62 protein-coding genes and 1 pseudogene (1 of these 63 only partly in view) are annotated in these 53,547 nt (G+C 63.1%); 37 read left to right on the plus strand and 26 right to left on the minus strand.

Annotated elements, in window-relative coordinates:
* From tnpC to AC0L2X_RS00015, 3 genes are all read left to right on the plus strand, one after another.
* Positions 1-1,199 (plus strand): IS66 family transposase (gene tnpC / locus AC0L2X_RS00005; RefSeq protein ID WP_473599216.1); only part of this gene is annotated, 1,199 nt, incomplete at its 5' end.
* Positions 1,200-1,201: 2 nt separating this feature from the next.
* Positions 1,202-1,435: a hypothetical protein gene (locus tag AC0L2X_RS00010; RefSeq protein WP_473556823.1), complete on the plus strand. Its 234-nt coding sequence runs from the start codon at positions 1,202-1,204 to the stop codon at positions 1,433-1,435.
* Positions 1,436-1,640: 205 nt separating this feature from the next.
* Positions 1,641-2,243, plus strand: coding sequence for a cupin domain-containing protein (locus AC0L2X_RS00015; RefSeq protein ID WP_473562322.1), 603 nt, complete (start codon positions 1,641-1,643; stop codon positions 2,241-2,243).
* 897 nt (positions 2,244-3,140) lie between these two features.
* Here AC0L2X_RS00015 and AC0L2X_RS00020 read toward each other — a convergent pair.
* Complete coding sequence (locus AC0L2X_RS00020; RefSeq protein ID WP_473599217.1) at positions 3,141-4,277, minus strand: hypothetical protein; 1,137 nt, start codon at positions 4,275-4,277, stop codon at positions 3,141-3,143.
* A 421-nt stretch (positions 4,278-4,698) separates the two neighbouring features.
* Positions 4,699-5,607 carry a hydrogen peroxide-inducible genes activator gene (locus tag AC0L2X_RS00025; RefSeq protein ID WP_352488378.1) on the minus strand — a complete coding sequence of 303 codons (909 nt, stop codon included), beginning with the start codon at positions 5,605-5,607 and terminating at the stop codon, positions 4,699-4,701.
* 148 nt (positions 5,608-5,755) lie between these two features.
* Here AC0L2X_RS00025 and katG point away from each other — a divergent pair, with 148 nt between their 5' ends.
* Positions 5,756-7,954, plus strand: a complete 2,199-nt coding sequence (katG, locus tag AC0L2X_RS00030) for a catalase/peroxidase HPI (protein WP_473599218.1) — start codon at positions 5,756-5,758, stop codon at positions 7,952-7,954.
* Positions 7,955-8,032: 78 nt separating this feature from the next.
* Here the strand turns inward: katG and AC0L2X_RS00035 are convergent, their stop codons facing one another.
* Positions 8,033-8,710: an MIP/aquaporin family protein gene (locus AC0L2X_RS00035; protein WP_023677138.1), complete on the minus strand. Its 678-nt coding sequence runs from the start codon at positions 8,708-8,710 to the stop codon at positions 8,033-8,035.
* A gap of 290 nt (positions 8,711-9,000) precedes the next feature.
* On the opposite strand from AC0L2X_RS00035, the gene AC0L2X_RS00040 reads away from it, so the two are divergent.
* From AC0L2X_RS00040 to AC0L2X_RS00050, 3 genes are all read left to right on the plus strand, one after another.
* Positions 9,001-10,290 (plus strand): RsmB/NOP family class I SAM-dependent RNA methyltransferase, encoded by a 1,290-nt coding sequence (locus AC0L2X_RS00040; RefSeq protein ID WP_473561142.1) that lies wholly within the window; start codon positions 9,001-9,003, stop codon positions 10,288-10,290.
* Positions 10,291-10,415: 125 nt separating this feature from the next.
* A complete protein-coding gene (locus tag AC0L2X_RS00045; protein ID WP_473561140.1) occupies positions 10,416-10,874 on the plus strand; it encodes a PaaI family thioesterase in 459 nt (152 codons plus the stop codon).
* 154 nt (positions 10,875-11,028) lie between these two features.
* Positions 11,029-11,691, plus strand: a complete 663-nt coding sequence (locus AC0L2X_RS00050; protein WP_473561138.1) for a 5'-methylthioadenosine/S-adenosylhomocysteine nucleosidase — start codon at positions 11,029-11,031, stop codon at positions 11,689-11,691.
* On the opposite strand, the gene AC0L2X_RS00055 is transcribed toward AC0L2X_RS00050, so the two are convergent.
* Positions 11,663-11,989, minus strand: a complete 327-nt coding sequence (locus AC0L2X_RS00055; protein ID WP_473561136.1) for a hypothetical protein — start codon at positions 11,987-11,989, stop codon at positions 11,663-11,665. The genes AC0L2X_RS00050 and AC0L2X_RS00055 overlap by 29 nt on opposite strands.
* Positions 11,990-12,060: 71 nt before the next feature.
* On the opposite strand from AC0L2X_RS00055, the gene AC0L2X_RS00060 reads away from it, so the two are divergent.
* Entirely contained in the window at positions 12,061-12,594 is a 534-nt protein-coding gene (locus tag AC0L2X_RS00060) for a MarR family winged helix-turn-helix transcriptional regulator (protein ID WP_473561134.1), read from the plus strand.
* A gap of 55 nt (positions 12,595-12,649) precedes the next feature.
* Positions 12,650-14,212: a glutamine-hydrolyzing GMP synthase gene (guaA, locus tag AC0L2X_RS00065; RefSeq protein ID WP_473561133.1), complete on the plus strand. Its 1,563-nt coding sequence runs from the start codon at positions 12,650-12,652 to the stop codon at positions 14,210-14,212.
* 276 nt (positions 14,213-14,488) lie between these two features.
* Here the strand turns inward: guaA and AC0L2X_RS00070 are convergent, their stop codons facing one another.
* From AC0L2X_RS00070 to AC0L2X_RS00085, 4 genes are all read right to left on the minus strand, one after another.
* The gene (locus tag AC0L2X_RS00070; protein WP_473552774.1) at positions 14,489-15,007 is read right to left on the minus strand and encodes an SRPBCC family protein; all 519 of its coding nucleotides are present in this window, start codon (positions 15,005-15,007) and stop codon (positions 14,489-14,491) included.
* Complete coding sequence (locus tag AC0L2X_RS00075) at positions 14,988-15,350, minus strand: ArsR/SmtB family transcription factor (RefSeq protein ID WP_473552776.1); 363 nt, start codon at positions 15,348-15,350, stop codon at positions 14,988-14,990. Before AC0L2X_RS00075 ends, AC0L2X_RS00070 begins: the two co-directional genes overlap by 20 nt.
* A gap of 103 nt (positions 15,351-15,453) precedes the next feature.
* Positions 15,454-15,807, minus strand: a complete 354-nt coding sequence (locus AC0L2X_RS00080) for a hypothetical protein (protein ID WP_352488411.1) — start codon at positions 15,805-15,807, stop codon at positions 15,454-15,456.
* Between the two features lie 439 nt (positions 15,808-16,246).
* On the minus strand, positions 16,247-16,543 hold the full coding sequence (locus AC0L2X_RS00085) for a winged helix-turn-helix transcriptional regulator (protein WP_473552779.1): 297 nt from the start codon (positions 16,541-16,543) through the stop codon (positions 16,247-16,249).
* A gap of 195 nt (positions 16,544-16,738) precedes the next feature.
* On the opposite strand from AC0L2X_RS00085, the gene AC0L2X_RS00090 reads away from it, so the two are divergent.
* On the plus strand, positions 16,739-17,593 hold the full coding sequence (locus AC0L2X_RS00090; protein WP_473599219.1) for an SDR family oxidoreductase: 855 nt from the start codon (positions 16,739-16,741) through the stop codon (positions 17,591-17,593).
* An 80-nt stretch (positions 17,594-17,673) separates the two neighbouring features.
* Here the strand turns inward: AC0L2X_RS00090 and AC0L2X_RS00095 are convergent, their stop codons facing one another.
* Positions 17,674-19,734: a N,N-dimethylformamidase beta subunit family domain-containing protein gene (locus tag AC0L2X_RS00095; protein WP_473552783.1), complete on the minus strand. Its 2,061-nt coding sequence runs from the start codon at positions 19,732-19,734 to the stop codon at positions 17,674-17,676.
* Between the two features lie 198 nt (positions 19,735-19,932).
* On the opposite strand from AC0L2X_RS00095, the gene AC0L2X_RS00100 reads away from it, so the two are divergent.
* The 9 genes from AC0L2X_RS00100 (at position 19,933) to AC0L2X_RS00140 (ending at position 28,767) form a co-directional block, all read left to right on the plus strand.
* Entirely contained in the window at positions 19,933-20,706 is a 774-nt protein-coding gene (locus AC0L2X_RS00100) for an SDR family NAD(P)-dependent oxidoreductase (RefSeq protein WP_352488415.1), read from the plus strand.
* 79 nt (positions 20,707-20,785) lie between these two features.
* Positions 20,786-22,108 (plus strand): histidinol dehydrogenase, encoded by a 1,323-nt coding sequence (gene hisD / locus AC0L2X_RS00105; RefSeq protein ID WP_473552785.1) that lies wholly within the window; start codon positions 20,786-20,788, stop codon positions 22,106-22,108.
* Between the two features lie 14 nt (positions 22,109-22,122).
* Positions 22,123-23,145 carry a zinc-dependent alcohol dehydrogenase gene (locus tag AC0L2X_RS00110; RefSeq protein WP_473552787.1) on the plus strand — a complete coding sequence of 341 codons (1,023 nt, stop codon included), beginning with the start codon at positions 22,123-22,125 and terminating at the stop codon, positions 23,143-23,145.
* Positions 23,146-23,175: 30 nt separating this feature from the next.
* Entirely contained in the window at positions 23,176-23,907 is a 732-nt protein-coding gene (gene hutC, locus AC0L2X_RS00115; RefSeq protein ID WP_473552790.1) for a histidine utilization repressor, read from the plus strand.
* A gap of 225 nt (positions 23,908-24,132) precedes the next feature.
* Positions 24,133-25,134, plus strand: a complete 1,002-nt coding sequence (locus AC0L2X_RS00120; protein ID WP_352709013.1) for an ABC transporter substrate-binding protein — start codon at positions 24,133-24,135, stop codon at positions 25,132-25,134.
* Between the two features lie 97 nt (positions 25,135-25,231).
* Positions 25,232-26,029 (plus strand): ABC transporter permease, encoded by a 798-nt coding sequence (locus tag AC0L2X_RS00125; protein WP_473599245.1) that lies wholly within the window; start codon positions 25,232-25,234, stop codon positions 26,027-26,029.
* A gap of 10 nt (positions 26,030-26,039) precedes the next feature.
* Positions 26,040-26,822: an ABC transporter ATP-binding protein gene (locus AC0L2X_RS00130; protein WP_352488420.1), complete on the plus strand. Its 783-nt coding sequence runs from the start codon at positions 26,040-26,042 to the stop codon at positions 26,820-26,822.
* 201 nt (positions 26,823-27,023) lie between these two features.
* A complete protein-coding gene (locus tag AC0L2X_RS00135; RefSeq protein WP_051406115.1) occupies positions 27,024-27,425 on the plus strand; it encodes a YciI family protein in 402 nt (133 codons plus the stop codon).
* Between the two features lie 85 nt (positions 27,426-27,510).
* Positions 27,511-28,767 carry an RNA polymerase sigma factor gene (locus AC0L2X_RS00140; protein WP_473599220.1) on the plus strand — a complete coding sequence of 419 codons (1,257 nt, stop codon included), beginning with the start codon at positions 27,511-27,513 and terminating at the stop codon, positions 28,765-28,767.
* An 86-nt stretch (positions 28,768-28,853) separates the two neighbouring features.
* Here the strand turns inward: AC0L2X_RS00140 and AC0L2X_RS00145 are convergent, their stop codons facing one another.
* The 4 genes from AC0L2X_RS00145 to AC0L2X_RS00160 all read right to left on the minus strand — a co-directional run bounded on the left by AC0L2X_RS00145 (position 28,854) and on the right by AC0L2X_RS00160 (position 30,254).
* Entirely contained in the window at positions 28,854-29,261 is a 408-nt protein-coding gene (locus tag AC0L2X_RS00145; RefSeq protein WP_473552797.1) for a PIN domain-containing protein, read from the minus strand.
* On the minus strand, positions 29,251-29,481 hold the full coding sequence (locus AC0L2X_RS00150; protein ID WP_473552799.1) for an AbrB/MazE/SpoVT family DNA-binding domain-containing protein: 231 nt from the start codon (positions 29,479-29,481) through the stop codon (positions 29,251-29,253). The genes AC0L2X_RS00145 and AC0L2X_RS00150 overlap by 11 nt, the downstream gene beginning before the upstream one ends.
* Positions 29,482-29,586: 105 nt before the next feature.
* Positions 29,587-30,012 (minus strand): type II toxin-antitoxin system VapC family toxin, encoded by a 426-nt coding sequence (locus AC0L2X_RS00155; protein ID WP_473552801.1) that lies wholly within the window; start codon positions 30,010-30,012, stop codon positions 29,587-29,589.
* Positions 30,012-30,254 (minus strand): type II toxin-antitoxin system Phd/YefM family antitoxin, encoded by a 243-nt coding sequence (locus tag AC0L2X_RS00160; RefSeq protein ID WP_352468031.1) that lies wholly within the window; start codon positions 30,252-30,254, stop codon positions 30,012-30,014. The genes AC0L2X_RS00155 and AC0L2X_RS00160 overlap by 1 nt, the downstream gene beginning before the upstream one ends.
* Positions 30,255-30,445: 191 nt before the next feature.
* Here AC0L2X_RS00160 and AC0L2X_RS00165 point away from each other — a divergent pair, with 191 nt between their 5' ends.
* From AC0L2X_RS00165 to AC0L2X_RS00190, 6 genes are all read left to right on the plus strand, one after another.
* Positions 30,446-30,769: an ArsR/SmtB family transcription factor gene (locus AC0L2X_RS00165; protein ID WP_352488427.1), complete on the plus strand. Its 324-nt coding sequence runs from the start codon at positions 30,446-30,448 to the stop codon at positions 30,767-30,769.
* Positions 30,766-31,176, plus strand: a complete 411-nt coding sequence (locus AC0L2X_RS00170) for an SRPBCC family protein (protein ID WP_352669793.1) — start codon at positions 30,766-30,768, stop codon at positions 31,174-31,176. Before AC0L2X_RS00165 ends, AC0L2X_RS00170 begins: the two co-directional genes overlap by 4 nt.
* Before the next feature lie 74 nt (positions 31,177-31,250).
* Positions 31,251-31,643, plus strand: a complete 393-nt coding sequence (locus tag AC0L2X_RS00175) for a VOC family protein (RefSeq protein WP_473553656.1) — start codon at positions 31,251-31,253, stop codon at positions 31,641-31,643.
* An 86-nt stretch (positions 31,644-31,729) separates the two neighbouring features.
* The gene (locus AC0L2X_RS00180; RefSeq protein ID WP_473552803.1) at positions 31,730-31,960 is read left to right on the plus strand and encodes a hypothetical protein; all 231 of its coding nucleotides are present in this window, start codon (positions 31,730-31,732) and stop codon (positions 31,958-31,960) included.
* 4 nt (positions 31,961-31,964) lie between these two features.
* On the plus strand, positions 31,965-32,450 hold the full coding sequence (locus AC0L2X_RS00185) for a DUF1801 domain-containing protein (protein WP_473552805.1): 486 nt from the start codon (positions 31,965-31,967) through the stop codon (positions 32,448-32,450).
* A gap of 92 nt (positions 32,451-32,542) precedes the next feature.
* Positions 32,543-32,941, plus strand: a complete 399-nt coding sequence (locus AC0L2X_RS00190) for a DUF1801 domain-containing protein (RefSeq protein WP_352488582.1) — start codon at positions 32,543-32,545, stop codon at positions 32,939-32,941.
* Here the strand turns inward: AC0L2X_RS00190 and AC0L2X_RS00195 are convergent, their stop codons facing one another.
* Positions 32,942-33,850, minus strand: a complete 909-nt coding sequence (locus AC0L2X_RS00195) for a dihydrodipicolinate synthase family protein (protein WP_473552808.1) — start codon at positions 33,848-33,850, stop codon at positions 32,942-32,944.
* Between the two features lie 265 nt (positions 33,851-34,115).
* On the opposite strand from AC0L2X_RS00195, the pseudogene AC0L2X_RS00200 reads away from it, so the two are divergent.
* From AC0L2X_RS00200 to AC0L2X_RS00225, 6 genes and pseudogenes are all read left to right on the plus strand, one after another.
* Positions 34,116-35,212: pseudogene (locus tag AC0L2X_RS00200) on the plus strand (Gfo/Idh/MocA family protein).
* Between the two features lie 11 nt (positions 35,213-35,223).
* Positions 35,224-35,883 (plus strand): ThuA domain-containing protein, encoded by a 660-nt coding sequence (locus AC0L2X_RS00205; RefSeq protein WP_473552810.1) that lies wholly within the window; start codon positions 35,224-35,226, stop codon positions 35,881-35,883.
* Positions 35,884-36,027: 144 nt separating this feature from the next.
* Positions 36,028-37,227, plus strand: coding sequence for a mannonate dehydratase (uxuA, locus tag AC0L2X_RS00210; protein ID WP_473552811.1), 1,200 nt, complete (start codon positions 36,028-36,030; stop codon positions 37,225-37,227).
* Positions 37,224-38,135: a PfkB family carbohydrate kinase gene (locus AC0L2X_RS00215; RefSeq protein WP_473552814.1), complete on the plus strand. Its 912-nt coding sequence runs from the start codon at positions 37,224-37,226 to the stop codon at positions 38,133-38,135. Before uxuA ends, AC0L2X_RS00215 begins: the two co-directional genes overlap by 4 nt.
* Before the next feature lie 99 nt (positions 38,136-38,234).
* Positions 38,235-39,017, plus strand: coding sequence for an SDR family NAD(P)-dependent oxidoreductase (locus AC0L2X_RS00220; RefSeq protein ID WP_473552816.1), 783 nt, complete (start codon positions 38,235-38,237; stop codon positions 39,015-39,017).
* 71 nt (positions 39,018-39,088) lie between these two features.
* The gene (locus AC0L2X_RS00225; protein WP_473552819.1) at positions 39,089-39,850 is read left to right on the plus strand and encodes a GntR family transcriptional regulator; all 762 of its coding nucleotides are present in this window, start codon (positions 39,089-39,091) and stop codon (positions 39,848-39,850) included.
* Positions 39,851-40,032: 182 nt separating this feature from the next.
* On the opposite strand, the gene AC0L2X_RS00230 is transcribed toward AC0L2X_RS00225, so the two are convergent.
* The gene (locus tag AC0L2X_RS00230) at positions 40,033-40,161 is read right to left on the minus strand and encodes a hypothetical protein (protein ID WP_352669826.1); all 129 of its coding nucleotides are present in this window, start codon (positions 40,159-40,161) and stop codon (positions 40,033-40,035) included.
* Between the two features lie 6 nt (positions 40,162-40,167).
* Positions 40,168-40,380 carry a DUF2934 domain-containing protein gene (locus AC0L2X_RS00235; RefSeq protein WP_473552822.1) on the minus strand — a complete coding sequence of 71 codons (213 nt, stop codon included), beginning with the start codon at positions 40,378-40,380 and terminating at the stop codon, positions 40,168-40,170.
* A gap of 219 nt (positions 40,381-40,599) precedes the next feature.
* Here AC0L2X_RS00235 and AC0L2X_RS00240 point away from each other — a divergent pair, with 219 nt between their 5' ends.
* From AC0L2X_RS00240 to AC0L2X_RS00265, 6 genes are read left to right on the plus strand one after another with little or no spacing between them, the layout of a single operon-like run.
* Positions 40,600-40,998, plus strand: a complete 399-nt coding sequence (locus AC0L2X_RS00240; RefSeq protein WP_473552824.1) for a hypothetical protein — start codon at positions 40,600-40,602, stop codon at positions 40,996-40,998.
* Entirely contained in the window at positions 40,995-42,215 is a 1,221-nt protein-coding gene (locus AC0L2X_RS00245) for an NRAMP family divalent metal transporter (protein WP_473552826.1), read from the plus strand. Before AC0L2X_RS00240 ends, AC0L2X_RS00245 begins: the two co-directional genes overlap by 4 nt.
* On the plus strand, positions 42,215-42,577 hold the full coding sequence (locus tag AC0L2X_RS00250; protein WP_352488444.1) for a hypothetical protein: 363 nt from the start codon (positions 42,215-42,217) through the stop codon (positions 42,575-42,577). Before AC0L2X_RS00245 ends, AC0L2X_RS00250 begins: the two co-directional genes overlap by 1 nt.
* Positions 42,577-42,915: a hypothetical protein gene (locus AC0L2X_RS00255; RefSeq protein ID WP_473552829.1), complete on the plus strand. Its 339-nt coding sequence runs from the start codon at positions 42,577-42,579 to the stop codon at positions 42,913-42,915. The genes AC0L2X_RS00250 and AC0L2X_RS00255 overlap by 1 nt, the downstream gene beginning before the upstream one ends.
* Before the next feature lie 34 nt (positions 42,916-42,949).
* The gene (locus AC0L2X_RS00260; protein ID WP_473552831.1) at positions 42,950-44,236 is read left to right on the plus strand and encodes an SDR family oxidoreductase; all 1,287 of its coding nucleotides are present in this window, start codon (positions 42,950-42,952) and stop codon (positions 44,234-44,236) included.
* On the plus strand, positions 44,236-44,709 hold the full coding sequence (locus AC0L2X_RS00265; RefSeq protein WP_473552833.1) for a DUF2269 family protein: 474 nt from the start codon (positions 44,236-44,238) through the stop codon (positions 44,707-44,709). Before AC0L2X_RS00260 ends, AC0L2X_RS00265 begins: the two co-directional genes overlap by 1 nt.
* Positions 44,710-44,783: 74 nt before the next feature.
* Here the strand turns inward: AC0L2X_RS00265 and AC0L2X_RS00270 are convergent, their stop codons facing one another.
* The 10 genes from AC0L2X_RS00270 to AC0L2X_RS00315 form a co-directional block, all read right to left on the minus strand.
* Positions 44,784-45,305 (minus strand): ferritin-like domain-containing protein, encoded by a 522-nt coding sequence (locus AC0L2X_RS00270; protein ID WP_473553657.1) that lies wholly within the window; start codon positions 45,303-45,305, stop codon positions 44,784-44,786.
* Between the two features lie 107 nt (positions 45,306-45,412).
* Entirely contained in the window at positions 45,413-45,982 is a 570-nt protein-coding gene (locus AC0L2X_RS00275; protein ID WP_352660279.1) for a c-type cytochrome, read from the minus strand.
* Positions 45,963-46,847, minus strand: coding sequence for a cytochrome c oxidase assembly protein (locus tag AC0L2X_RS00280; RefSeq protein ID WP_473552836.1), 885 nt, complete (start codon positions 46,845-46,847; stop codon positions 45,963-45,965). The genes AC0L2X_RS00275 and AC0L2X_RS00280 overlap by 20 nt, the downstream gene beginning before the upstream one ends.
* Positions 46,844-47,146 (minus strand): hypothetical protein, encoded by a 303-nt coding sequence (locus AC0L2X_RS00285; RefSeq protein ID WP_473599221.1) that lies wholly within the window; start codon positions 47,144-47,146, stop codon positions 46,844-46,846. The genes AC0L2X_RS00280 and AC0L2X_RS00285 overlap by 4 nt, the downstream gene beginning before the upstream one ends.
* 40 nt (positions 47,147-47,186) lie before the next feature.
* Entirely contained in the window at positions 47,187-47,792 is a 606-nt protein-coding gene (locus AC0L2X_RS00290; RefSeq protein WP_473552839.1) for a cytochrome c oxidase subunit 3, read from the minus strand.
* Positions 47,789-49,765: a cytochrome c oxidase subunit I gene (gene ctaD, locus AC0L2X_RS00295; RefSeq protein ID WP_473552842.1), complete on the minus strand. Its 1,977-nt coding sequence runs from the start codon at positions 49,763-49,765 to the stop codon at positions 47,789-47,791. The genes AC0L2X_RS00290 and ctaD overlap by 4 nt, the downstream gene beginning before the upstream one ends.
* Positions 49,762-50,736, minus strand: coding sequence for a cytochrome c oxidase subunit II (gene coxB, locus AC0L2X_RS00300; protein ID WP_473552843.1), 975 nt, complete (start codon positions 50,734-50,736; stop codon positions 49,762-49,764). Before coxB ends, ctaD begins: the two co-directional genes overlap by 4 nt.
* A gap of 38 nt (positions 50,737-50,774) precedes the next feature.
* On the minus strand, positions 50,775-51,308 hold the full coding sequence (locus tag AC0L2X_RS00305) for a c-type cytochrome (protein ID WP_473552845.1): 534 nt from the start codon (positions 51,306-51,308) through the stop codon (positions 50,775-50,777).
* Positions 51,309-52,172, minus strand: a complete 864-nt coding sequence (locus AC0L2X_RS00310) for a substrate-binding domain-containing protein (protein WP_473552846.1) — start codon at positions 52,170-52,172, stop codon at positions 51,309-51,311. It abuts the gene before it with no gap.
* A protein-coding gene (locus tag AC0L2X_RS00315; protein ID WP_473552848.1) for a methanol/ethanol family PQQ-dependent dehydrogenase crosses the window boundary here: on the minus strand, positions 52,153-53,547 show its 3' portion. Its footprint extends 408 nt past the window's final position; the window shows 1,395 of its 1,803 coding nt (coding positions 409-1,803); its start codon lies beyond the right edge, outside the window; it ends in the stop codon at positions 52,153-52,155. Before AC0L2X_RS00315 ends, AC0L2X_RS00310 begins: the two co-directional genes overlap by 20 nt.

Below are 53,547 nucleotides of genomic sequence, written 5' to 3' on the forward strand. Positions count from 1 at the left end.
CGCTGGAGGTGGTGCCGCGGCAATGGAAGGTGATCCAGCACGTGCGGGAGAAGTTCACCTGCCGCGACTGCGAGACGATCAGCCAGGCTCCGGCGCCCTTCCACGCCACCCCGCGCGGCTGGGCCGGTCCCGGCCTGCTGGCGATGATCCTGTTCGAGAAGTTCGGCCAGCATCAGCCGCTCAACCGCCAGGCCGAACGCTATGCCCGCGAAGGCGTGCCGCTCAGCCTGTCGACGCTCGCCGACCAGGTCGGCGCCGGCGCCGCGGCGCTGATGCCGCTGTTCAAGCGGCTCGAAGCCCATGTGCTGGCCGCTTCACGTCTGCACGGCGACGACACGACGGTGCCGGTCCTGGCCAAGGGCAAGACCGATACTGGCCGATTATGGACCTATGTGCGCGATGACCGACCGTTCGGCGGCGCCGACCCGCCGGCGGCAGTGTTCTACTATTCCCGCGATCGCCGAGGCGAACATCCCGCGGCGCATCTCGCCGGCTGGAGCGGCATTCTGCAAGCCGATGCCTTTGGTGGTTACGGCGATCTCTATGCGACGGGTCGTCAGCCGGCCCCTGTTCTGGAGGCCAGCTGCTGGGCCCACAGCCGGCGCAAAGTGTTTGAGCTGGCCGATGTCGAAGCGGCGGCGCGCAAGAAGGCGCACGGCGAGAAGCCCAACCTGGTCTATCCGCTGGCGGTCGAAGCCGTGAAGCGCATCGATGCCCTGTTCGATATCGAGCGCGCGATCAACGGCCTGTTGCCGGCCCAACGCCACGCCGTGCGCCAGGAGCGGAGCGCGCCGCTGGTCACCGAGCTCGAGTGCTGGATGATCGAGACACGCGACAAGCTCTCGCGCGGACACGACCTGACCAAGGCGTTCAACTACATGCTGCGCCGCTGGTCATCCTTCACCCGGTTCCTCGACGATGGGCGGATCTGCCTATCCAACAATGCAGCCGAGCGAGCCCTGCGCGGCATCGCTCTCGGAAGAAAGTCCTGGCTGTTCTGCGGTTCCGATCGCGGCGGACAGCGCGCTGCCGTTCTCTACAGCCTGATCGTCAGCGCCAATATGAACGATATCGACCCGCAGGCCTGGCTCGCCGACGTCCTCGCCCGACTGGCCGCCTATCCGGCCCATCGGATCGATGATCTGCTGCCGTGGAATTGGAGATCCGCAAAACTGCAGACCCAACCAGCGGCGGCCTGATCATGCAGCGCAATAAGGTGCATCACGTCTACACCGTCGAACGTGTCGCCAGGGACCTCGGCGTCAGCGAAGCGCTCGTCCACGAACTGACCCTCGGGCTGGAGCCCGAGGACGGCGTCATCTGGGTGTACGGCGCCAACGATGACGACGGGATCTTGGCCTTCACCGATGAAGGCATCGAGGAGGTCAAACTCCTCCTCCAAGAATATCATCGCGTCTCCCCATCGAAAGCTTGACCCCAGCACACCGGTGCTCAGGTCCTCATGGCCACCAAATACGCACGTCTGCGGTCTTCACCGGATGGGTACAGTCTAGGCCGGGTTTATCGAGCGCCACCATGGCGACCGCACAGATCGCAAATCTCCGCGCCCACCGGAACCGACCCGCCACGCAGCCGGTTAACTCCGCATGAAGCTCACCACCAACCCAAGGGCCACACCCATGAGCATCCTGCAAACCACGAAGAAAGCCGTCGAGCAGGTCACCGGCATCGCCAGGCCGGGCAAGCGCGAGGTTCCCGATCTCGTCAGGCCGCGCAAACCGAACGAGTTTCGCTTCAGCGATGATGGCCTCGTGCCCAACCATCCGTCCTGGCCGCTTGTCGTCTTTCGCGGCGCCGTGAAGCTGCCAGAGGAATTCGATCCGGCGGCGGTCATGGAGACGCTTTTTGACGCCAATGGCTGGGCCGATAGCTGGCGCGACGGCATCTACGACTACGTCCACTACCATTCGCGCATCCACGAGGTGCTTGGCGTGGCGCGCGGCACGGCGAAAGTCCGGTTTGGCGGCAACAAGGGACGAACGCTGTCGCTGAAGGCCGGCGACGTCGCGGTGCTTCCGGCCGGCACCGGGCACCAGCGTCTTTCCGCGTCCGACGACTTTCTGGTCGTCGGCGCCTATCCTCCATCCGGCACCTATGACCTGTGTACGACTGCCGCCGATCATGCCAAGGCGGTGGTGACGATCCCCAGGGTCGGCCGTCCGCGCAAGGACCCTGTCTACGGAGCCAAAGGCCCGTTGCTCGCAGCCTGGAAAAGCGACTGAAGCCGTTCTTTTCGAAGGGGCTGCGGGTTGGCTTCAGGGCTCAAACCGAACCTTTGACCAACATCTACTGCGCCCCCGACTAAGAAGGCCGCTTTGTAGATAGATGGCGAAGCGGATCGTGCCGCTGTCGGCGTGCGCAGCGCTGGCGATCAGGCTTGGTGCTATACTATTGCAGTGACCCTGCCCGACGCATTGAGGCGACAACTGACTTGCGCCTGCCGGACTTCGATGCCACCTTTTCCAGCGTAGTCTATTCGCACCTCGATCGGCGCCGTGAGTCCACCCCGACCTTGATGCAATGCGCCTGCGCTTACCGCGTGGACATTGACGGCGCCAAGTGGCGTCGCAGCGGCCACGATCGCCGTGCGGCAGGCTCGCACGACCGCAACCGGCGTACCTGGTTTCGCTGTCAGTGGTCCCGGAGATCGAAAGGGATACCCGTTGGTGGAGTCGCCGTCACCGGCTTTGGAAGGCCTGAGGACGGGTGGCAGGACGATGGATTGCCGGGCGGTCTTGGCAGGGGCAGGGGCCGTCGCTGCAGTCGAACTGTCGGGTGCGGTTGCCGCTTCGTTTTCGGCGGACGGATCGTCGCCCACACTGGTACTTGTGCTTGTGTCACCAACGTTGCCGCTGGCACCAACGCCTGCGTCGACTGATCCGTCATCCGCACCGACCGAAGCTCCAACATTTGCCCCGCCTACGCCGTCGACGCTCGTGCCCGCCCCCACAGATACGCCTTGCGAACCGGCGCTCACTCCAGCACCGACCCCGACACCGCCCTCCCTACCACCCACCCCTGCTTCAAGAGCCGAGGCAGGCCCAATTGTGATCCCGATCGTCAACGCGGCTGCGACATACTTCTTCATTGTCGTCTCCCTGCGGCATCCATTTCGCTCCCTAGTCTTCACTGGCGCGGCTCGAGCTTTTTGATGGCCGTGTTGGAAGCAATGCTGCGGGAAGAGGTATGGTTGCGAGCAGAACGGTTTGCGGCGGCTTTTGGACCTTCATTTTCTGTTTTTTCGGCAAGCCCGGTTTACGGGCTGGTTGGGCGTCCGAACGCGATAACCTACTTGCAAGTGCACTCGCGGGGGTACGCGCTTTCGGCGAGCGCTCCACAGCCGCAGTGCGACGCTTACCCTTGACGATATCAATTGCCTCACGCGCGGCACTGAGGCTGCGGGCTAGACCGACAGCCCTTTCACGCTCTTGCTCGAGCGCCGCACTCAATTCTGCCGAGTTCTGCTTTAAAGCATCGCGTTCCTGGCGAACAATATCGAGGTCACGCACTGCTGAATCTGCTCGTTCGCGTCCCAGCTCGAGTGTTTCTCGAGCCTGCTTTAGAGCGGCCTCGGCCACCTGTCGGTCCCTTATGGCGTTGGCCTGCTCGACGGCTGCCAGCTTTGCGCCTGCCTTAAGAGCATCGATAGTTTGGCGAGCCGTGGTAAGTTCTTGCTCCAAGAGCTCGACCTTGTGCCGCTCGTCATCAAGCGTTCGCTTCGCAGCAAGCTGGGAGGCGTCCATAGAGGGGTGCGCTCCAGGCGCGGCAGCCTCCTCGCTGTTCCAGAGACTGGCTTCGGCCCTGTAGCTTTCGATAACGCGCTGCGCCGTCTCCAGATCGAGCCCGAGCGCTTCCTCTGTTCGCTGCTGCTCTTTCAGGGCTTGTGCTTGCTGAGCCACCGTCTCTGCCAGTAGGTGTGCCTGGGCGCTTAGCTCACGGACGCCGCGCTGCATAACCTCTAGCTCCGCTCGTGCTGCGGCCAATTCGCGGCGTAAAGCCTCCTCATGCTCGCCGAGCGGCGTTTGCGCGCCCTCCTTGAGTGCCTGTGTTTCGCTGAGCACCAGCTCTCTAGATGTATGGGATCCGAGCGCGCTCGGTTGTGACTTGCCCGGTTCTTTGCCGACCTCGGTGTGTTCGGAAACCACGACCGACGAGCTGTCGTTAGCTGTGGCAACCGCTGGCGCTTCGGGCGCCAACTGACCATTTGCCGGAAATGCCAACAGCAGAACGAGGCATAACGGAATGAGGGACGGCATGGCGGTACACCCCCTGCCGCGTATCTCGTGAAGTAAAATCAAGGGCCGTCGTTTAATAAAGGTGAAGTCACAGCGGAGGGATTTTGACCTGGTACTCTGCGCATGATTCATCACTGAACCTCACCGATCGCGGCCCTCACCGCTATTGTATTCTCCACTTACTGCACGCCGCGGCAACGTGGATGCCGCATCAAAGATCAATGCTAGTGAAGCACCCTCGGCAACGCCAAAGCACGGAATTGCGCGCAAAGGCTGTTTCCTATTTCCTTAGTTGTCATCATTCGAACAAACGGAACTTTCGGCTTTCGGGATGACCATCTTCCCTACGGAACGGCTGTGATGCGGCGCAAAGCAGCCATTCAGGTCTGCGAAGGTCGACTTCGGGTCAACACCAAACTTCCGCTAGATGGTACAGCGTACCTCACCCAGCCAGTACCGCTGCATCCAGCCCGCGAATGATCTTGGCCAGCTCGACGCATTCGTCGTGACGGACCTTGTTGCGCCGCCAGGCCAGGCAGATCGTGCGTTGCGGCATTGGTTCCTGGAACGGCACGATCTTCAAGTCGGGGATGGTGCTGGCCGGCCCGGCCGCCATTTCCGGGATGAGCGTGACGCCGAGCCCGTGCGCCACCATCTGTAAGAGCGTCGTCAGGCTGGTCGCGCCGTAGCTTGCCATGGCCACCGGCCGCACGCTGCCGCAGACGGCGAGCGCCTGTTCGCGCAGGCAGTGGCCTTCCTCCAGCAGCATCAGCCGCTCCAGCGCCGGGCTTTCCGGCGGCACCGGCGGCGAGGCGAAGGCGGGATCGCCGGCAGGCACGGCCAGGAAGAACCGGTCGGAGAAAAGTTCCTCGGTAACCAGGCCGGGATAGTCGAGCGGCAGCGCCGCGACGAAGGCGTCGAGCTTTCCCGAGCTGGTGTCCTCGACCAGCGAAGCGGTCACCGCCTCGCGCAACTCCAGCTGCAAGGCCGGGAAATGCCGTTTCAGCTCCGGCAGCACATGCGGCAGCAGGTAAGGCGCCACCGTCGGGATGATGCCGAGCCGGAAGCGGCCTTCCAGCGCCGGGCGGCCGCGCCGGGCGGTGGCCTCGACGTCGCTGATATCGGCAAGAATGCGCTCGATGCGCGGCAGCAGGGCCTGCGCCTCGTCGGTCATGCGCACCGCCTTGCCGCCGCGCTCGAACAGCCGGCAATTAAGCCGCAGCTCCATCTCGGCGATCTGCGAAGAAAGCGCCGGCTGGCTGACGCCGGCGAGTTTTGCCGCGCGGCCGAAATGCAGCGTCTGCGCCAGCGCTTCGAAATAATGCATCTGCCGGACGGTCAAACCGATCATAAGGAAAACCTATCAGAATAAACAGCAAAGGCAATTTGTCTTTATCGGCTGGGCAGGCTAGTCTGGAATCATTCCAGAATGGCGCGGCCGCTGGCCCTGCCCGGAAAATCAACAAAATCCCGGAAAATCAACAAAATCGGAGGCAAAGATGGACGCGAAAACCGACGACAACAGCGCCGGCAAATGCCCGGTCCCACATGGATCGGCCAGGAGGAGCAACCGTGACTGGTGGCCGAACCAGCTTGATCTTGGCGTCCTCCACCAGCAGTCCAGCCTCTCGGACCCGATGGACGAGGACTTCGACTACGCCAAGGAATTCAAGAGCCTCGATCTCGATGCGGTGATCAGGGATCTGCACCAGGTGATGACCGATTCGCAGGATTGGTGGCCGGCCGATTTCGGCCATTACGGCCCGCTCTTCATCCGCATGGCCTGGCACAGCGCCGGCACCTATCGCATCGGTGACGGCCGTGGTGGCGCCGGCGCCGGCCAGCAGCGTTTCGCGCCGCTCAACAGCTGGCCGGACAACGCCAATCTCGACAAGGCGCGCCGGCTGCTGTGGCCGATCAAGCAGAAATACGGCAGGAAAATCTCCTGGGCCGACCTGTTGATCCTCACAGGCAACGTCGCCTTGGAATCGATGGGCTTCAAGACCTTCGGCTTCGCCGGCGGCCGCGCCGATGTATGGGAGCCCGAGCAGGACGTCGACTGGGGATCGGAAACCAAGTGGCTCGCCGACGAGCGCTATTCCGGCGACCGCGAACTTCACGGCCATCTCGGCGCCGTGCAGATGGGGCTGATCTACGTCAACCCGGAAGGGCCGAACGGCACGCCCGATCCATTGGCCTCGGCACGCGACATCCGCGAAACCTTCGCCCGCATGGCCATGAACGACGAGGAAACCGTGGCGCTCATCGCCGGCGGTCACACTTTCGGCAAGACCCACGGCGCCGGCGATGCATCGCTGGTCGGGGCGGAGCCGGAAGGCGCCGGCATCGAGGCGCAGGGCCTCGGCTGGTCGAGCAAGCATGCCACCGGCATTGCCGGCGACGCCATCACCTCGGGCCTCGAGGTGACCTGGACCACGACGCCGACCAAATGGAGCAACAACTTCTTCGACAATCTGTTCAACTACGAATGGGAGCTGACCAAGAGCCCGGCCGGCGCCCATCAGTGGACGCCGAAGGGCGGCGCCGGTGCAGGCACCGTGCCGGACGCGCACGACCCGGCCAAGCGCCGCGCGCCGGCGATGCTGACCACCGACCTCGCGCTGCGCGTCGACCCGGCCTACGAGAAGATTTCGCGGCGTTTCCACCAGAATCCGGACCAGTTCGCCGATGCCTTCGCCCGCGCCTGGTTCAAGCTGACGCATCGCGACATGGGTCCCGCCGTCCGCTATCTCGGCCCGCTCGTGCCGCAGGAAGAGCTGATCTGGCAGGATCCGATACCGGCAGTCGACCACGAACTGGTCAACGAGCAGGATATCGCCTCGCTGAAGGCGAAGATCCTGGCCTCCGGCCTGTCCGTTTCCGAACTGGTCTCGACCGCCTGGGCCTCGGCCTCGACTTTCCGCGGCTCCGACAAGCGCGGCGGCGCCAATGGCGCACGCATTCGGCTGGCGCCGCAGAAGGATTGGGAGGTCAACCAGCCGGCGCAGCTGGCCAAGGTGCTCGAGACGCTCGAAGGCATCCAGAAGGGCTTCAATGCCTCGCAGACAGGCGGCAAGAAGGTCTCGCTTGCCGACCTCATCGTTCTCGGCGGCGTCGCCGCGATCGAGAAGGCGGCCAAAGACGGCGGCCATGACGTCAAGGTGCCCTTCACGCCGGGCCGCATGGACGCCTCGCAGGAACAGACCGATGTCGAGTCCTTCGCCGCGCTCGAGCCGAAAGTCGATGGCTTCCGCAACTATGTCAGGGGCAAGCCGCCGATGTCGGTCGAAGCGATGCTGGTCGACCGGGCGCAGCTGCTGACCTTGACGGCGCCGGAGATGACGGTGCTCGTCGGCGGGTTGCGGGTGCTCGGCACCAACACCGGCCAGTCGAAGCACGGGGTGTTCACTGACAGGCCGGGCACGTTGACCAACGATTTCTTCGTCAACCTGCTCTCCATGAACACGGTGTGGGATCCGGCCGCCGGCTCCGATGAAGTCTACGAAGCACGCGACCGCAAGACCAGGGCGGTCAAGTGGACCGGCACCCGCGCGGACCTCATCTTCGGCTCACACGCACAGTTGCGTGCGCTTGCCGAGGTTTACGGATCGGCCGACGCCGGGCAGAAGTTCGCCCGGGATTTCGCCGCTGCCTGGGCCAAGGTGATGAACGCCGACCGTTTTGACCTCGCGGCCTGATCCGGGCACACGAACTTCTCGACGCAACAAAAAGGCGCGGGCCTCGACCCGCGCCTTTTTCGTTGGGCTTGCGAAAAGTCAGTCCTTCTCGAAGATACCGGCCTTGGCAACCACGCCGGCAATGGCGCCGCCGATCAACGGCGCGACGATGAACAGCCAGAGCTGGCCGATCGCCGCAGTTCCCGAAAACAGCGCCGGTCCGATCGAACGGGCCGGGTTGAGCGATGTGCCGGTCACCGGGATGATGGCGAAGTGCAGGCCGGCCAGCGTCAGGCCGATGACGAGGCCGGCGAAGGCCGTGGTGTGCTTGGCGTTGGTGACGCCGAGGATGACCGTGACGAAGGTGAAGGTGCCGATCAGCTCCCACAGGAAGGCCGAGCTGACGCCCCATTTCGTCACGTCCCAGCCATTGGCGCCGAAGCCGCCGGTGTGGCCGCCGACCTGTCCGGAGACGATGATCCACAGTGCCAGCGAGGCGATGATGGCGCCGATGACCTGTGCGATCCAATAGGGAATGACATCCCTGGCCGGCATCCGCCCGGCGAGGAACACGCCGAGCGTCACCGCCGGATTGAGGTGCGCGCCCGAAATCGGGCCGATCGCATAAGCCGCCGCGATGAGGCCGATGCCGAACGCCAGACCGATACCTTCCTGGCCAAGCGGCAGCGCGCCGCCGAAGCCGCCCGTCACCACCGAAGCCGTGCCGATGAACACCAATAGAAACGTGCCTAGAACTTCCGCCAGATAAGTTTTCATTGCCCTCTCCTCGTATCGACCCGCGGCTTCGCCTTTTTCTGCGACGCGAATCACCGCGCAAAGAGTATTCGCAACCGCAAAAGTTGCAAAGCAGAGCAGTTGCACCAGCCGGCGTGCTTGTGCGTGTCAGTTGCGCGCTTTAGAGCGGCATACGTTCACTTGCGCGCACAAAGCACCCTTTAGCCACTTTGGAATCCACGCATCGTGCTTTCCGAAAATCGGTTTCCGATTGTCGGGCCGATGCGATAGAGCAGGGCCGCAAATAGTTTGCTGAGTAATGGAAGACGACAATGAGACTGGGCGGGCGGCTGGCTGCAGCCATCGAAGTGCTTGACGACATCGGCCGGCGCCACCGGCCGGTGGCCGATGCGCTGAAGGACTGGGGCCTGTCGCACCGCTTCGCCGGTGGCGGCGACCGCGCCGCGATCGGCAACATCGTCTATGACGCGCTGCGCCGCAAGCGCTCGGCCGGCTGGCTGCTCGGCGAAGACACGCCGCGCGCCATCGGCTTCGGCGCGCTGCTGCTCGAATGGGGCCAGACGGCGCAGTCGCTGAACGAGGCGCTCGAGGGCGACAAGTTCGCGCCGTCGCTGCTTACCGCCGACGAACTGACAACGCTGGCAGCTCGCCGGCTTGCCGATGCGCCGCCGGCTGTCAGGGCAGACATCCCCGACTGGTGCATGCCGCTGTTCGAACGGGCGTTCGGCACGACCTGGGTGGAAGAGGGTGCCGCGCTTGGCACTCGCCCGCCGCTCGACCTCAGGGTCAACACGCTGAGGGCCGATCGCGGCAAGGTGCTGGCGGAATTGGCGGAGACCGGCGCCAAGCCCGCCCGGATCGCGCCGCACGGCATCCGAATCCCGCCGATCGAAGGCGATGGCAGGCACCCGAACGTACAGGCCGAGCCGGCCTTCCAGAAAGGCTGGTTCGAGGTTCAGGACGAGGGTTCCCAGATTGCGGCCGAACTGGCCGGCGCCGAGCCTGGCATGCAGGTGCTCGACTTTTGCGCCGGCGCCGGCGGCAAGACGCTGGCGCTGTCGGCGGCGATGGACAATCGCGGCCAGATCTTCGCCCACGATGCCGAGAAGGCAAGGCTGGCGCCGATCTTCGACCGCATACGCCGCTCGGAAAACCGCAATGTGCAGATCGTCACCAAGCCGGCCGAGCTCGCGCCGCTCGGCAAGCATATGGACATCGTCCTGATCGATGCGCCTTGCACCGGCAGCGGCACCTGGCGGCGCCGGCCGGATGCCAAATGGCGGCTGACGCAAAGGCAGCTCGACGCCCGCAAGGGCGAGCAGGAGACGATACTCGATGCCGCCAGGGACTTCGTCAAACCCGGCGGCCTGCTGGTCTACATCACCTGTTCGGTGTTCGACGAGGAAAATGGCGACCAGGTTTCGGCCTTCCGGGACCGCCATCCCGGTTTTGTCCCGGTCGATCACCGCCAGCTTTGGGACAGCCGTTTTGCGGGCCACGAAGCGGCAGTGCGTATTGGGGCTGCGGGCGGCATTTCGCTGTCGCCGTTGCTGAGCGGCACCGACGGCTTTTACTTCTGCGCGCTGCGCCGCGCCGGCTGAACCTTTGCCATGGACACAGAGCCGGGCAGAATGCTGCAGTGCAGCATTTGCGATTGCCTGCCGCCCACCCCTCTGCGATAAATGCCTTTGCAATAAGATTTGCCGAGAAACGAAGGTCGACGGCCATGGCAGCAAAGATCGTTCCTGCTCCCGATTATGAAGACCGCGTCAGGACATCCTTTGCGCGCCAGAAAGCGATGATGACGATTGGCGCCGAGCTGACGCTGGTGACGCCCGGCATCATCGAGATCGAAATGCCCTATTCGGCGGCACTGACGCAGCAGCACGGCTTTCTCCATGCCGGCGTCATTTCGACGGCACTCGACTCGGCCTGCGGCTATGCGGCATTCTCGCTGATGCCGGAAAATTCCGGTGTGCTGACTATCGAGTTCAAGGTCAATCTGCTGGCGCCCGGCCGGGGCGAGCGCTTCCTGTTCCGCGGCTCGGTGACCAAGCCCGGCCGCACCATCATCGTCGCAGACGGACAAGCCTATGCGTTCGCCACCGACGGCGAGGCCAAGCTGATCGCCACAATGACCGGGACGATGATGACAGTGCTCGGCCGCGACGGTATCGAGGGGTGAGGAGCGGTCCGCGCAGCGGACGAAAAGCCCCTAAATGAGCTTTTCGAGCGACGAACGCCCGGAGCCATAGCGAAGGGCCGGGGACCGGTGAGGGCACGTCGCCCTTCTTACCTTCCGGCTCCGGTGGCAGGGCCAGAAAAAGGAGTAGATCGTCGTGACCGGTAAAGTGTCTCGCCTGTCCGGCAAGTCCGTTCTCTTCGTCATGGCGGCCGAAGCCGAATACGGTCCACACCTGCAGCGGCTGTTCACGCCGCTGATGACCGGCGTCGGACCGGTCGAGGCCGGTGTCGGGCTCAGCGCCGAACTGTCCCGGCGGGCGGCCGAAAACGCGCTGCCGGATCTCGTCGTGTCGCTCGGGTCGGCGGGCAGCCGGACGCTGGAGCAGACCGAAATCTACCAGGCCGTTTCAGTTGGCTACCGCGACATGGACGCCTCGCCATTGGGCTTCGAGAAGGGCGCCACGCCGTTCCTCGACCTGCCCGTCAGCGTGCCGCTGCCGTTCAGGATACCAGGTATCAGGCCGGCGACGCTGTCGACCGGGGCGGCAATAGTCACCGGCGCCGCTTACGACGCGGTCGCCGCCGACATGGTCGACATGGAGACTTTCGCCTGCCTGCGTGCCTGCCAGCTGTTCGACGTGCCGCTTATCGGCCTGCGCGGCATTTCCGACGGCGCGGCCGATCTGAGGCATGTCGGCGATTGGACCGAATACCTGCACGTCATCGATGAGAAGCTGGCCGCGGCGGTGCAACTGCTGGAACGGGCGATCGCCTCCCGCGCGATCGACTTCAAGCTTGTTGGGGCGGCAGGTTCTTAGCGTTGCCGAACAGCACGCCGATCATCCTGAAGCGAACGGCGTTGTCGCGATTGACGTAAGTGACTGACCCGGGCTCGTGATCGAGGGTCCAGCGTCCGGTCGCGCCGGTGTCCCAGTCGGCGACATAACCGTCATCGAGCATCCGCCAGCGCCCGCTTCGCGCCTCGCCATCGTCGAGCAGCATGTGCGCGGCACCCTCGCTTTCAAAAAAGACGTAAGCCTCCTTGCCGTTTCGCTCCAACACATGGGTCATCCCCGGAATGAGCGTTGCAAGGGTTTCCTTCTGAAGTGCTGCCATGATTTCCTCCTGAATTGAAGTCGCCGATTGCCTTGACCAGCATCGCCACTTAGAGTGAACTAGTAGTCAAGATGCTTGACTATGTATCGGGTGAGAAGAATTTGGTCAAGAGACTTGACGAAAAACCTGAAGCGCTGCCGGATCACATAGGTTGGCGGCTGTGGCAGGCGAGCCGCGCCTGGCAGACCGAGTTCGCCGCGGCGATGCGCGCTGCCGGCCATCAATGGTTCACCGAAGCGCGTGCCGGCCTGCTTGGACACATCCCCCGCGGCGGCATGCGCCAGTCGGCGCTGATCGAGCGCTCGGCGATCTCAAAGCAGGCGGTTCAGCAATTGCTCGACGGCTTGGAGACGGAAGGTGTGTTGCAGCGTCTGCCGGATCCGCAAGACGGCCGCGGCAAGCTTGTGCGTTACACGCGCAAGGGCCTGGACGCCCTCCGCGATGGCGACCGCATCAAGCTGCAGATCGAACGAAGCTATGTTGCCCGCCTTGGTAATGAGCGTTTCGCAGCGCTGATAGGCGCCTTGCGGTTACTCGATAGAACGCAAACTGATGCATTGGACAAAGCCTCTGGCGTTCAGGACGACGCACCTGAATCGGAGTGACCGCGCGACCTCACAACCCATTGCGCCGACTCGTTTCTTTCTCTAAACGCTCGCCATGAAAACAGCCAATCATCCCGACACCGTTCTGATTGTCGATTTCGGCAGCCAGTTCACCCAGTTGATCGCCCGCCGCATCCGCGAGGCCGGCGTCTTTTCCGAGATCGTGCCCTTCCAGTCGGCCGAGGCGGCGTTCACGCGCACCAATCCGAAGGCAGTGATCCTGTCCGGCGGTCCGGCCTCGACCGGCGACATCGGCAGTCCGCGCGCGCCGCAGATCGTCTTCGATGCCGGCGTGCCGGTGCTCGGCATCTGCTATGGCCAGATGGCGATGTGCGTGCAGATGGGCGGCATCGCCGAAAGCTCCGATCATCGCGAATTCGGCCGCGCCTTCGTCGAGATCGCCAAGGACAGCCCGCTGTTCGAGGGCTTGTGGGCGCCCGGCCAGCGCCACCAGGTGTGGATGAGCCATGGCGACCGCGTCATCACCCTGCCGGAGGGGTTCGAGGTGCTCGGAAAATCGGAGGGCTCGCCCTTCGCCATCTTCGGCAATGTCGAACGCAAGATGTACGGCCTCATGTTCCACCCCGAAGTGGTGCATACGCCGGACGGCGCCAGACTGCTCCGCAACTTCGTCCACAACATCGCCGGCATCGAAGGCGACTGGACGATGCGCGCCTACCGCGAGCACGCGGTCGAGACGATCCGCAAACAGGTCGGCAAGGGCAAGGTGATCTGCGCGCTGTCGGGCGGCGTCGATTCCTCGGTCGCGGCCTTGCTGATCCATGAGGCGGTCGGCGACCAGCTCACCTGCATCCTTGTCGACCACGGGCTGATGCGCAAGGACGAGGCGGCCGGCGTGGTGGAGATGTTTCGCCAGCATTACAATCTGCCGCTGATCCTGGTCGACGCTTGGGACCGTTTCATCGGCGCGCTCGAGGGCGAGTCGGACCCCGAGAAGAAGCGCAAGACCATCGGGCGGCTGTTCATCGAAGTGTTCGAGGAGGAGGCCGAGAAGCTCGGCGGCGCCGATTTCCTGGCACAAGGCACCCTCTATCCCGACGTCATCGAAAGCGTCTCTTTCAGCGGCGGCCCGTCCGTGACCATCAAGTCGCACCACAATGTCGGCGGGTTGCCCGAACGCATGAACATGCAGCTGGTCGAGCCGCTGCGCGAACTGTTCAAGGACGAGGTGAGGGCGCTCGGCAAGGAGCTCGGCCTGCCCGACAGCTTCATCGGCCGGCATCCGTTCCCCGGTCCCGGTCTTGCCATCCGCTGCCCGGGCGGCATTACCCGCGAAAAGCTGGAGATCCTGCGCGAGGCCGACGCCATCTATCTCGACGAAATCCGCAAGGCCGGCCTCTACGATGCCATCTGGCAGGCCTTCGCCGTGCTGCTGCCGGTGCAGACCGTCGGCGTGATGGGCGACGGCCGCACCTACGAATTCGTCTGCGCGCTGCGCGCCGTCACCTCGGTCGATGGCATGACGGCCGACTTCTACCATTACGACATGGCATTCCTGGGCGCCGCCGCCACCCGCATCATCAACGAGGTACGCGGCATCAACCGCGTCGTCTATGACGTGACGTCAAAGCCGCCGGGCACAATCGAGTGGGAGTGAGAAACGGCGGCAACAGCGTTCGGTGGCAATTTTTCGCAAGCCGGTCTGCGCCCACTTTCAGGACGATGTAAAGTCGGTTCCGGAAGGCGGTAGTGCGCCAGCGTAGAATGGCGCGCAAAAAGGTGGATCGAGTCGGACGGGCACGACGAGACCACCTCGGTTGATCGCGTTGCCAACGGGTTTGATGATTGGCCCCATCGGCGGCGGCCATCTCGTCGGAATTCTCTTCCGTCTAGTTGACGATCCACGCGGCCGGCCGTGAGATCGACGACTTCATCACCGTCGCACGCTCGCGCCCAGGCTGACGAGAAGCTCGTCCAGCTGCTCGAACTGCTCGGGCATCGCGTCCGCCGCCCCGGTGCCGGCAGCGTCGAGAGCTTCCTTCGAGGGATAGAGCTCGTGCATGACCAGCAGCGTCTTGCCACCTTTTTCCTCGAAGGTCACCGTGGTGACGGGTCCACCGTCACCACCTTCGTCATTGGTCCAGACGAGGCGCGAGTGCGGTGTCACTTCGATATACCTACCGAAGAACTCGTCAGGTTTTGTGGCATCGTGGCCGAAAACCAAACGGTACCTGCCCCCGGCACGAACATCCATCTCGCAGGAACGCAGGAACATACCCATCGATTTTGGTGCCCACCACCGCTTAAACAGCTCGGGTTTGGTCCACGCCTCGAACACGATGCGCGCAGGGGCGTCAAAGGTTCGCGTAACGACCAGCTCCCGGTCGGACTTCCGTTCCACCGTCGTGCGGTTCTTCATGGGAGTGCGCTCATTATCTCTTCTTTCCTCCATCGACTTTCTCCTTCCGTTTCAGTTCCTCGACAACCTTGTCCAACTCGTCGAAGCGTGCGTCCCAGAGCTGGCGGTATCTTTCGATCCATGCCGCCTCTTCCTCCAGTCGGCGCAGGCCGAGCTTGCAGGTCCGCACGCGCCCGATCTTCTCCGTGGTGACGAGCCCCGCCTGCTCCAAGACGCCGACATGCTTCTTCATGCCCGTGAGGGTCATGTGGAACTTCTCGGCAAGCTCTGTGATCGAAGCGTCCGTACGTCCGAGCTGCTCCAGAACGCCGCGTCGGGTGGCGTCCGAGAGTGCGGCGAACGAGGCATCGAGACAGGTCTGAGTATACTGAACCATGTGGTTCAGTATTAACAGACGGGTGGGCGGCGTGCAAGGGGAGACCGAGTTGGTTGCGTTGCCGGTCGCCCCTTCTGGTAAACCGCAAGCGATTAGCGGATGTTCAAGTCGGAGCAGGGTCGGTGAGGAAGGGCATGATGTCCACGCCGTCTCCTGGGAAGACCGTGAAATGCGGGTGGTTCTCGAACAGGCGGGCGGCGGCATCGATGGTATCGGCCTCGACGACAATATAGCCGCAGAAAGGGTTCACGGCGTCGGCGATGCCGTCCCTGGTAACGCGCCTCGTCTTACCGACCATGCCGCCGCGATCGGGGAAAAATGCGGCATTTCTCTCCTCCCAGTCCGCCCACTGCTGTAGGCCGACGGCATCAATCGCATCCTGCTCGGGCTTAGGCAGGCTGCGAAAGCGGGCGAGGTCTTCGGGCTTCATGGTGTAGACGGCAAGAAAACGGGGCATACGGCGGTTTTTTCTTCGTGCTGGCAGAAGCGTCCTAGATTAGTCTCCTGGAGGGCCCAAGTCACTGCGCATTACCACCCTCTAAATGCCCGCCCGGCAATTTGCGTCAGTCCTGTCGATGCCTATCGGTGAGCGCAGGTCCGAGTTTATGGGGGCTGCCTTGTTCACCCTCGGCGATCGCTCCGGCGCGCCGGATTGCCGTAAACTCACCTCAACCAGTCTTTGCTTGAGCGGAGCAACTCCTGATTTCCCGCTTCGGCGAAGTGGCCGAAGGGCTTCAGGCTAATGCTAATGATGGCGCGAGGCTGAAGCCTGGCCATCCATCTCGAACGCTGACATGCCGGCGGACGGAACTGCTCCACCACCAGACCAACGGGCACATCAAACGCCATCCTTGTTCAGGGACAGCCCGAATTCAGTCTGGCCGCCAACGATGTGCTCACGATTGTCCAGCCGAAGAATCACGGAGCAGCAGGTGCGACCCGACCTCCACGATAGACCTGATGGCCGGGAGCAGCTCCCGCCCCAACGAGGTCAGCTCATATTCGACGGTCGGCGGCGATGTCGCCATCACCTTGCGACCGAGTACGCCGCGCGCCTCGAGATCCCGCAGCCTGGTTGTCAGTACCTTCGCCGAAACGGCTGGGATATCGCGGCGGAGTTCCGAGAACCGACGCGGGCCTTCGCTCAGGGACCAGAGCACCTCGGGTGTCCAGCAGCCGCCAAGCAGCGCCATGCACCTCGACATGGGGCAGCCGGCGAGACCCTTCACCTTTTTTCGCACTTTAAGAACCATCGCGCACCCTTCTCGGGGAGTTTCCAGTTGGTTACCGGAAAATTGCGGTAACTACAAGATACGTGGTTTCCAATGGTAACGAGGGCCGCTATTCGAAGGCTCTCCGATCCACGCAACCACGAAATGGGCTGAACGATGTACGCAATAACTGGAGCAACAGGACAGCTTGGCCGCCTGGTGATGGAGGCACTGGTGAAGACCATTCCGGCCGACCGGATCGTCGCGGCGGTCCGTAATCCGGCAAAGGCCAGCGATCTGGCGGAGCGCGGTGTGATCGTGAGGGAGGCGGACTACGACCGTCCCGACACGCTCGCCCCCGCCTTCGCCGGCGTCCAGAAACTGCTGCTGATTTCCTCGACCGAAGTCAGCGGCCGCCTGCCGAAGCATCGCGCCGTGATCGAGGCAGCCCAACGGGCCGGGGTTTCGTTGATCGCTTACACCAGCATGCTGCACGCCGACACGTCTCCCGCAACGCTCGCGGTCGAGCATCGCCAGACGGAGGAGGTCATTGCGGCCTCGGGCCTTCCTGCCGTCATCCTGCGCAATGGCTGGTACATCGAAAACCACCTGCTGGCGCTTCCTGCGGCTCTGGAGCACGGCGCCTTCGTCGGCGCCGCGAACGACGGGCGCTTCTCGTCCACGGCGCGGCGGGACTATGCCGAAGCTGCGGCAGTGGTTCTGACCACCGACGACCAGGCGGGGAAGACGTACGAACTCGCCGCAGACCACGCCTTTACGCTCGCCGACCTTGCAGCGGAGGTCTCGCGGCAATCGGGCAAGGTTATCGCCTACAACGATCGTTCCCAAGCTGCCTATCAGGGCGTGTTGATGGGGGCCGGGCTGCCGGCCGACTTCGCTGCGCTTCTGGCCGATACCGACGCCGCAGCCTCACGCGGAGCGTTGTTCGACGATGGAGGCGCCCTCGGGCGGCTGATCGGTCGTCCGACCACCTCGATGCAAAGCCTCCTTGCGGCCGCATTGAGCGGTTGAAGCGGGGGCTCAGAACTCGACATGCATAGCGCCGCCGGTCGAAAGCGGATCCGGATCTTTCCATAACGGTACCAATCAGCTTATCGATTTTCTCGCCCGGCTTCTCCTTTCGTGGCGCCGAGGCGGTTGAGCAGATTGAGCGTGATCCTGCCGACGTCGTTCATGGCGCCTGCGGCCGGCAGCGCGCCGCACCAGGCAACCGAGCTTGCCGAAAAGATCAAGCCGCCTGCTGCGAGCTTTCGCAGGGTCATTTCGGCGCAGCGGCGGGCGACGCGTTGGGTATCCCCACCCGCATACCAGCGCGTCGGATCCTGGAAGAAGCTGTCGGGAAATCCGGTCGCACGCGCGATCACGACGGTGTCAGCGGACGTGCCGAGGGCTGGATCCGTCGCATCCACTTCGTAGCCCGCGGCACCGCCCAGCACGATGCCGTCGGTGCCGAAGGTTGCATTTTCAACGCCTTCGAACAGCCATGCGCATCCTGCTTCATGGCTTTCCTCAGTGCGCGTGAAGGGGTGCGCGCCTTCGAAGCCCATCAGTGAGATCGCGCCGCCGATCAGCGAGAATTCGCCTCGGCCGCGGGAGCGGAGATAGCCGCCTGGTTCGTTGGTGATCGACAGCGCCTGTTCGGCGACCGGGCCGTCCCAGGTGCGGCCGGCCTCCAGCGGCGAGCGCCGCAGCTCCATCAGGTCATCCTTGAAAGCCACAGTGGCAGCGAAGCCGTTGCCGCCGAGATAGGCGAGGCTGCCGCCTTCGGCCACAAACTGCCGCAGTGCCTGCTCCATCTCGATCGACATATATTCGGGGTGGCTGCCGGTGACGACGGCCTGATGTCGACGCAGACCATCTATGCCGCATTCGTGCAAATCGTGATCGGTCATGACGTCAAACACGATTCCATTGTCGTGGCAGAATCGGAGGAAGTGCAGATCGACCGGCAAATTGTGTGGGCAGCCGCAGAGCGGATAATCGTAATCGTCCCTGAGCGTCACTTTCGGCTTTTTGTAGGAGCAGATGGAAACACCGCTAAGGTCGGAATGGTAGTCGTAAAGAGATTTCAGATTGTTGGCGATCGCGAAGCGATGTCCCCGGTCGTCGCCTTTCCATTCATAAAGATGATCGGGGAGATATTCGTCCGCATAAGCGAGATAGGTGGCCGTCGGCACGAGATACAACAGCGGCGACGAAACCTGTGAAGAGGTGACGAAGAACACCACGCGTTCGTAACCACCCTCCCATTCGATCTGGAACGCGTAGACGCCTGGGCTTGCGTTTTCCGGGATCGTCACGCGGTGCGATGCCGGCCACTCAAGCGGGCCGATGTCGTCGTCGTGGCAATGGATAGCGTCGTAGTGCGACGGCACGAAACGAGGCTCGAAGCTCGATCCGTCCCAGCGTGCCGAAGTCATGCAGAAGGCTGGCTGATTCATCACATCGAGGAGCAGCTGATCGGCTCCGCCCGACGACCGGATCGGCTGCGTTGGCAACAGCGTCGGGAAATCCCAGGCAACAGTCCCCTGTGGGGTGTCGAGCCGGATCGCGGCAAATTTCGCGTTGAGGGTAGGTTGGTGGTGGGTAGCACCTGCGCCGAAATGGATGCTGCGCGCCTGGAGGTTCCGCGCAGGGCTGCCAAAACGTTCATGGAGTTCGTAAGGCGCGAGAAGATCATGGGATTTGATGCGCAGACGCGATTGCTCCTGCCGCAGATCCAACTCGACAGTGAGCCACACACCAGTTGGCGCCTTCTTCTCGACAAGGGTTTCGCCGCCGATTTCCACGACAAATGCGCCGTCGCGGAGGCGCAGCCCAAGGGCGCCTGCCTCCAGGATCGTGCGCGCACCTTCGTTGCGCGTGAGGAACAGCTCAAAACGTATGCCGTGGACGGCTTGTACTTTGGCCAGTTCGCCGGCTCGCATGAACAGGAACGACCCCTGGTCGAAATGCCGATGCCGTGCTTCACCTATCGTTTCGATGGGCCAGGCGAGAAATTCCGGAGCCGGCTTGTCGAGCCGGCAAATTCGTGTGGCCTTTATCGGCCGATCACATGACAGGCTGAGGCTGATCCGCTGGCCTGCTTTGGCACTCCAGGGGGTGGCATAACCAACCACGCTCATCGCGTCGTGGTCTACTGCGCGCTTCATCTATCCCTCCCGATGAACTCCAGATGGGCTGGGGCGAACCGCGTAGACCGGTCCGATGTCGACCAATGCGCTGCCGCTCTGACAAGCAAAGTTTCGCATGGCGCACTACAGCCATGATGTACATGCTTGTATAGATAAGCTGCATTCGGATAGTCTCGACACGATCGGTCCAAGCGCGACATTACCAAGGAGGATGACATGCGCAACGCATCTCTCTTCGACCTGTCAGGCAGGAAGGCGCTTGTAACCGGCGCAAGCCGCGGCATCGGGCGCAGCATCGCCGAGGCGATCAGCGCGGCCGGCGCCGACGTCGCGGTCACGGCGCGCAGCGTCGCCTCGCTCGAGGAGACGATGGCCGCAATCCGCACTGCCGGCGGGGTCGCGCATGCCATCGCCCTGGACGTCACCGATGTCGACCGCTGCCGGGCGGCGACAGCCGAGGCCGGCAACCTGCTCGGAGGTCTCGATATTCTCGTCAACAATGCGGGGGTGGAAGAGGTCCGGCCTTCACTCGATGTCGACGAGGCCTTGTGGGACAGGATTGTCGATACGAATCTCAAGGGCGCCTTCTTCTGCGCCCAGGCCGCCGCGCGGCAGATGAGAGATGCTGGACGACCCGGCGTCATTATCAATCTCTGCTCGCTGACCTCCGAGGTCGGGGTTCCCACGGCGGTGCCGTACGGCTCGTCGAAATCAGGCCTCCTCGGCATGACGCGGGCGCTTGCGGCGGAGTGGGCCGATCTTGGGATCCGGGTCAACGCCATTGCGCCTGGCTATTTCAGGACAGCGATGACAGACGTGTTCTACAGCAACGAGGCATGGCAGCAATCGATGCTCGCCAAGATTCCGCAGCGCCGTTTTGGTGATCTCTCGGACCTGCACGGAATCGCGGTGTTCCTTGCTTCGGATGCGGCAGCCTACATAACCGGCCAGTCCATTCCCGTGGATGGAGGCTTTCTCGCATCGATTTGAAGGCTTCAGGGCCGGAGACGTATCCCAGAAGTGATCGACAAGCGCTAATCGTAATTGGGTCTCAAGAAAAGGAGCCGCCATGTCTGACGTCAGCTTCCACCGCCTGTCATCCCTCAGTGTCGATCAGCGGGCCAGTTTACTGAGACGCGCCGAGGGAGATCTGTCTTCCTTCATCGAAAATGTCCGTCCAATCATCCAGGCCGTCAAGGATGAAGGTGACGCGGCCTTGCTCCGGTTTGCACGCGAGCTCGACAAAGCCGATGTTGCCGACGGTGGACTGAAAGTTTCGGAAGCGGAGTTCGACGCGGCATTCGACAAGGTCGACAAAGATGTCGTGGAAAGTATCCGGTTCGGCATCGAGAACATAAGGCATTTCCACGAGGAGCAGCGCCCGGAAACGATGTGGCTCAAGGAAGTTCGGCCGGGCGCCTATGCGGGTGACCGATACACACCAATCGCTTCGGTCGCGCTTTATGTTCCGCGCGGCAAAGGCGCCTTCCCTTCGGTGACGATGATGACGTCGGTTCCGGCGGTGATTGCCGGGGTTCCCCAGATCGCGATCGTGACGCCTGCGACTTCGGACGGTTCCGTCGACGCCGCGACGCTGGTTGCTGCCCGCATTGCCGGCGTGGAGACCGTGTACAAATGCGGCGGCGCCCATGCGGTCGCCGCCGTCGCCTATGGAACCGAGACCGTGAAGCCTGCCGTCAAGATCGTCGGGCCGGGGAGCCCGTGGGTGGTGGCGGCAAAGAGCGTGTTGTCCCCGATCATCAACACAGGTCTCCCCGCCGGTCCATCCGAAGCGATCATCTTTGCCGATGACAGCGTCGACGGCGGCCTGGCTGCTCTTGACCTGTTGATCGAGGCCGAGCACGGGCCGGATTCCTCGGCCTACCTGGTGACGCACAGCCGCAAGGTCGCCAAAGCCGCGTTGATTGCGATACCGGAACACTGGTCCCGGATGAGCGAACAGCGTGTGGAGTTCTCACGCGCGGTGCTGACTGGAAAGCGCGGCGGCATCGTCCTGACCGAGTCGCTGGAGGACAGCTACCGCTTCATCAACGACTATGCGCCGGAGCACCTCGAGATTCTGTCAACGGAGCCATTTGCGCATCTCGGACGCATCACAGAAGCCGCCGAGATCCTCATGGGACCGCATACGCCGGTGACCCTCGCCAACTTCGTCCTCGGACCCAATGCGGTGCTGCCGACCAGCCGGTGGGCGCGAACCTTTGGACCGCTTTCCGTGACGGATTTCGTCAAGAGATCGTCGGTCGGCTATGTGACCTCGGTGGCCTATCCGGAACTCGCCCTGCATGCCCGCAGGCTCGCGCGCTACGAAGGGTTCAGCTCGCATGAGAACGCGGTTTCGGAGATCCGCGATCGCTATCTCGCCGGCTGAGCGGAACGATGACGATGAGGGCGGCGCGACTCCATGGACCCGGCGACCTGCGCGTCGAGGATATCGCCGTGCCGGGAGCTCCCGAGCCAGGCTGGGTGAAGCTGAGGGTCGATGCCGCAGGTATTTGCGGTTCCGATCTTCACAACTTCCGCACGGGCCAATGGATAAGCCGATCGCCTTCGACGGCTGGCCATGAGCTGACAGGCACGGTGATCGCCATCGGCGAGGGCGTGGACACCGTCACCGTTGGCGACCGAGTGGTCGCCGATTCCCGTTTCTGGTGTGGAGAGTGCGCGCAATGCCATGCAGGCAGGCGGCATCTTTGCACGTCGCTGGGCTTCGTCGGCGAGATATGCGACGGCGGATTTGCCGAACAGGCGGTCCTGCCCGCACGCCTGCTGCATATCATCGATGCCGCGCTTGACGAACGGGTCGCGGCGATGGCCGAGCCGCTGGCTGTCGCGTTGCACGCAGTGCGGCGTCTGCCGAAAACGGCCGGCTCCGTTCTTGTCGTCGGCTGTGGGACTATCGGCGGGCTTGCCGCACTGCTGCTTTCCCGGACATTCGCCGGTACCGTGCTCGTCGCCGACCGCAATCAGGGCCGCTGCGCCCGGGTGGCGCGGGTGACCGGCGCCAGCATCGTCGATTTGAACCGGGACACCATTGCCGCCGCCACTGCGGGTGCCCCCTTGCTTGCTGCCGTCGAAGCGACCGGCAGCGTCGCAGCACTCAGCCAGTTGCTCGGCGTTCTCGATGCCGGCGGCACTGTTGCGATGGTCGGCATATTCCACGGCCGCCTCGATATCGATCCCAACATCCTGGTTGAACGCGAAATCGCATTGCTGGGATGCCACGCCTTCGCCGATGAGCTTCCCGACGCCATCCGGATGCTCGGCGAATTGACCGAGCCCATGGTCGAACTGATCGACCGCGAGATCGGCCTGGATGATGTTCCCGCGGCCTATGAGCGGCTGTTGGCGGGGCAGGGCGACGGTTTGAAAACAATCATCCGGATGCGGTCTGCCGGGCGCGTGTGATTTCCGAACGTTGCCGGAAAGGATTTTGAAATGATCACTTTGCCCGACACCGCCAGCCCTCTTTACGAGAAGGTCAAGGACTACATCCTGACGAACATCGGAACCGGGCGATGGAGCAAGGACCGCAAGCTGCCGTCCGAAAATGAATTCGTGGCGACACTCGGCGTGTCTCGGATGACGGTCCATCGTGCCTTGCGGGAGTTGACCTCTGCGGGTTTTCTGATCCGGCTCCAGGGCGTCGGCACATTCATCGCGCCACCTCGACCGCAATCCGCACTGATCGAGATCAACAACATCGCGGCGGAAATTGTCGCGCGGGGAAACAGGCATCGTTCCGAGGTTATCGTCCTCGAAAAGATCACGCCGACAAAGGAGCTCGCGCTTTCTTTCGAGTTCGCAAAACGCGCGTCGGTCTATCATTCCATCGTCGTCAACTTCGAGAACGACCTGCCTGTGCAACTGGAAGAGCGCTTCGTCAACCCGGGCCTGATACCCGACTATGACAAGCAGGACTTTTCCAGGACAGCGACCTACGACTATCTCATGCAGAAAACCCCGGTGACGGAGGTCGAGCACATCATCTCGGCGACCCCTGCCGATGCCGAGACGGCGCGGTATCTGGGCATCGACGTCGGCAGCTGCTGCCTGTTCCTGCATCGCCGGACATGGACCGGCGCCGTCGTTGCCACGATCAGCAAGCTGACTTACGTTGGCAGCCGCTACTCGCTTGGCAGTCGGTATTCTCCGTCCAAAAAAACCTGATCGCAGTGAAGCGAATCAGAGTCGGAAGGAGGGGTCTAACTTGTATATGCATGTATGTATTTAGCCTTGACATCCGCCGTTGCTGACGTTGAAGTGTCGTCGCACTTTCGTTGAACGGACAGCTAAGATGCCGAGGCACGGTGCCGCAAGAGCAGAAGCCCGCATTCTCACCAGGCCGGATGTTTGGTTCAAAAAAGCGGCCTGATCATCAAGGGGAACAAGATGATGCGTAACCTAGCAGGACAATTTCGGGCACTCGTTATGGCCGCTGCCGTCGGGTTTGCCCCGGCGGCCTACGCGGCCGACACGACGATTCCGGCGACGCCCGAGGCAGGAACATTCAAGATCGGCATCGAGCCATGGCTTGGCTATGGCCAGTGGCACGTCGCCGAGGCCAAGGGCCTGTTCAAGGCAAGCGGGCTGTCGGACGTGCAGATCGTGAACTTCGCCGAGGACAAGGACATCAACGCGGCCCTGGCCAGCGGCCAACTCGATGCCGCCAATATCGCGACCCACACGGCTATGGGCATGGTTGCGGCCGGCCTGCCGGTGAAGATCGTGCTTCTGCTCGACGTCAGCATGACTGCAGACGCCATGATCGCCGGCAAGGACATCGCCTCCGTCGCCGACCTCAAGGGCAAACAGGTCGCTTTCGAGGAAGGCACGACGAGCGACATCCTGCTCAAATACGCGCTCGCCAAGAACGGCATGTCCATCGCCGATGTCCAGCCGGTTCCAATGCCGGCGGCGGATGCCGGCAGTGCGTTGATCGCCGGCCAGGTTCCGGTCGCGGTGACCTATGAGCCCTATCTCACCGCGGCCAGGGCACAGAACAAGGATGTCAAGCTGCTCTTCACCGCAGGCGAAGATCCCGGCCTGATCAGCGACGTGTTTGTGGTGCGCGATGAGGTGATCAAGTCGCGTCCCGGCCAGGTGCTTGCCATGATCAAGACCTGGGATGCGGCCCTGAAGGCTTACAATGCCGACACGCCCGACGGCCGGGCGATCATCTCCAAGGCGGTCGGTTCGAGCGTCGAAGACCTCAACACCGCCTTTGATGGCGTGCGTTACTATACTCTCGCCGAAAACAAGGATGCGCTGACGGGCGAATTCTCCACCAAGATATTCGCCGACGTCGAGGCGGCCGCCAAGAACGCCGGGCTGCTTCAGGCGGACGTGACGCCGGAGCAGATGATCGACCCGTCATTCGTCAAGGCCGCGAAATGACGAGGGCCGGCTCGCGGTGGTGACGCAAATGTCCGAGCAGCGTGCGACCAAGCCAAGCCCGTCTCACGCAGTGCCGGGGCCGGTAATCAAACAGCCGATGCGCCGTCGCCGATCCTCCGGGATCGTCGCGCCCATCGCACGCTCGCGCTTCCTGATGATAGCAGTGGCGGTTTTTGCCGGCCTCGGCCTTGCCTGGTGGGCGGCAACGGGGCTGGGGCTGGTAAAGCCGATTTTCCTGCCCTCGCCGGGGAGCGTGGTGACCCAGCTCGGCAAGCTCTCGGCTGACGGCACGCTGTGGCTGGATCTCAGGACCTCGATATACCGTATTTCTGTTGGCTTCCTCATCGCCTCGGCATTGGCGATTCCGATCGGCGTGCTGATCGGCAGCTTCAGGACCTGGGAAGCGGCGATCGAGCCGCTTGTGGATTTCATCCGCTACATGCCGGTGGTCGCTTTCGTGCCCCTCTCCATCCTGTGGTCGGGGACGGGCGATGCCCAGAAGTTCCTGATCATCTTCATCGGCACCTTCTTCCAGCAGGTGCTGATGATCATGGACAATGTAAAACGGGTTCCCGCTGATTTCATCGGCCTTGGCAGGACGCTCGGCCTGCCGGATCGCAGGATCCTGACGCGCATCGTGGTTCCCAGCGCCTTGCCAGGCATCTGGGATACGTTGCGCATCAGTCTCGGCTGGGCATGGACCTGGCTGGTGTTGGCGGAACTTGTCGCGGCGACATCAGGCCTCGGCTACCGCATCACCGTGTCCCAGCGCTATTTCCAGACAAACACCATCATCGGCTACATCCTGTTGCTGGGCGTGCTTGGCCTCATCACCGACCAGGTCATGAAGGCACTGGGAAAAGTGCTGTTCCGGCAGGAGGGTCACGTGCAATGAGGCCGGGCCGATGAGTTTGCCCAAACTGCGGATCGAGGGTCTCCACAAGAGCTTCGGCACGGGCGCGCGGCGCACGGAAGTGCTGCGCGATATCAATCTCGATCTTGCCGACAACGAGTTCGTCTCGCTGGTGGGCACGTCGGGTTGCGGCAAGAGCACGCTGCTGTCGATCGTTGCCGGACTGCAGGATTTCGACGCGGGAGATCTTGCCATCGATGGCGCGCCGATCCTGCAGCCGGGCCTCGACCGCGGCGTCGTCTTCCAGTCCTACACCCTGCTTCCCTGGCTGACGGCGCAGCAGAATATCGAGTTCGCGCTCAAGGCCGCGGGTCATGATCGCGCGACCTGCCGCAGGATAGCACGCGAGCATCTCGATTTGGTCAAGCTCCCTCACAGCGCCAATCGCTATCCGTCGGAGCTTTCGGGCGGCATGAAGCAACGGGTGGCCATAGCGCGTGCCCTTTCCTATCGACCCAAAATGCTTCTGATGGACGAGCCCTTTGGCGCGCTCGATGCCTTGACCAGGCATCAGATGCAGGAACTCCTGACGCAGATCTGGGAGGAGCACAGGCTCACCGTGCTCTTCGTCACCCATGATGTGGAAGAAGCCGTCTACCTGTCGGACCGCATCGTCGTGATGGGGATCGGCCCGGGACGCATCATGCAGACCTTCAATGTCGACATTGAGCGCCCGCGCCGGGAGGAGGTCATGGAAACCCGGGCCTTCATGGATTTGCAGCGCAGCGTGCACAAGGCGATCCGCGAGGCCTCAAAACGTCCCGAAATGGTTTAGGCGCCATTCAATTTACTTACAATTGGCGACCTGCGTTGCGCCAATCCCGATATCGCGCCATCGCGATCCCTGACCAGGGCAGCCGCGATCGGCGTCTTTCTCCTCAACCTCGAAAAAATTTGCAGGACAATGTCGATTTCCTAAACTCTGTTCGTCGTTTCGATGCCGGCCGGTGAGGCCGGCTCAACAAGGAGACAGACGATGCGTGTGATGGTGCTCGTGAAGGCTACCGAGGATAGCGAAAAGGGCTTTGTCCCCACGCCCGAGGCGAAGGAGGCGATGGAGGCGATGGGCAGGTTTAACGACGAGCTGCGCAATGCCGGCATCTTGCTCGACGCCGACGGCCTCAAGCCCTCCTCGCAGGGCAAGCGCGTTGCGTTCGATGGTCCACGCCGGACAGTCATCGACGGGCCTTTCGCCGAGACCCGCGAACTGGTCGCCGGCTTTTGGCTCTGGGAAGTCAAGGACATGGACGAGGCGGTCGCCTGGGTGAAGCGCTGCCCCAATCCCATGCCGGGACCGAGCGAGATTGAGATCCGGCCGCTGTACGAGATGGCTGATTGGCAATGGGAATCTGACGCCGGAGGTCACGGAAATCCATGACCGGGAGCGCGAGAAGCGCAGCGGCAACTGAACCTGTCGGCCGCAACCTGCTTGCCTCCCTTATGGCTTTGGCCGACAAGGCAGCATGACTGCAGGCGAGACACACCAGGCGATCGAAGCGACTTTTCGCATTGAACGGGCCCGGCTCATCGCGGGTCTGGTCCGTCTCGTGCGCAATGTCGACCTTGCGGAGGAACTGGCGCAGGACGCCCTGGTCATTGCCCTGTCCGAGTGGCCCAGGACCGGCGTTCCGGCCAATCCCGGCGCTTGGCTGATGACAGTCGCCAAACACCGCGCCATCGACGCGATCCGTCGCGACAAGATGCGCGAGCGCAAGCATGAGGAGATCGCGCGGGAGCTGGACGGCGAGTGCGACGGTACGGCCGAGGGAAACGAAATGGCGATGAACGAAGATCTTGGCGACGAGCTGCTGGGCCTCATCTTCACAGCCTGCCACCCCATACTTTCGGCCGACGCCCGCGCGGCGCTCACGCTGCGTGTCATCGGCGGCCTGACGACGGACGAGATCGCCCGCGCTTTCCTGTCGAGCGAGGTGACGATCGCCCAGCGCATCGTCCGCGCAAAGAGGACGATCGGAAAGGCCGGGCTCAGCTTCGAGGTGCCGCGCGGCGCCGAGCGTGCGGTGCGTCTGTCCTCGGTGCTGGAGGTCATCTATCTTATCTTCAATGAAGGCTATGCCGCCACGGCAGGCGACGACCTTGTTCGGCCGAGCCTGTGCCTGGAGGCACAACGGCTGGGCCGCATGCTGGCGGGTCTGATGCCCGAGAATGCCGAGGTGTTCGGCCTGCTGGCTCTGATGGAAATCCAGGCATCGCGATTGCCGGCACGCATCGGGCCGGACGGCGCCCTCTTGACCCTGACCGAGCAAAACCGCGCACGCTGGGACCAACTGCTGATCCGGCGAGGCCTTGACGCGCTGGCCTGCGCCGACGCTCTCGGGGGCGAGGGCCCCTACGTGTTGCAGGCCGCGCTTGCAGCCTGTCACGCGCGGGCGCGCAGTCCGGGCGATACCGATTGGCCCCGCATCGCAGCGCTCTACGACCGGCTGCGTGCAGTGATGCCCTCGCCGGTGGTCGATCTCAATCGAGCGGTCGCCCACAGCATGGCTTTCGGGCCCGAAGCGGGCCTGCAGCTGGTAGACGAGATTGCCGACGCCGCCGCATTGCGCAATTATGCGCCATTGCCGGCAGCGAGGGGCGATTTTCTTTTTCGGGCCGGCCGGCTGGCCGAGGCCCGCGCCGAATTCGAGGCTGCGGCCAAGCTCACCCGCAACGTGCGCGAGGCGGCCTTTCTCCTCGCCCGCGCAGACGCTTGTGGTTGACAGCATCGCTCTCTGTGCCCGAAGCGCCGCTCGGCAAGGCCGGAAGCCGCCATTCGCTCCCGGCCAGCTCCCTTCAGTGAGCGTGATCAACTCGCAACGCGAAAGGGATTAATGATGCGCAAGCCGTCGTCGAGCACCATTGCGTGCTGCATGTCCTCTGACCAAAGTGTGTCGCAGCCAGCGTGAATCGCTGCGGAAGCGATCATAGCGTCATAGGTGGAAAGGCCGTACCGCTCGGCGAGCCTCAATCCTGTTTCGTGGGTCTCGAGGGTAACCGGATGAACCGTCAACAGGCCGCGCAGCATGGTCAGCAGCGCATGCGTGTCGTCCCATGACATTTGCATCTTCCGACGCGCGACATTGGTGAGTTCGTTGAGAACCTGCACGCTGATCGCCCCGCCAGTAGCGATGACCGCCTCGGCCCGATCCGCCTTCGCCGTATCGCCTGACGCGATGTAAAGAAGGACATTGGTATCGAAAAAACTAACGGGCATTTGCCTCGTCTCGATCGAATTTGAAGTCAGCGGGAAGCCGACCGCGGAAGGCGCGGAGACGCTTCAGCAACTCTTCGCGCCCGGGCTTTCGCGCGACGCCAAGCTGGCGGGTGTCAGCGACATGGATTTCGATCTCATCGCCTTCCCTGAGTTCAAGCGCTTCGACCACAGCGGCGGGAAGGCGGACCGCAAGACTGTTTCCCCATTTGGCGACCTGCATGCCACTTCCTCCATTAGATATACGCTGCAAGAAATGTATATCCAGAAGTCGTCAACGTCAAGAATTGCAGCAATCGGTTTATTCATTTTGAAGGAGGAGCCTTGATCATGCCAGCAACTGCGTCGGCACGCCGAGTATCGGTCCTGCCTCGGCGAGCCGCTGGTCGAGGGTCCACACCGTGGCGCCATGCTCCGATGCCGTCGCGAGGTGCAGGGCGTCGCCAGCACGAAGCGCGAGGATATGCTGATCGGCGAATTTCGCGGCGACCCGAAAATGCCCGCCCGTCACCGGCAGCATGGTGAAGCTCTCAGCGACCAGCTTATTGAACATCGCGAGCGCTGCTGCGCGCTGCTCCAGGTCGATCTGTCCGGTCCGAAGCTTGATCGCCATGGCGGATGACATCTCGGTCATGGTCCAATCGCTGATCACAAGTTGCGCTGGGTCCTGCTCCGCCAGCCAGCCCTGAACGCGCGCGGTCATGGCTTCGTTGGATAGCGCCGCGACGATCAGCGAAGTATCGAGATAGAACATCAATAGCGATCGCCATCTCGCATCGATCGCACCAGATCGGCGGCAGCCTGGGCCTGCAGAGGCATGGTTGCGGTCAGGGATTGGAGCAGGACGGCGTCGATCCGTTTGCGAGGGCGGGCCACGGCCGTGAGCCTGGCGACCGGCTTGCCACGCCGGGTTATGTCGATCGAGTCTCCAGCCTCGACCCGGTCGACGAGCTCACTCAGATGTGCCTTGGCGTCCGCCAGATTGACCGCGTCCATGTCACGCTCCTGACCATGTAGATGGTCATGTAGCGCATAACACGTGACAATTCCAGTGCAGAGCACAGCGAATAAGCAACTGGCTGCGTGAGCGAACCAGGTGACTAACGAGAATTATGCCGCTTCGCGCTTGACTCATACATATCCCGGTGGTTATACATCGATCAATAGCCGAAGGGTTATCGATCTCAATGCCAAACGCTCACGATGTGCTGTTCAGAACGCTTGCCGATCCGACTCGGCGCGCTATTTTTGAGCGACTGTGTCGCGAAGGAGAGCAGACGGTCGGGGCTCTGACGGCTCAGGCCGGGATCTCGCAACCGGCCGTGTCGAAGCATCTCGGCGTTTTGAGGCAGGCGGGGCTAGTGCGCGACCGCCATGCAGGACGGCAGACCCATTATAGTGCGCAACTTGCTGCGCTTGCCCCCTTGCTCGACTGGACGAGCCAGATGACCGGATTCTGGCAGAGCCGGTTCGACGACCTCGAAGACCTGCTCAAAAGGATGGACCAGTGAACCGAACGTCGACCGAAACACTCTCCGTCGTTGTCGAAAGGGAAATCGCTTATCCGCCCGAGAAGATCTGGCGCGCACTCACGCAACCACACTTGATCGAGGAGTGGCTCATGAAAAATGACTTCAAACCTGTCGCGAACCACCGCTTCAATCTTCACGCAGCCTGGGGCTCCGTCGAGTGTCAGGTGCAGACGGTCGAGCCGAACAGAACGCTGACTTACACATGGGATACCAAGGATCTCAAGAGTGTCGTCTCCTGGACCCTCACCCCCACGAGCACCGGAGCCCGCTTGCGCATGGAACAGTCGGGCTTCCGGCCGGATCAGCAGCCTTACTTCCGGGGTGCCAAAGTCGGCTGGCCGAGGTTCTTTGACGATCTGGAGCAGGTTCTGGCGCGGACGGACTGAGATCCGCGGGCGCTATTCAAGCAGGGGGCTCTGTTACAGAGCGGCAGATGGCGGGCGATAATGGAGGCAAGCCAATGAAGATCAAGTTGACCAAAGTATACGTGGATGACCAGGAAAAGGCTCTGGATTTCTACACCGAAACGCTCGGCTTTACAAAAAGGGCCGATTTCAGCAATGGGCCGTTTCGCTGGCTGACCGTCGCATCACCCGACGAGCCGGACGGGACCGAGCTGCAACTCGCGCTCAATGACAACCCGGCTGCAAAAGCCTACCAGCAAGCCATTTTCCAGCAGGGCCAGCCCGCGGTCATGTTCTTCACCGAAAACGTCAAGAGCGATTACGAGCGCATCAAAGCGCGCGGCGCCGAGTTCACGATGCCGCCGACCGAAGTAACCGGCTCGATCATCGCCCAGCTGAACGACAACTGCGGCAATCTCGTTCAAATCACCCAGCTGGCGCGCTGGTAAGGCAAGCGTTCAGTGGCGTGGCTCCCTGGCGAGAGCCGCCAAACGGGCCGCCCGATCCGCTCGGTTCGTCTTCAGAGGAGGTCTCAATGGATTGGAACAAATGGGTTCGGCAGATCCACCGCTGGCTGTCGATTATCTTTGCGGCGGTCGTCGCCGCCATCTTCATCAGCCTGGGAGTAGGCAAGGAACCCGCCTACTGGGTGTACCTCTTGCCGCTGTTTCCACTCGGCTTGCTCCTGCTTACCGGTCTGTACATGTTCGTGCTGCCTTACGCTCCCAAGTGGCGCCACGCCGGGGGCACCGGCGCATTGGAGTGAATGCATGGCCGACAAGACGTCCATCAAGTCAGCGGCGGTCGTGAAGAAGCCCGCCGCAAAGCCTACAGCGGCCAAGCCTGCAGCCGCCAAGCCGGTCCTCCTCGCAGGCGGCAACCCGCAGATCCCGAAGGGTGATGGTGACGCTCCTGTGCAGGCCTACATCGCGGCCATGCCGGGCTGGAAACGCGACGTCGGGCGCCGCCTCGACGCACTCGTCGAGCGCAACGTTCCCAACCTGCGCAAGGCCGTCGAATGGAACTCGCCCTTCTATGGCGTAGAGGGTCAAGGCTGGTTCCTCAGCTTCCATTGCTTCACAAAGTACATCAAGCTGGCTTTCCTCCGCGGCGCGTCGCTGCGTCCCGTCCCACCCGGCGAGTCCAAGCACAAGGACGTACGCTACCTCGACATCCGCGAGGACGACCAGCTCGACGAAGCTCAACTCACCGACTGGGTAAAGCAAGCCAGCCAGTTGCCTGGCGAGCGAATGTGAGTGGGAATGCCAGTCATCCCGGCAAACCCGGTGCCGACTAGCGGTATTCATGTGACGGGCGAGCGGCAACAACCCTAGGGAAAGCGACAATGATGATGAAGAGTGGCTCGATGGAAGGAAATGCAGAGAGCTCTCCCTCTCAGCTGATCGATGCGAGGATCAGTGAGCTGGGCGATTGGCGAGGCAAGACGCTTTCCCATGTCCGCGCTCTCGTCAAGCAGGCTGACCCGGAAGTGGTCGAGGAGTGGAAGTGGCGAGGCGTTCCGGTGTGGTCGCACGCCGGAATAATCTGCACCGGCGAGACCTACAAGAGCGTCGTGAAAGTGACCTTCGCAAAGGGCGCCTCGCTGCCGGACCCTTCAGGCCTGTTCAACTCCAGCCTCGAAGGCAACACCAGGCGCGCCATCGATATCCGTGAGGGCGAAGACATAGATGAGAATGCGTTCAAGGCGCTGATACGCGCTGCTGCCGCCCTGAACACGGCCCGATAGTCAGCTCCGGCCGATATGGTCGGCTAGCGGGCCGAGAGCGGCGAGCAAAGCTTCGCCGGTGGCTTGCGTCGCGTTCTCATGCGGCGCGCGCAGGTTCAGCCAGCGTCTGTCGCCGGACCGTACCGCCAGCACTGCCTTCATCGCAGCGATGAGGCCGGCGTCCTGGATGATTTTGCGGAACGCCTTGATGGCGGCATCCGCGTCAGTAATGTCCTCTCCCGCCAGCGTTGCGTCGTAGAGGGCCCGGATCGCTGCCGCATTCAGATTGACCGTCGCCGAGATGCACCCCGCAGCACCGTTGGCGAGGCCTTTCGTCAGCTGTGCTTCCGAGCTCGGAAACACCGCGACCCTTGGGGCTGCCGCAATGACCGCCGCGGTGTTGTTCCAATCGCCGGCGCTGTCCTTGTAAGCTACCACGACATGCGGAAACGCTTCGCTCAGCCGGGCGGTCAGCGCCGGGCTCACCGGTACGCCGGAATTCTGCGGGATGTGGTAGAGGATCATCCTCATCGCCGGCTTCGCCACCCGTTCGATCAGCTCGCCATAGTAGCGGGCCTGGCCGTTGTCGCCGGCGGCCGTATAGAAGAACGACGGCAGCACCATCACCCCGGCACAGCCGAGACCGACCGCATGCGCCGTCAGCTCGACGGTTTCGGCAAGTGCTGTGACACCGGTGCCGGGCATCAGACGGCTTGGCGAAATACCGGCCTCGACCAGCCACTCCAGCGCTTGCATGCGCTCGCGCAACGAGACGGACAAGGCCTCGCCCGTGGTGCCGAACGGCGACAGGAAATGCGCTCCCTGATCCAGCACCCACTTGGCGTGTGATATCCAGAGGTCGCGGGCAATACGGCCGTCGTTTTCAAACGGCGTCAGGATCGGTGCGATGGTTCCTTGTGGGCGGATCATGTGCGTCCTTCTACGGGTGAAAATCGGTGCTGTGCTCAAAGCCGGCATCAAGAATGTCGAGCAAGCTACATGAAGCAATGTTGCTGAGTACCGGCCGTTCGGCCTCGAAAGCAAGCGGCTCGCGCATAGGCGCGCGATTGTGATCGGGCGGCGGTTCTGAGGCTCTCGAGGTAAATCCTTGTCACGGGAGAACCTCGTCCGGCCGAAAGGGGGGTGACAAACGAGTTCTGCTGTTTCATCAATGCCGCCTTTTGAGGAGAAGCCCATGCGGAGGATCGGTGTCGGCATTATCGGCTGCGGCAACATTTCGGATGCCTACCTGAAGGCATCGCCACAATTCCCGGTGCTCGATATTGTCGGCGTTGCCGACATCAACCCTACGGCGGCCGAGGCCAAGGCAGCGGCCTACGGCCTGGCTGCCATGCCGGTCGACGCGCTGTTGGCCGATCCGCGCGTCGAGATCGTGCTCAACCTGACGACGCCGCAGCATCATGTGCCGGTCGGCTTGCAAGCTGTCGGGCAAGGCAAGCACGTTTACTCCGAGAAACCGCTGGCGACGACGCTCAGTGACGCCGAGCGGCTGGTCGCGGCCGCGCGCCAACAGGGCGTGCGCATCGGCTGCGCACCCGACACCTTTCTTGGGGCTCCCACCAGACGGCGCGGCGGCTGGTCGATGAGGATACGGTTGGGACCATCGTCGCCGGCTCTGCCTTCATGCAGGTGCCCGGCCACGAACTCTGGCATCCCAATCCGGATTTCTACTATCAGCCTGGCGGTGGGCCAATGCTCGACATGGGACCGTACTATCTGACCTGCCTGGTCAATCTCCTGGGTCCGGTAAAATCGGTGACCGGGCAGGCGAAGTCATCCTACGCCACCCGCACCATCGGTTCTGGACCGCGCCAGGGCGAAACCATCCGGGTCGAGATGCCGACCCATATTTCCGGCCTGCTCGCATTCGAGAATGGCGCCGCGGTCTCGATCACCACCAGCTTCGACGTCTGGAAGCATGAACACAATCACATCGAACTTTACGGAACCACGGGCTCGATGATCGTCTCCGATCCCAACCAGTTCCAGGGCGACATCAGGACCAGCCAGCGCAAGGGCGACTGGACGGTGGCCGATCAGATCCATTCCTATGGCGACGGCAACTACCGGGGCCTCGGCCTTGCCGACATGGCGCAGGCGATCGTCTCCGGCAGGCAACACCGCGCCAGTCTCGATCTTTCCCTCCATGTCCTGGAAATCATGGAATCGATCATCTCTTCAGCAGAGACAGGGCAGCGTGTCGATCTCAGATATGGCTGCGCCCGGCCGGCACCGATGCGCGCCGACCTGCCTTTCGGAATTCTGGGATAGGGAATAATGCAATGAGCAAGACGGCACTGATTTTCTGGGGCGGCTGGGAAGGTCACACCCCGGCCCGAAGCGCCGAAATCGTCAAGGAGATGCTGGCCGGCAACGGCTTCGACGTGCAGCTGGAGCGGGGGACTTCAGCGCTTGCCGATCCGCAGCTGGGTAAGCTCGATCTCATTGTCCCGGTGATCACCATGTCGACCATCGAAAAGCCGGAGCTGCAAAACCTGACCAGCGCCGTCGGGGCCGGCACCGGCCTTGCGGGCTTTCACGGCACCATGTGCGACAGCTTCCGCAACGAACCGGAATATCAATTCATGACCGGCGGCCAGTGGGTCGCCCACCCCGGCAACATCATCGACTATCGCGTCGACATCACCAGGCCAGACGATCGGGTCATGCAGGGCATCGACGGCTTCGCCTACCGTTCGGAGCAGTATTACATGCATGTCGATCCGACCAACGAGGTGCTGGCGACGACTACTTTCACCGGCGAACATCTCGATTTCATCGCCGGCGTCGTCATGCCGGTCGTCTGGAAGCGCCGCTACGGCAAGGGCCGCGTCTTCTACAGCGCGCTCGGCCACACCGCCGACGAGTTCGCCGTGCCGCAAATGCGCACGATGTTCGAACGCGGCGCGATTTGGGCCAGCCGAAACTCGGACCTTGCGTAGCCGTTCAATCTGAACGCCACGTATCGTTGTAATCTTTTAAAGGGCGGCCACCCGGACGCCGACACAGGCACTGGACTGCAATTGACTGCCATGGTAGCATCCAATACACCACGGTCATCGGAAAATTCCGCAGCTGGAGGTCGAATGGAGCAGACGTGGCGATGGTTTGGCCCGAGCGACGCGGCAACGCTTGCCCACGCGAGGCAGGCCGGCGCGACCGGCATAGTGACGGCATTGCACGACATCCCTTACGGCGAAGTGTGGCCGATCGACGCCATCAGGCAGCGTCAGGCGCTTATCGAGGCGGATCCGGCGATGGGCCTGAAATGGAGCGTCGTCGAGAGCGTCCCCGTGCACGAGGACATCAAGCTCGGCCGCGGCGATCTCGACCGGCTCTACGACAATTTCAGGCAGACCTTACGCAATCTCGGCGCCTGCGGTGTGCGCACGGTCTGCTACAACTTCATGCTGATCCTCGACTGGACCCGGACCGACCTAGCTGCGCCGCTGGCGGGCGGCGGACGGGCGCTCCGCATGAACATGCACGAGCTTGCCGCGTTCGATTTCTACATGCTGCAGCGCAAGGGATCGGAGCGCGACTATGCGTCCGATGTTCTCCAGCGGGCGAGCGAATGGTTCGAGACGACGCCGGATACGTCAAAAGAGCGTCTGCTCGCCAACATCATGGCCGGCCTGCCGGGCGCCTTCAAGCGCTACGACATAGCAGAATTGCGCGATGTGGTGGCCGAGCAGTCGAGCCTGTCGCACGACCGGCTGCGCGAGAACCTTGTCCGTTTTCTCGAAAACGTGCTGCCGGCGGCCGAAGAGGCGGGCGTCACGTTGGCGATTCACCCGGACGATCCGCCGCGCGATCTCGTCGGCCTGTGCCGCATCGTCAAGAACGCGGACGACATCGCCTTTATCCTGGACGCAGTGCCATCGGCTAATAGCGGCCTTACCTTGTGCACGGGGTCGCTGGGCGCCAACCCGGCCAATGACGTGCCCGCCATCGCCAGGCGCTTTGCGCACAAGATAAACTTCGTGCATCTGCGCAACGTCAGCAAGGACCCGGACGGCTCGTTCATGGAATCCGAGCATCTGAGCGGCGATGTCGACATGGTGTCGGTGGTCTCGATCTTGCTCGACGAGCAGCAACGCCGCCGCGACGCCGGCGAACCGGCGGCGCTGCTGCCGTTTCGTCCGGATCATGGCCACGAGCTGATCGATGATGCCGCGCGGCACACCCATCCCGGCTACCCCGTGATCGGCCGTCTTCGCGGCCTTGCCGAATTGAGAGGCGTGATGACGGCGATTGCCCATCAGCGCGGCTACCGGCTGCAATGACGGCGCCCCGCCTGCTCTGCGTCGGCGCGCTCACCTACGACACGATCTTGCGCCTCGATGTCCTGCCCTCCGGCGCCGGCAAGTTCCTGCCAAGCGAGGCCGTGCAGATCGCGGCCGGCATGGCAGCAAGCGCCGCCGCGTCGGCCAGCCGCCAGGGCGGGCAGGTCTGGCTATGGGCAAGCGTCGGCGACGATGCCGTCGGCCGCGATGTCATCGGCCAGATGGAGGCGGAGCGGGTCGACTGTTCGCTGGTGCGCAGGGTTGAAGGCGGCCGCTCGGCCATTGCCACGATCCTGGTTGATGCCGCCGGCGAGCGTATGATTGTCCCGTTCTACGATGCCGTCACGCAAGCCGATCCGGACCGTCTTCCGCCGGCGGATTTTTCCCGCTTCGACGCCGTGCTGGTCGACGTCCGCTGGCCCGGAGCCGCCGCCCTGGCGCTGGCGAAAGCTCGTGAATACGGCATTCCGGCGATCCTTGACGCCGATGTCGCATCGCGACCGGTGCTCGACCGGCTGCTGCCGCTCGCCTCGCATATCGTTGCTTCACTGCCTGCGGCACGCATCCTGTGCGGCCCGGAGATATCCGCCGGTTCTGCCGTCGCCATTCTCGGCGAACGGATCGGCGCCTTCGTGGCCGTCACCGATGGGGCGAACGGCACCGCGTTCCGGCACCCGGGCAGCAACGTCCGTCATCTGCCATCGCCGCGGGTCGAAGCCGTCGACACCCTGGCGGCAGGCGACGTGTTTCACGGCACCTTCGCTCTCGGTCTGGCCGAAGGTTGGGACGAAGAGCGCGCCATAGCAGTGGCCAGCGCCGCCGCCGCCCTGAAATGCCTGCGCTTTGGCGGACGTCTTGGCGCACCGACGCGCGCGGAAACGCTGGCTTTCATGCAAGGATCGACATGATGCCGAACACGCTTGGGCCGGCTCGGTGGAAAGAGCACGTCAAGTGGCGCCGATCGACTACCATAGTAGTCACTGGGCAGCTGTTCGTGGGAGGACAAAATGGCTGAATTCAAAAAACGCGCACTCGTCACCGGGGCAGCCATGGGCATCGGACGTGCTGTCGCCGAAAGACTGGCCGAGCAAGGCATCGACCTGATCCTGTTCGACCGGGCGGGCGATCAGCTGGACGAGGTCGCGGCACAGCTTTCGGCGCGCGGCGTGACCGTGCGCACCGTGCTTGGCTCAACCGCCGACACTGAAGCGTGCGGCCGCGCCGTCGAGCTTGCCCGGTCCGCGTTCGGCGGGCTCGACATGCTCTCCCACAATGCCGGCATCCAGCGTTACGGAACGGTGGAGACCACGGACGAGGCGCTTTGGGACGAGGTGATGAACGTCAACCTGAAGGCTGCCTACCTGCTCTCCCGCGCGGCGATGCCGCTGCTCCGCCAAAGCCGCGGTGCCATAGTCCATATGAGCTCGGTGCAGGGTCTGGCCAGCCAGGAAGGGGTTCTGGCCTACAGTACGGCCAAGCACGGCCTGATCGGCCTGGTAAAGTCGATGGCCGTCGACTATGCGCCGCTCGGCGTGCGCGTCAATGCCGTCGCTCCGGGCGCGGTCGACACACCGATGCTGCGGGATGCGGTCAAGCTCAACGATAAGCCCGACGAGATCCTGCGTATCCTCGACAATATGCATCCGCTCGGCCGTACCGCCCAGCCGAAAGAGATTGCCGCAGTCGTCGCCTTCCTGCTGTCCGACGATGCCTCTTTCGTCACCGGCGAGGTCGTGCGCGTCGATGGCGGCCTGCTGGCGCGCATCGGCGGTTCTCCGCGCAAGGAATAACGCCGGCGCTGCTGCTTGCGCAGGCATTTCATGAACGGCTTGAAGCTGCAGAGCCTTTAAGGGGATTGCCGATGGCAGGGCTTTTGGGAATGCGGACCATCACCGAGGGGCGGCTGGGCGAAACCGGCCCCGGCGCTTCAGTCGCGGCCAGAACGTTCGAGGTTTTGCTCGACCAGATTCTGACCTTCCGCCTGAAGCCGCACGAGCTGATTTCCGAAAAGGCGATGTCGGAAGCCCTTGGCGTGAGCCGCACACCGGTCAGGGAGGCGCTCGCCCGGCTGGCCGGTCTTGGCCTGATCGACATCTATCCCCAGCGCGGCAGCATGGTGGCGCCGCTGCGTATTGCCGATCTCGAGAAATCGCAGTTCCTGCGCGAAGCGCTCGAAGTCGGCCTGATCAAACGCGCCGTCGAGAGCCCGCGCCTTGCCGACCTGCTTGCCGCGCTCAAAGGCGAACTAGCGGTCCAGGAGACGTTCGCCTCCATCGCGGACGACAGGCGCTTCTTCAAGTCGGACGAGCTGTTCCACCAGCACATCTCCAGCCATGCCGGGTTTCCGGGAATCTGGGCCGACATCAGCGCGGCGAAGCTGCACATGGACCGCTTCCGTTTCCTGTCTTTTCCGCGCCTCGACAGCATGTCGGTGGTCCTCGGCCAGCATCGGCGGATTGTCGATGCGCTCGAGCAGGCCGACGCGCTTGCGGCGGAAGAAGCAATGCGAACGCATCTTCGCCGCATTTTCGAGGTGCTCGAAATCGTCCAGGAGCGCTATCCCCATTACTTCGAGGCAGACGGTAGTGTGAGCCCGCCGTCAGCTGGCTCAATCCAAGCCTGAGCCTTTCTTGCGCGCTTCCGAGGGCGTCTTGGTCTTGCTGCCGGATTTGTCGGAAGCTGGCTCGGCTTTGCGATTTTGACCCTCGCCGCCTTGCTCCTTGCGGAGCTGCTTTTCCACTACCGATCGCGATCCTTCCGCCGGGTCTTGTTCCGGATGAGTATCGGTTCCCGTCATGTCGGCTCCTATCCATTTTGATCAATTGCGTGTGGCGTGGGCTGACCTGCGCCGCCGGTTCTGTCGCGCCCGATCATCAGCCAGGCGGCGAACAGCACGACCAGTACGACAACGATCCAGGCGACGAGACGAGGCATCGGGCCTCACTTCCCCCGCCGCTTGCTGCCGCGTGCCTCCGGATCGGCGCCGGCCTCGACCGTTGGATCGGGCACGACCGGTCCGCGTTCGGCCTCGGAACCCTCAGCTTCGATCTCCTGCACGGCCTGATCCCAATGCTCGCGCTCGCGCCCTTGCGGACGGCCTTCGCGCTCCCAGATCTCATGGGCTCGCTGCCTGATACGCTCTTCCCTGTCCATGGCCTTTGCCTCCTCATCCCCTAATCCGGCGATCGCTGGTTTGTTCCGCGGTGCCAGCGCCGTTCATCGCGGTTCAGTTGACGTGATCACCCAGCGCTCTAGATCAAACTTCACGGCGAAGTCGCTCGGTGCGGGGAGAACAATCGTGTGGCAGCAACGCTACAAGCACGTATTGTAAATGCCGTTACAGCCGTCGGTGTTCGACCAGGCCACCCATGCTTGCTGCTGATAATGTTTGTACTGATGGCCTGCTCGCCTTCCGGCCAGGTCGAGCAGCAGTCGAAAACCGCGGCTTCCGCCACACAGACCGCATCGCTGGTCCTGGAGAGCTGGATCGCTGGGAAAGCCCCGTCGGAATACACGTCGCGCACTTTGCAATCGGTCGGCAAGGCGCTCGCCGATGCCGGTGCGCAAATCCAGTCCGCCAAGTCGCCTGAGCCCAGCGGGCAAGCCGGTCTGACGATGGCGGTTGGACGGCTTTCGGCAGCGGCAATGCGCGCCGCGACGGCCGTGCAGAACGGCAACCGCTCGGAAGTGGAACACGCGCAGCAGGATCTTCGGGCCGCCGCCGCCGATCTGAGCACGTCCAACGCAAAATATTTCGCGCCGAAATCATGAAGAAGCTGCTCGAAATATCGCTCGGCGTCGTCACCAGCGTTGGCGGCTTTCTCGAGGTCGGATCAATGGCGACCGCAGCTCAGGCCGGCGCGGCGTTCAGGTTCCAGCTGATATGGGCCGTCGTCCTGGGCACGATCTGCATCATCTTCCTGGTCGAAATGGCCGGACGCTTCGCCGCCGTTAGCCATCACACCATCGCCGACGGGATCCGGGAACGGTTTGGCTTCAACGCCTTTCTGTGGCCGTTGCTTGCGACCTTGCTGGTCAACTTCCTGGTCATGGCAGCCGAAATCGGCGGTGTTGCCATTGCGCTCGAGCTCGCCACCGGCATCGGCTTTCAATGGTGGGCGCTGCCGGTCGCGTTTCTGGCATGGCTGTTCCTGTGGAAAGGCACGTTCGGATTCATCGAAAAAGGCGTCGCGATCCTCGGGCTGGTCACGCTGTGCTTCGTGGTTGGCGCAGTCATGCTGAAGCCCGATTGGGGGCAGGTCGCAGCCGGGGCCGTGCCAACACTGCCGGATCACGACGCGGCCAACTACTGGTTCATGGCGGTCAGCATTCTTGGTGCGTCGATCTCGCCCTATCTGTTCATGTTCTATTCGTCGGGAGCGATCGAGGACGAGTGGGATAAGAGCTATCTTGGAGCCAATCGGGCCATTGCCGGCCTGGGCATGAGTTTTGGCGGCACGATCGCTATCGGTGTATTGATTGTGGCGGCGCTCGTTCTGGCAGCACACGGCATAGAGCAGGTCGACGACTACCACCAACTGCCGCTGATGCTGCTTCCGATCTTCGGTTTCTGGGGATTTGTCCTGTTCGTTGCTTCACTAGGCATTGCCTGCTTCGGTGCCACGCTCGAAATCGGCCTGCAGCAGGCCTATCTTGTGGCGCAGGGTTTTGGCTGGACCTGGGGCGAGAACCTGAAACCGCGCGACGACCCGGGTTTCAGCACCGTTTATACGATCTCGTTGTTTCTCGCCGCCATTCCGATCGCGCTGGGCCTCGATCCGCTGAAGCTCACCATCTTTTCCATGGCGCTGACGGCCGCCAGCCTGCCGTTGACAGTGGTGCCGTTCCTCTTCCTGCTCAATGACGAGCGTTATGTCGGCGAGCACCGCAATGGCACGATCGCGAATGCCGCGGTCATCTTCATCATCGCGCTCGGTTTCGTGCTCGCGATCGTGACCATTCCTTTGCAGATATTCGGAGGCACGTGATGGAGTTGCTGCGCGACATCCTGGACAAGCAAGTGGTCGACCGCGAGCAGGTCAAGATCGGCAAGGTTGACGGGCTGGTGGCCGAGCTCAGGCCAGGCAAGCCGCCTAAGATCGTTGCGGTCGAGCTCGGCTCGATCACGCTGGCGCGTCGGCTTGGCGAGCGGCCTGGCCGCTGGATGGCGCGGCTTGCGGCAAGGCTCGGCGGCAAGCGCCATGCCGAGCCGCACCGCATCGCCTGGAACAAGGTGCGCGACATCGGCGTCGACATCGAGTTCGATATCGACGTCCGCGAAACGGCGATTTTCGACTGGCAGGACTGGCTGCGCGATCGTGTCATTGGGCGTATTCCGGGAGCTGGATGATGGCCACTATCAATCTCGAGCAATTGGCTGGCAGGAATGTACTTTCGCAGCGCGGCAAAAGCATCGGCCGTATCGAGGAGATACGCGCCGAACCGGATGGCGACGACCTGGTGATTACCGAGTACCATGTCGGCATCCACGCGGCCTTCGAGCGTCTGTCCGCTTCGGCCATCGGCATTGCGGTCCTCGATGTCTTTCGACTGCGCAGTCGCGACAGTATGTACCGCATCCCCTGGGACAAGCTCGACATCTCCGATCCGGCGCAGCCGCGGTTGTTATGCACGAAGGAAGAACTTTCCGCTATGAAGGGGAGCATCGAGGGCGATAAACCGGAATGAACGATACTTTCCCGCCATCGGAAAATGGGGTCCAGTGAAAGTCCTGGTTACCGGTGCCACCGGCCTGATCGGTGCCTCCGTCGTGGCACGCCTTCTTTCCGAAGGGCATGAGGTAATCGGAGTGGTCCGCAGCCCCGGCGCAAACCGGACCGGCAATTATCAATTGCTGGTGCTGGACATGGCGGTGGCGCTGCAGCCCGAAGACTGGCTACCGCATCTCAGGCGTATCGACGCCGTCGTGAATTGTGCCGGCGTCCTGCAGGACAGCCCCCGCGAAAAGACGCGCGAAGTCCATCGCGATGCGGCGGCAGCACTCTTTCTGGCCTGTGCGCGGGCCGGGGTTGCCCGGGTGATCCACTTCTCGGCGATAGGCGTCGATCGGGCGCAGCCTTCGACATTCTCGGCGACGAAACTGGCCGGCGACCAGGCGCTTATGGCGCTTGATCTGGATTGGGTGGTCCTGCGCCCGTCCGTGGTGCTCGGCCGGCCGGTGTTTGGGGCCAGCGCATTGTTTCGGGGTCTCGCCTCGCTGCCGGTGCTGCCCTCCATGCCCGGCACCGGCCGGCTCCAGGTGGTACTTCTCGACGACGTGGTCTCAACAGTCGTCCTCCTTCTCGATCCCGCCAGTCCGTCTCGCGTCGTGCTGGAACTTGTCGGTCCCGAACAGCTGAGCATGGACGAGGTCGTCGGTAGCTATCGCCGATGGCTCGGTTGGGCTCCGGCAGCCAAGTTTGTCTTGCCGGCGGCTGTTGCAAAGCTTCTCTACCGCCTCGGCGACCTTGCCGCGATGTTCGGCTGGCGCCCACCGATGCGCACCAACGCGGCCAGGGAGATCGCCCGAGGAGCGGTTGGAGATCCCTCGGACTGGACCGCCGCGACCGGCATACGCCCGCAAACCCTGGCGGGCTTCCTCGCGCTCAATCCGGCAACGGTGCAGGAAAAATGGTTTTCCCGGCTGTACTTCATCAAGCCGGCGATCTTCGTCGTCCTGCCCGTCTTCTGGATCATGACGGGGATTGTGTCGCTGACCACCGGCTACGTCAGCGGCGTCGATCTGATGAAAAGCACGGGGGCCGGCATCTTGTCGGCGCCGACCGTGATCGCCGGTGCTCTTGCCGACATCGTCGTCGGCACGCTCGTTGCCTGGCGGCCGGCGACGCGAAAAGGCCTCTATGGCGGCATCGCGCTCTCGCTCTTCTACCTGGTCGTCGGAAGCTTCCTGAGTCCTGATCTGTGGAACGACCCGCTTGGGCCGTTCCTCAAGGTGTTGCCGATCCTGGTGCTGCACTTTGTGGCCCTGGCAGTGCTGGAGGAGCGTTGATGCTCTATTTCCTGCTGAAATTTCTGCATGTCATCGGCGCATCCGTGCTGCTTGGCACCGGCGCCGGTATCGCTTTCTTCATGCTGCTCGCCCACAGGACCGGCAATGCCGCGACGGTTGCGGCGGTGGCGCATATCGTCGTCGTCGCCGACTTCCTTTTCACGGCGACGGCCGTGGTCGCGCAACCTTTGACCGGAGCCGCGCTCGCCTGGCAGGCCGGCTACTCGCTGTCGGAGGGCTGGATCGTACTTTCGATCGCGCTTTATATCTTCACCGGAATGTTCTGGCTCCCGGTCGTCTGGATGCAAATGGAGATGCGCAAGCTGGCAGCGCAGGCCGCCGGTGCCGGAGCGCCGTTGCCACCACGCTATCATCGGCTCTTCTGGCTATGGTTCGCCTTCGGCTTTCCCGCCTTCGCCGCCGTGCTCGGAATTTTCTGGCTGATGATCGCGCGGCCGGCGATCGAGTGGTGAAGACAGCCGCGGACAATTGCCGCGGCTTGTGCTTCGGTCCAGCGTTGCTTCGAGCCCCGAATCCGGGACTGAAGCTAACTCTTGGCGGTCTCTCCCGCCTCACGCAGCCTGGCGTATTGCAAGGTGACGCCGCGCAGATTCTGCTTCAGCCAGTCGGCCATTTTCTCTTCTTCGCGGAGATTCTGCTGAAGAGAGTTGGTTGCCTGACTAAACCCTCCGGCCTCGGCGAGTACGAGCAACGAGTTGTAAGCGGCGATCTCGTAATTTTCGAATGCAAAGTTGGCGAAGCTGTTCTTGAGGATTTCGTCGCCGGCTACGGAATGTCCCATCGCAGCCATGCTGCCGACCATCGACATAGCCGTATCCTTCAATGTGGAATGGTCCTCACCGAGGCCATCCAGAATGGATTCCAGGCGGGCGATCTGCCCTTCGGTCTCCGTGATATGCTGCTGCAGGCGGTCGGCGACCTGCGGATAGTTCTCGATCCGCTTGACCTGAGGTTTCATGATCGACAGTGCCTGGTTCTCCATGGCGTGAGCGTTGCGCAGCCCGACAATGAAGATCGAGCGGGTTTCGGAATTGACATCGGTATCCATAGGACTTCCTCGCGATTTGACGTGTAGAACCAAACCGTGGCTATGCCGATTTGTTCCTGGCGAGGCGTTGCAGTTAACCCTGCTCTTCAAGAAATGCTGCAATCGTGTCATTTCAGCGAATAGAGGTAGGCCGCGATATCCCGCGCCTCCTGCTCGGAAATTCTGGTCGAGGGCATTGCCGTGTGCGGATTGACCTCCCTTGCGGCGCGTATCCAACGGACCAGGTTCTCCGGCTTATTGCGCAAGACGCCGCCGATATAGACCCGGGTAGCCAAGTCGGCATCCAGGCGCGGCCCGACCAACCCTTGCGCGCCGGGAACGCCGCTGATCGTGTGGCATCCAGCACAGCCATTGGCCATCATGATGGGTATGGCGCGGGCGCCAACACCGCCGGTTGCATTGTCGGCCTTCTGCTCCACTCGACGGCTTTGCTCGAAGTACAACGCGATCCCGGCCAGAACTGCAACGAGCACGACAATTGCCGCGGCGCCGAGGATGGACCCGGACGGAGTGAAGCGCGGTGTGGCGCGCACGCCAATGCTGCTGGTGGCATTGTCAGTCTCATAAGCGACCTGGCCGAGGCGCTCCGGCCAAAACGTCAGCGCCGCCCAAGCTGCGGCCAGCACGGCAATTACCGCCCCAGCACCAATGACCAGCTTAGACAGCGCGGAGCGCATGCGACACCTCCCATCTTCTCTGTCCACTTGCGCGAATCCACAGACCGGCCAGCAGCAACGCGGCTCCGCCATAAATCAGACCGGCAGGAACCCACATCACCAAGCCGGCGAGCTGCTGGTCCTCCAGCGCGCTAAGGTTCCACAATTCCGCGCCGGCGTCGTTTGCCGGATACCACAGCCTGGGCGAGACCAGCAGCAGTACCCCGAGCAGGCCGGTGTGCAGCGAGGTGAAGAAAAGGTGCATGACTGCGCTGCCATAGGCTTGTTCGCGGCCTGAGCGCGGCAGCAGCACCCACCAGAACAGCAGCCCCGTACCGAAGAAGCTCGCATGTTGCGCATAATGCAGGACACCCTCGGCAAGCGCCGCCTCGAACAGCGCCGGAACGTGCCATGCCCATATCGCGACGCCGTGCAGGAAGGTCGCGACTACAGGGCGGCTGACGGCGGCCCAAACGGTTCGAAGCACCTTCGCGTGCCCGGCTGCGCCAAATGCCAGCCGTAGCCTGATCGGCAATGCCCACATCATCGCCGCCGCCGGGCGGGAGGCGACCAGCAGGGGCGCCGCCACCGCCATCAATAGCTCGTGCTCGATCATGTGGGCGGTGAAGACGCGCTCGCCCAATGCATGGAGCGGACTGACCAGTGCGGCCGCCAAGATGGCCCAGCCGGCCGCGAACAGCATAGCCTGCCCTAGCCGCAACGGCCGGCTGCGGGCGCTCCGCCGCCACAGCCGAAAGGCGCCTGCCGCGTAAAGCAGTACGGCAACGGTTAGCGGCAGCGTGATCGGCAACGCCAGCGTCCAGCCGGCCTGCGGGGCGCCGGCACCGTAGCAGGTCGATGTCGAGAAGAGCGCGTCGGAGCTCATCGCAGGCAGCCGTCAAGAATGAGCGAGGCGGCGCCTTGCATGATGATTACCAGTGCAAACAGCACCGCGCTGAGAATGCCGATATTGGCGACGAAATCCTCCGTGGCGCGCGTACGATCCGGTTTAAAGGCGGCACCGCCTTGCTGGCGCGCCCGCCACGACAGCACGCCGCCAAGCAAGGCCAGCACTGTCAGCACCAGCGCAATGACCGGTATGAGGGGAATGCCGTGCGCGCACTGCCACTCCACGAACGCGTAATTCAGCTGCGTCGACACCGCCCAGGCCAAGGGCCCGGACAACAGCCCGCCCCATGATGTGCCCAAGCGAAGCGCACGCATCTCAGTCAAGCCTCGGCATCCAGTAGATCAAAAGATAGATCGGGATCCAGGTTGCGACCACGAAATCCCAGTAGAAGACGTTGTCGCCAACGTCCCCGAAACGCCGGCCGCTATAGCCATGGCGCGTGAACATCAGGGCCGTCAGCACCAGCGTGTCGCCGACGTCGGTAATCAGATGCGTTGTGTGAAGGCCGAGCAGCACCCACAGCATTGAGCCGTACGCATTGGTATCCCAATAGATGTTGAGGGCCGGAAATTCGAACCACCGCACGACAAGCGGTGCGATACCGAGCAGCGACATGACGATCAGGCCGATGCGCACGGGCACCATGGCACAGGCTTCCGCGTAGCGGTTCAGTATGTGGTTGGGCACCACGCTTGCGAGCAGCAACAGCGTGACGATGGTGCCCGGCCAATGGTTGGGCGGCGGCACGCCCAATGGCCATTCGGGCGACAGATAGGCGAGGTAAAGATAGGCGCCTGCGGCAAGCGCGAAGCCGGTGCCCTCCAGCGCCATGAAGGCGAGGGTGCCCCACCAGGTCGGGCTGCGCGGTCCGAGTCCGAAGGTCGGGAGGTCGGAAAGATCGGCGGCAGGACGCTGTTTCATTCCTCATCCTCCGGATCGCCTTTCGGCCAGAACCAACCGATCAAAGTGATGGCGATCGGCCCCGCTCCCCAGACCACTGCCCAAGGGCTGAAGATTGAATAGAGAAAGGTGGCGCCGATCGCGAGCGCAGCGAACAATGGCCAGATCGACGGCGTCGCCGACTTCTCGCGCACATGGGGATGCGCCTCAGCCACGGTCGAAATAACAAGTTCGCGCGCGTCGACGCGAAGCCCGGTCGCGACAGGCAGCGTGTCACGTTCGGCCCAGAGCGGCTCGGCGTTGCTAACCACCGGAATCCGAGCGAAATTATAGCTCGGCGGCGGAGAGCTCGTCGCCCATTCTAGCGTGCCTGCATTCCAGGGACTGTCCCCGGCCGGGGCGCCCCTCGAGGCGCTGTACACCAGGTTTATAGTGAACAGAACGAAGCTCAGGAACAGGACGACCGCGCCGGCTGTGATGAACAGGTTGATGTTGCCCCAGCCGAGCTCAACCGGATAGGTGTAGACCCGGCGCGGCATGCCCCACAGACCGACAATGTGCATCGGAAAGAACGCCGCATTGAAGCCTATGAAGGCAAGCCAGAAGTGCCAGCGTCCGAGACGTTCGCTCATCATCCGGCCGGTGATCTTGGGGAACCAGAAATAGGTCGCGCCGAGCAGCGGGAATACCGACCCGCCGATCAGCACGTAATGGAAATGCGCGACCACGAAATAGGTGTCGTGCACTTGCAGGTCCAATGGCACCGACGCCAGCATCACGCCGGTCAGGCCGCCCGCGACGAACGTGAAGAAGAAGCCGAACACGAACAGCAGCGGCGTCCTGACTATCGGCTTTCCGTCCCACAATGTCGCCAGCCAGCAGAAGATCTGCAGCCCGTTCGGGATGGCAATCAGCATGCTCGATGCCGTGAAGAAGCTCGCGCCGAGCTTTGGCAGGCCCGTTGCGAACATGTGATGGACCCACAGGCCGAACGACAGAAACCCGACCGCAATCAGCGACAGAACCATGCCTAGATAGCCGAATACCGGACGCCGGGCGAAAGCGGCAATGATCGAGGACACCATGCCGGTGGCCGGGAGGAAAATGATATAGACTTCGGGGTGGCCGAAGAACCAGAACAGGTGCTGGAAGAGCAGTACGTCGCCGCCCTCGGCGGGATTGAAGATATGGGTGCCGACCAGGCGGTCGAGGATCAGGAACGTCGACGTGATCATGACCGCCGGCATAGCGAATACGATCACGAAAGAGGTGACCAGCATCGCCCAGACGTAGAGCGGAATCTTATCCAGCGACATGCCCGGCGCGCGTTGCTTCAGCACGGTGACGATGGTGGCGACCGCGACCGCCAACGATGAAACTTCGGTATAGGTGATCATCTGCGCCCACACGTCGGAGCGCTTGCCTGGCCCGAATTCAGGACCGGACAGCGGCACGTAGGAGAACCAGCCGACGTCGGGTGCCATGTCGAGTGCAAACGACACCCAGGCGAAGAGGCCACCCGAGAGATAAATCCAGAAGCTGAATGCATTGAGGCGCGGGAAGGCGATGTTACGGGTGCCGACCATCAGCGGGACCAGGTAGATGCCGGTTGCCTGAACGATCGGCACCGCAAACAGGAACATCATCGTTACGCCATGCATGGTGAACAGCTGGTTGTAGCGATCGGGCCCGATCAGCCCGCGCTCCGGCCCCGACAGTTGGATGCGCATGGCAACGGCACTGAGGCCACCGAGGCACAGGAACAGGAAAGCGGTGACCAAGTAGCGCCGCGCGACAATCTTGTGGTCGACGCTCGAGAGCGCGCCGATGACGCCCGGAGCCGTCTGCCATGTCCGCGCCAGCCAGCGGTCAAGGCTGGCGTCGTCGAGGCCGGTATCGCGAGGTCCGTCGCGCTCGGGAGCCAGGTCACCCTTTCGCGCCGCGGGGCCTTGCTGCGCGAGGTTCCGCTCATGGGCCAGGTCGGCGCTGCTCATTTCAGGCCCTCGAGATAGGCTACGATCGCATTCAATTCGTCCCCGTTCAGTCCAACGACGGGCATGTGGGCACCTGGCTTGATCCCTTGCGGATCGGCTATCCAGGCCCCGAGATTGCCGCGGCTCATAGCCAGCGTTCCGGCAGCGAGCGTCCGCCGGCTTGCGATATGGGTGAGGTCGGGAGCGACCGTACCGCCCGCGATGGTGCCGCCGATCTTGTGGCACATCACGCATGGCCGTTTGAGGAACAGGTCGTGGCCGGTTTTGGCTTCGGCCAACACGGGGGCGGCGGCCGGCCGCAGTTGGTCGTTCAGCCACGCGTCGAAGACGGGCCTTGGTTCGGCGACGATGAAGGTGCTCATATTGGCATGCTGCGCGCCGCAGAACTCGGCGCACTGCCCGCGATAGACGCCGGGCTTGTCCGCCTTCAGGTTGAGAACGTTCTCGTGGCCTGGAATGAGGTCCAGCTTGCCCGAGAGGTTCGGCACCCAGAAGGAATGGATGACGTCTGTCGAGGTCACTACGAGCCGCACCGGCTCGCCCGCCGGGATGTGGATTTCATTGGCGGTCGTCAGGATGCGGTTCGGCTGATCGTTTTCGTAGCGCACCTCCCACCACCATTGATGCCCGGTCACCCGGATCGTCAGCGCCGCATCCGAGCCGATGGCGGCGAGCGTCCGGTTAGAGAAGTAGCTCATCAGCGTCAGGCCGACCAGGATCAGGGCGGTAGCAGCGAGTGCGGCAACGACAATTCGCATCTTGCTGCGCTCGGCGGCAGCATCGAGGACAAGCGGATCGCCCGACGGCGCCGCGCGCCGGGCCAATGGCACGATCAGCACGGCCATCACCAGAAGCCAGACCACCGTGCAGAGTGCTGTGAAAAACCAGATCAGCCATGCGAGCTCGCCAGCTGCCGGACCCTTTGGGTCGAGCGCGGATTGCCAGCCGCTGCATCCTGCGAGGAGCAGCATGCAGGCTGCGCCGCAGCACACCCTGCAAACAACGCGGTTCACGGCGACTTCCCCAGCGTGGCGGCATCCGGCAGGCGATTTTCGGATGGATGAGGCATCATGTCGTCGTCGCGGCTCGGCGCGGCCGATTTCGATGCGTTGCCGCTCAGCGCGCGGACGAAGGCGGCAAGCTCCCAGATCTGGTCGTCCGGGATCTTGTCACGGAAGCTCGGCATGCCGTTTGGCCGGCCGTCCCTGATCGTGGCGTGGATGCTTTCGATCGAGCTGCCATAGAGCCACTTCTGGTCCATGAGGGCCGGACCCATGCCGCCACCGCCATTGGCATGGCAGCCGGAACAGTTGAACCAGTTGAACAGACGCTTGCCTTCGCTGAGGTGGAAGGCGTTGGCCTCGAACACGCCGGCCTTGGTGTCGGACGAGGCCGGCCGTTGGCCGCCCGGCTCGAGGGCCGTCACGGCTGCCGGCTGGTCGCCCGAGCCGAGCGCCGACTGCGGACGCGTGTTACGTTCCTCACGCTGGCACCCGGCAACCGCGAGGATTGCGAACACCAGCAAGGGAAGACCGCGCTTCATTCAAGGCGCTCCGACAGGATCGAAGCGGGGCACCTGGTAGGCCGCCAGGATCGCGTCGATCTCGGCGCGGTGTCTGGTCAGGGCGGCGTTCACCTCGTTGCGCAGCGTATCGTCGCCACGGCGCACGCCCATCGAGATGTCGTAGATCATCGGCAGTTGCGGGCCGTCCACGCGCGGCGAGACCGGCGTGATCTGCAGCGCCACCTTCTGCCTGGACGCGAAGTAGCCGGCCAGCGGTCCCCAGACCACGGCCATATCGATGTCGCCATTCGCGACCGCCTCGACGATGCGTGCTGGCGGGTTCGGCGCCGAATAGTCGCCATAGACGGGGAAACCGATGAGATGGCCGACGATGCCGCGGCGGCCAAGCGCCTGGACGGGCGGCGAGTTGGCGCCGTCGTCGCCGATCAGCTGGACGCCGATGCGCAGATCGCGCAGGCGAGGATCGTTGAAGGACGTGATTTCCGGCGCATCCTTGCGTGTCACGAACACATAGGAAGACCGGTAGTAGGGCGCGGTGGTGCGCAGCATCTCGAGATTGGCGGGCGTGCCGGGCACCAGATCGCACAAACCGGCTTTCAGCGTGTTGCGGACGAAGCCACGGCGCTGTGCCCACCACGTGTAGGACACCGTCGCACCAAGCTCCGTCGCGACGAGTTCGGCGATCTTGTTTTCAAAACCCTGCCTGGCGGCATTGGAGAACGGCATGTTGTTGGGATCGGCGCAGATCCTCAGCTCGCGCGCATCGGCAACAGTGGCGACGAGCGAGACCGCCAGTCCGCCGACCGCGGCGGCAAGGCGCCGCGAACGCGTCTTCCGTGAGCACGAAACTCGACCGATCGTCTCAAGGCAGCCGGAACACATACAGCGTACCTCCCGGCGTGGTTACATCCTTCAGATCCTTCATGACGTTGACGAAGCCGAGCGCGGCGGTGGCGTCGCGCGGGTCGAGATCTCCGGATACGATCGCGCCGGCCCAGCCGCCGACGCCCGATAGAATCGCGACATATTGGTGCCCGTCCGGGCCGCGATAGGTGATCGGCTGGCCGATGATGCCGGACGACGTCTTGAACTGCCAAAGCAGTGCGCCGGTCTTGGCGCTGACCGCCTTGAACCAGCCTTCCATCGTCCCATAGAACACGACGTTGCCGGCCGTGGCGACGGCGCCGCTCCACACGGGAAAGTTCTCCTTCAGGCTCCACGCCGGCTTGGCGGCGGCGACATCCCAGGCGGTGAAAGCACCCCGATTGCCGCCCGGCCCGGGAATCATGCGCACATTCATGCCGACATAGGGCGTGCCGGCGATGTAATTCACCTCGACGCCTTCTTCGTCCATGCACATGTTGTTGTGCGGAATGTAGAGTAGGCCGGTCTTTGGCGAGAACGCCGAAGGCTGCCAGTCCTTGAGACCGGACGCGGTGGGACAGATGTCGCGGACGACCTTGCCGGTGCCGGTCTCCTTATCCGGATTTACAATCAGCCGGCCGGTCTTCAGGTCGACCCCCTTGGTGGAGTTGACCGGGCCGAACGGCACTGCCGACAGGACCTCGCCCGTGGTGCGGTCCAACAGATAGACGTAGCCGTTGCGTTCCGGCCGCACCAGCACCTTGCGGGCCTTGCCCTGCCAGGTCATGTCGAGCAGCACCTGCTCGTTGATGCCGTCGTAGTCGTGCAAATCGTGCGGCGTCCATTGGTAGAACCATTTGGCTGCGCCCGTATCGGGATCGCGTGCAAAGATGCCGGCGGTCCATTTGTTGTCGCCGGGCCGCAGATCCGGATTCCACGGGCCGGGATTTCCAGTGCCATGGAAGATCAGGTTGAGGTCCGGATCATAGGAGATCCAGCCCCACACATTGCCGCCGCCGATCTTCCAGGCGTCGGGCGGCCACGACGTCACGCCGAGATCCTTGCCCTTGTCCATGTCGTAATGCGGCTTGAAATCCGGGCCGATCAGCACCTCGGCGTCCGGGCCGGTGTTGTAGGCCGTCCAGACGACGTGGCCGTCGCCGGCGTCGAGCGCCTTGATCCAGCCGCGCACGCCCATTTCGCCACCGGAATTGCCGACCAGCACTTTGCCCTTCACCACCAGCGGCGCCATGGTGATGGTCTCGCCGATATTGATGTTGCCGATATGGGTGTTCCAAACCGGTTTGCCGGTGGCCGCATCGACGGCGATGGTGTGGCCGTCGAGCGTGTTGAAATAGATGTGCCCGTCGAAGAAGGCCGCACCGCGGTTGAC

It is taken from the genome of Mesorhizobium sp. WSM4828, assembly GCF_055811175.1.

Coding starts and splice junctions, on each gene's coding strand:
- AC0L2X_RS00010 (WP_473556823.1), top strand. CDS start 1,202: ATGCAGCGCAATAAGGTGCATCACGTCTACACCGTCGAACGTGTCGCC.
- AC0L2X_RS00015 (WP_473562322.1), top strand. CDS start 1,641: ATGAGCATCCTGCAAACCACGAAGAAAGCCGTCGAGCAGGTCACCGGC.
- AC0L2X_RS00020 (WP_473599217.1), bottom strand. CDS start 4,277: ATGCCGTCCCTCATTCCGTTATGCCTCGTTCTGCTGTTGGCATTTCCG.
- AC0L2X_RS00025 (WP_352488378.1), bottom strand. CDS start 5,607: ATGATCGGTTTGACCGTCCGGCAGATGCATTATTTCGAAGCGCTGGCG.
- katG (WP_473599218.1), top strand. CDS start 5,756: ATGGACGCGAAAACCGACGACAACAGCGCCGGCAAATGCCCGGTCCCA.
- AC0L2X_RS00035 (WP_023677138.1), bottom strand. CDS start 8,710: ATGAAAACTTATCTGGCGGAAGTTCTAGGCACGTTTCTATTGGTGTTC.
- AC0L2X_RS00040 (WP_473561142.1), top strand. CDS start 9,001: ATGAGACTGGGCGGGCGGCTGGCTGCAGCCATCGAAGTGCTTGACGAC.
- AC0L2X_RS00045 (WP_473561140.1), top strand. CDS start 10,416: ATGGCAGCAAAGATCGTTCCTGCTCCCGATTATGAAGACCGCGTCAGG.
- AC0L2X_RS00055 (WP_473561136.1), bottom strand. CDS start 11,989: ATGGCAGCACTTCAGAAGGAAACCCTTGCAACGCTCATTCCGGGGATG.
- AC0L2X_RS00060 (WP_473561134.1), top strand. CDS start 12,061: ATGCTTGACTATGTATCGGGTGAGAAGAATTTGGTCAAGAGACTTGAC.
- guaA (WP_473561133.1), top strand. CDS start 12,650: ATGAAAACAGCCAATCATCCCGACACCGTTCTGATTGTCGATTTCGGC.
- AC0L2X_RS00070 (WP_473552774.1), bottom strand. CDS start 15,007: ATGGAGGAAAGAAGAGATAATGAGCGCACTCCCATGAAGAACCGCACG.
- AC0L2X_RS00075 (WP_473552776.1), bottom strand. CDS start 15,350: ATGGTTCAGTATACTCAGACCTGTCTCGATGCCTCGTTCGCCGCACTC.
- AC0L2X_RS00080 (WP_352488411.1), bottom strand. CDS start 15,807: ATGCCCCGTTTTCTTGCCGTCTACACCATGAAGCCCGAAGACCTCGCC.
- AC0L2X_RS00085 (WP_473552779.1), bottom strand. CDS start 16,543: ATGGCGCTGCTTGGCGGCTGCTGGACACCCGAGGTGCTCTGGTCCCTG.
- AC0L2X_RS00090 (WP_473599219.1), top strand. CDS start 16,739: ATGTACGCAATAACTGGAGCAACAGGACAGCTTGGCCGCCTGGTGATG.
- AC0L2X_RS00095 (WP_473552783.1), bottom strand. CDS start 19,734: ATGAAGCGCGCAGTAGACCACGACGCGATGAGCGTGGTTGGTTATGCC.
- AC0L2X_RS00100 (WP_352488415.1), top strand. CDS start 19,933: ATGCGCAACGCATCTCTCTTCGACCTGTCAGGCAGGAAGGCGCTTGTA.
- hisD (WP_473552785.1), top strand. CDS start 20,786: ATGTCTGACGTCAGCTTCCACCGCCTGTCATCCCTCAGTGTCGATCAG.
- AC0L2X_RS00110 (WP_473552787.1), top strand. CDS start 22,123: ATGAGGGCGGCGCGACTCCATGGACCCGGCGACCTGCGCGTCGAGGAT.
- hutC (WP_473552790.1), top strand. CDS start 23,176: ATGATCACTTTGCCCGACACCGCCAGCCCTCTTTACGAGAAGGTCAAG.
- AC0L2X_RS00120 (WP_352709013.1), top strand. CDS start 24,133: ATGCGTAACCTAGCAGGACAATTTCGGGCACTCGTTATGGCCGCTGCC.
- AC0L2X_RS00125 (WP_473599245.1), top strand. CDS start 25,232: ATGCGCCGTCGCCGATCCTCCGGGATCGTCGCGCCCATCGCACGCTCG.
- AC0L2X_RS00130 (WP_352488420.1), top strand. CDS start 26,040: ATGAGTTTGCCCAAACTGCGGATCGAGGGTCTCCACAAGAGCTTCGGC.
- AC0L2X_RS00135 (WP_051406115.1), top strand. CDS start 27,024: ATGCGTGTGATGGTGCTCGTGAAGGCTACCGAGGATAGCGAAAAGGGC.
- AC0L2X_RS00140 (WP_473599220.1), top strand. CDS start 27,511: ATGACTGCAGGCGAGACACACCAGGCGATCGAAGCGACTTTTCGCATT.
- AC0L2X_RS00145 (WP_473552797.1), bottom strand. CDS start 29,261: ATGCCCGTTAGTTTTTTCGATACCAATGTCCTTCTTTACATCGCGTCA.
- AC0L2X_RS00150 (WP_473552799.1), bottom strand. CDS start 29,481: ATGCAGGTCGCCAAATGGGGAAACAGTCTTGCGGTCCGCCTTCCCGCC.
- AC0L2X_RS00155 (WP_473552801.1), bottom strand. CDS start 30,012: ATGTTCTATCTCGATACTTCGCTGATCGTCGCGGCGCTATCCAACGAA.
- AC0L2X_RS00160 (WP_352468031.1), bottom strand. CDS start 30,254: ATGGACGCGGTCAATCTGGCGGACGCCAAGGCACATCTGAGTGAGCTC.
- AC0L2X_RS00165 (WP_352488427.1), top strand. CDS start 30,446: ATGCCAAACGCTCACGATGTGCTGTTCAGAACGCTTGCCGATCCGACT.
- AC0L2X_RS00175 (WP_473553656.1), top strand. CDS start 31,251: ATGAAGATCAAGTTGACCAAAGTATACGTGGATGACCAGGAAAAGGCT.
- AC0L2X_RS00180 (WP_473552803.1), top strand. CDS start 31,730: ATGGATTGGAACAAATGGGTTCGGCAGATCCACCGCTGGCTGTCGATT.
- AC0L2X_RS00185 (WP_473552805.1), top strand. CDS start 31,965: ATGGCCGACAAGACGTCCATCAAGTCAGCGGCGGTCGTGAAGAAGCCC.
- AC0L2X_RS00190 (WP_352488582.1), top strand. CDS start 32,543: ATGATGAAGAGTGGCTCGATGGAAGGAAATGCAGAGAGCTCTCCCTCT.
- AC0L2X_RS00195 (WP_473552808.1), bottom strand. CDS start 33,850: ATGATCCGCCCACAAGGAACCATCGCACCGATCCTGACGCCGTTTGAA.
- AC0L2X_RS00205 (WP_473552810.1), top strand. CDS start 35,224: ATGAGCAAGACGGCACTGATTTTCTGGGGCGGCTGGGAAGGTCACACC.
- uxuA (WP_473552811.1), top strand. CDS start 36,028: ATGGAGCAGACGTGGCGATGGTTTGGCCCGAGCGACGCGGCAACGCTT.
- AC0L2X_RS00215 (WP_473552814.1), top strand. CDS start 37,224: ATGACGGCGCCCCGCCTGCTCTGCGTCGGCGCGCTCACCTACGACACG.
- AC0L2X_RS00220 (WP_473552816.1), top strand. CDS start 38,235: ATGGCTGAATTCAAAAAACGCGCACTCGTCACCGGGGCAGCCATGGGC.
- AC0L2X_RS00225 (WP_473552819.1), top strand. CDS start 39,089: ATGGCAGGGCTTTTGGGAATGCGGACCATCACCGAGGGGCGGCTGGGC.
- AC0L2X_RS00230 (WP_352669826.1), bottom strand. CDS start 40,161: ATGCCTCGTCTCGTCGCCTGGATCGTTGTCGTACTGGTCGTGCTGTTC.
- AC0L2X_RS00235 (WP_473552822.1), bottom strand. CDS start 40,380: ATGGACAGGGAAGAGCGTATCAGGCAGCGAGCCCATGAGATCTGGGAG.
- AC0L2X_RS00245 (WP_473552826.1), top strand. CDS start 40,995: ATGAAGAAGCTGCTCGAAATATCGCTCGGCGTCGTCACCAGCGTTGGC.
- AC0L2X_RS00250 (WP_352488444.1), top strand. CDS start 42,215: ATGGAGTTGCTGCGCGACATCCTGGACAAGCAAGTGGTCGACCGCGAG.
- AC0L2X_RS00255 (WP_473552829.1), top strand. CDS start 42,577: ATGGCCACTATCAATCTCGAGCAATTGGCTGGCAGGAATGTACTTTCG.
- AC0L2X_RS00265 (WP_473552833.1), top strand. CDS start 44,236: ATGCTCTATTTCCTGCTGAAATTTCTGCATGTCATCGGCGCATCCGTG.
- AC0L2X_RS00270 (WP_473553657.1), bottom strand. CDS start 45,305: ATGGATACCGATGTCAATTCCGAAACCCGCTCGATCTTCATTGTCGGG.
- AC0L2X_RS00275 (WP_352660279.1), bottom strand. CDS start 45,982: ATGCGCTCCGCGCTGTCTAAGCTGGTCATTGGTGCTGGGGCGGTAATT.
- AC0L2X_RS00280 (WP_473552836.1), bottom strand. CDS start 46,847: ATGAGCTCCGACGCGCTCTTCTCGACATCGACCTGCTACGGTGCCGGC.
- AC0L2X_RS00290 (WP_473552839.1), bottom strand. CDS start 47,792: ATGAAACAGCGTCCTGCCGCCGATCTTTCCGACCTCCCGACCTTCGGA.
- ctaD (WP_473552842.1), bottom strand. CDS start 49,765: ATGAGCAGCGCCGACCTGGCCCATGAGCGGAACCTCGCGCAGCAAGGC.
- coxB (WP_473552843.1), bottom strand. CDS start 50,736: ATGCTGCTCCTCGCAGGATGCAGCGGCTGGCAATCCGCGCTCGACCCA.
- AC0L2X_RS00305 (WP_473552845.1), bottom strand. CDS start 51,308: ATGAAGCGCGGTCTTCCCTTGCTGGTGTTCGCAATCCTCGCGGTTGCC.
- AC0L2X_RS00310 (WP_473552846.1), bottom strand. CDS start 52,172: ATGTGTTCCGGCTGCCTTGAGACGATCGGTCGAGTTTCGTGCTCACGG.